Raw genomic sequence first — 55,969 nt, 5'->3', positions numbered from 1 at the left:
GGTGGCCGGCTGGAAGATAGGTGTGCGCGGACGCGTGCGCAACGCACGCCGGATCATGCGGATGCGCCTCACGGTCGCAGCACGGCCGCGTTGACGCCGAGCGGCGTTCGCCATATGTCAGCCTGACATATGGCAGGCTGCCACACCATCGCCGCCCGGCGGTGGCGGGCGGCGAAGCGGCGGCACGGCGATGAACACGCGCACCCTGTGCCTGGGCGTCCTCACCCTGGGCGACGCCACGGGCTACGACATCACCAAGCGCTTCGAGCGCAGCTTCAAGCACTTCATGGCGGTCAGCCAGGCGGCGATCTACCCGGCCCTGCGCGACCTCAACGCGGAGGGGCTCGTCACCTGCACGCGCGTCGAGCAGGAAGACCGCCCGGCGCGCAAGGTCTACAGCATCACGGACGCCGGGCGGCGGGCGCTGACGGACGCGCTGGTCGCCACGCCGCCGCGCCACGACGTGCGCTCCGACTTCATCGCGCTGGTCTTCTTCGGCCACCTCCTGCCCCAGGACAAGCTGGTGGCGACGCTGGACCAGCAGCTGGAGGACTTCGAAACCCGCATCGCCACCTGCCGGGCCTGGCTCGCCGACGGCCACGGCCACGACATGCCCGCGGGCATGCGCTTCGCCGCCGGCTTCGGCATCACCGTGCTCTCGGCCGCCTGCGCCTACATCCGCGAGAACCGTCACATGCTGGAACACCCGGCGGCCCCCCGGCCGGAGGACGCCGCGGAATGAAACGGCCGCTCGTCCTCGCCGCCCTGCTCACGCTCGCCCTCGCCGGCTGGATGGCGAGCGGGCTGCTGCGCGCCGACAAGACCGACGGCTCGGCGACCACCGCGCCGGCCGAGGACGCCGAAACCGACGCGACGCGCGTGCAGGTGCGGACGATGACCGCCGAGCCCGTCACCCGCCGCATCGTGATCGAGGGCGAGGCGGAGCCACACCGCACCGTGACCGTGCGCGCGGAAACCTCGGGCCGCGCGGTCGAGCTGCCCGTGGAAAAGGGCACGCGCGTCGCCGAGGGCGAGCTGCTGGCCCGGCTGGCCATGAAGGACCGCCGCGCCCGCCTGGAGGAGGCCAAAGCGCTGGTCGCCCAGCGCGAGAGCGAGTACCAGGCCGCCCAGCAACTCGAAGCGCGCGGCTTCCAGTCCAAGAACCGCCGCAAGGAGGCCGAAGCCGCGCTCGCCGCCGCGCGGGCGCGCCTCGCCGCGATCCGCGAGGAAATCGCCGACACCACGATCGAGGCGCCCTTCGGCGGCATGCTGGCCGAGCGCCCGGTGGAGATGGGCCAGCTCGTCAGCAGCGGCGGCGAGGTCGCCCGCATCATCGATTCCACCCCGCTTGAGGTGGTGATCCACGTCCCGCAGCAGAAAATCCGCAGCGTGGAGGTCGGCACGCCGGTGGAGGTCGCGTTCATCACCGGCGACAGCGCGCAGGGCGTGGTCAGCTTCGTCGCCGCCTCGGCCAACAGCCAGACGCGCACCTACCGCGTCGAGGTCCAGGTTCCCAACGACGACAACGCCTTCCGCGCCGGCATGAGCGCCGAGGTGCGCGTGCCCATCGGGACCGAGCGGGCGCACCGCATCTCCCCCGCCATCCTCAGCCTCAACACCGCCGGCGAACTGGGCGTGAAGACGGTCACCGGCGAGGACACCGTCGCCTTCAACCCCGTGGAGATCGTGCGCGCGGAAACCGACGGCGCCTGGGTCGTCGGCCTGCCCGAGGAAGCCCGCGTCATCACCGTCGGCCAGGGCTTCGTGCGCGACGGCGAGCGGGTCGAGGTCGTCCCCGCCGACAGCCCCGACGCCGTGCCCAGCGACGGCGCCGTGCCGGTTCCGCCGGCCGCGCGCGGCCTCGGCAGCGATCCGCAGGGCTGAGCCGGAGGCCGAGCCATGCGCGCGCTGATCGACGCCGCCTTCGCCCACACCCGAACCGTGCTGCTGGTGTTCGCCGCGCTGGTGGCCGCGGGCGCCTACGCCTACGTCAGCATTCCCAAGGAGGCGGAGCCGGACGTCACCATCCCGACGATCCACGTCTCCATCCTGCACGAGGGCATCTCGCCGGAGGACGCCGAGCGCCTGCTCATCCGCCCCATGGAGCAGGAGCTTCAAGGGATCGAGGGCCTCGACGAGCTGAGCGCGCAGGCGGCGCAGGGCTACGCCTCGCTGACGCTGGAGTTCGAGGCCAGCTTCGACAGCGATCAGGCGTTGCAGGACGTGCGCGAAAAGGTCGACATCGCCAAGGCAGAGCTGCCGCCCGATGCGGAAGAGCCCGTCATCCGCGAGGTTAACGTCGCGCTCTTCCCGGTGCTGACGGCGGTGCTCTCGGGGGGCGTGCCCGAACGCACGCTGCTGGAGCTGGCCCGCGACACCAAGGACCGCCTGGAAAGCCTGGAAGGCGTGCTGGAGGTGGAGATCGCGGGCGACCGCGAGGACGTGGCCGAGGTGATCGTGGACCCCACGGTCATGCAGACCTACGACCTCTCCTACGACGAAATCCTCCGGCGCGTGCAGAACAACAACCGGTTGGTCGCGGCCGGCGACATCGACACCGGCACGGGCCGCATGGTCATCAAGGTGCCGGGGCTGGTGGAGGACGTCAGCGACGTTCTCACCCTGCCGCTGACGGTGGACGGCGACCGCGTCGTCACCATCCGCGACATCGCCACCGTCCGGCGCACCTACAAGGACCCCACGGGCTTCGCCCGCGCCGACGGCCAGCCCGCCGTGGCGCTGGAGATCACCAAGCGCGTCGGCGCCAACATCATCGAAACCGTGGAAAACGCGCGCGCGGTGGTGGAGCGCAGCCAGGAGCGCTGGCCCGAGGGCGTGCGCGTTTCCTACACCCAGGACAAGTCCGAGCGCGTGCGCTCGATGCTCGGCGACCTGGAGAACAACGTCGTCACCGCCGTGGTGCTGGTGATGATCGTGGTCGTGGCGGCGCTGGGCCCGCGCTCCTCGCTGCTGGTGGGGCTGGCCATCCCCGGCGCCTTCCTCACCGGCATCCTGGCCATCGACATGATGGGCTTCACGCTGAACATCGTCGTCCTGTTCAGCCTCATCATGGTCGTCGGCATCCTCGTGGACGGCGCCATCGTCGTCGCCGAGCTGGCCGACCGGAACCGCGGCGAGGGCTATGGCCAGCGCGAGTCCTATTCGCGCGCGGCCAAGCGCATGTTCTGGCCCATCACCTCGGGCGTGGCGACGACGCTGGCGGTGTTCTTCCCGCTGCTGTGGTGGCCGGGCATCGTCGGCGAGTTCATGCAGTACCTGCCCATCAGCGTGATCCTGACGCTGACGGCCTCGCTGGCGATGGCACTGATCGTCGTGCCGGTGCTGGGCGGCGTGCTCGGCGGCCAGCGCGGCACGGCCACCGACGCCCAGGCGCTCGCCGCCGCCGAGGGCGGCAACCTCGCCGATCTGCGTGGCATGAGCGGGGTGTACGTGCGCCTGCTGCGCTGGTGTACACGCCACGCGCTCGTGACCCTTGTGGCCGTGCTGGCCGTGGTCATCGCCGCGTACGCGGCGTACGCCAAGCTGGGCCGCGGGATCGAGCTGTTCCCCGACGTCGAGCCCGAGTTCGCACAGATCCAGGTGCAGGCGCGCGGCAACCTGTCGATCCACGAACGCGACCGCCTAGTGCGCGCGGTCGAGCGCCACGTGCTCGACGAGCCGGCGATCGACATGGTGTACGCGCGCTCGATCGGGGAAACGCAGCGGCTGCAGAACCTGCCCCAGGACGCCGTCGGCTTCATCCAGCTGGAGTTCGCGGACTGGCAGCTGCGCCCGCCGGCCGACGCGGTCCTGGGCGACATCCGCGAGCAGATCGCCGGCATCCCCGGCATCAAGGTGCAGGTCCGCGAGGCCCAGCCCGGCCCGGGCCAGGGCAAGCCCATCCAGATGGAGGTAACGGCCGCCGAACGCGACGATCTCGCCCCCGCGACCGAGCGCATCCGCGCGATCATGCGCGATCTGGGCGGCTTCGTGGACGTCTCGGACTCGCGCTCGCCGCCCGGCGTGGAGTGGCGCCTGGCGCTGGATCGCGGGCAGGCCGCGCGCTTCGGCGCCGACGTGACACAGCTCGGCCAAGCCGTGCAGATGGTGACCAACGGCGTGCGCGTGGCCGAGTACCAGCCCGACGACACCGACGAGGAGGTCGACATCCGGGTGCGCTACCCCTTCGGCGAGCGCAGCCTGGACCAGCTCGACCAGCTCAAGGTGCCCACCGCGCTGGGCCAGATTCCCATCACCAACTTCATCGAGCTGCAACCCGCGCCCAAGACGGGCACGATCGAGCGCGTGGACGCCGAGCGCGTCATCGAGATCGGCACGGACGTCGCCCAAGGGCGGCTGGTGGACACCCAGGTCAAGCGCCTCCAGGCCGCGCTGGCCGACGCCGAGCTGCCGCCGGGCGTCGAGGTCGCCTTCAAGGGCGAGAACGAGGACATCCAGGAAACGATGAATTTCCTGGTGATGGCCTTCGCCGTCGCCGTCTTCCTGATGTTCATCCTGCTGGTGACGCAGTTCAACTCGATCTACCAGGCGCTGCTGGTGATGAGCGCCATCGTGCTGTCCACCGGCGGCGTGCTCATCGGGCTCTTGATCCGCGGCGAACCTTTCGGCGTCGTGATGGCCGGCATCGGGGTGATCGCGCTCGCGGGCATCGTGGTGAACAACAACATCGTGCTGATCGACACCTACAACGACCTGCGCCGCCGCGCCGGGCTCGACGCCGTGGAAGCCGCGCTGCGTACGGGTGCACAACGCCTTCGGCCCGTGCTGTTGACCACGGTGACCACCGTGCTCGGCCTGCTGCCCATGGTGCTGGCGCTCAACGTCGACCTGATCGGCCGCGAGCTGGCCTTCGGCGCGCCCTCGACGCAGTGGTGGACGCAGCTCGCCGCCGCCATCGCGGGCGGGCTGACCTTCGCCACGGTGCTGACGCTGGTGTTCACCCCCGCGCTGCTGGTGCTGGGCGAGCGCACGGCCGCCGCCCTGCGCGCGGGCGCGGCACGGCTGCGCGGGGCCCTGGGGGCGTAGGCCGGTGAACACGCCCACGCACCTGCTGGTCGGGCTGGCCGTGGCCGGGCGCGTGCGCGACGACGGACGGAACCTCGGGGCGCTGGCGGGGGCGTTCGCCCCAGACGCCGCGCTGTTCGTGTTGTTCGGCTGGGCGAAACTCGTCCAGGGCGTGCCCGACGGCGTCATCTTCGACGAGCTGTACTGGACGCCCGGCTGGCAGATCCCGCTGGCGGTGAGCAATTCGGTGGTGGTCTGGGGCGCGCTGGGCCTGCTCGCGCTGTGGCTGCGGCGCGGCTGGCTGATCGCGTTCGTGCTGGCGGGGCTGGTGCACCTGGGCTGCGACTTCGCCCTGCACCACGGCGACGCCTACCCGCACCTCTGGCCGCTGAGCGACTGGCGCTTCCAGAGCCCCGTGTCCTACTGGAACCCGGCGCATCACGGCGAGATCGTCCAGCCGCTGGAACTTGCGCTGGCGTTCGGCTTGGCCGTGTGGCTGGCCCGTCGCCATCAACAGCCCTGGCTGCGCACGGGATTGGCGATGGCTGTAGTCGCCTTCGGCGCGGGCTTGGGCTACTGGGCGTGGGTGTTCTGATCCCCGTTACCGGGCGCGAATGGCGGCGAAATCCCCGCCCTCGGGCACCGCGCCGTGCTTGATGGCGTGCTCGGCGATCTTGCGCATGGCCGTGGGCAGGCCCGCGTCGGCGAGGCGGTCGAGCGGCCACCACTGGCCGTCGCCGGGATCGGTGCCGGCCGGCACCGCGCCCGCCCAGACGGTGATCTCGAAGGCGAAGTGCGTGAAGCCGTGGCGCACGCGGCCGGGCAGCTCGCGCCACTGGGCATTCGCCGGCGCGTGGGGTCGCGCCGAGTCCGCGTCCCAGCCCGCCTCGGTCCAGTCGGTCGAGGGCACTTCCAGCATGCCCCCGAGCATGCCTTTCTGCGGCCGGCGGCGCAGAAGCACGCAGCCGTCGTCGCGCACCGTCCAGAAGGCGACGCAGCGCTTGGTTGGGCGCGGCTTCTTGGCCGCCTTCGCGGGCAGGCGTTCGGCCGTGCCGGCCGCGCGCGCGGCACAGTGCTCGGCCAGCGGGCACAGCATGCACTTGGGCGAGGCCGGCACGCAGATGGTCGCGCCCAGATCCATCATGCCCTGGGCGAAATCACCCGGCCGGTCCTCGGGCACCAGGAACCGCAGGTGCTCGCGCAGCGTCTCCTTGGCGCCGGGCAGCTCGGCGCGCACGTCGAACAGCCGCGCCACCACGCGCTCCAGGTTGCCGTCCAGCGGCGCGGCGGGTTGGTCGAAGGCGATGGCGGCGATGGCCGCGCCCGTGTAGGGGCCGATGCCCGGCAGCTTGCGCAGCTCCTTTTCCGTGCCGGGAAAGACGCCGCCGTATTGCTCGCTCACCACCCTGGCGCAGGCGTGCAGATTGCGGGCGCGCGCGTAGTAGCCCAGCCCCGCCCAGGCCGCGAGCACCGCGTCCTGCGGTGCGGCGGCGAGGTCGTGCACCGTGGGCCAGCGCACCAGGAAGTCGTGGAAGTAGGGCGCGGCGGCCTGCACGCTGGTCTGCTGGAGCATCACCTCCGACAGCCAGACGTGATACGGGTCGGGGCGCACGCCCGGCGGGGCGCGCCACGGCAGCCGCCGCCCCTGGCGGTCGTACCAGGCGAGGACGCGGTTCGCTGGTGTATCGGGCCGCGCGGGCGTGTCCGAATGCGGGCTTGCGCCGTCCGCCATGCGACGGGGTATCCTTTCAGCGATGTCCGATACCAAGTCGTCGAAGGATGGTGCCAACGCCCGCGGCGTCAACGATCGCCGCCGCGGGACGCTGCGCGCTCTGGCCCCGGAAGTGCAGCGCGTCGCCCGCAGCAAGCTGGGCAAGCACAGCCTCGCCGAGGCCAGCCTGCTGACGGAATGGCCCTCGGTCGTGGGCGCGGACATCGCGCGCATGGCCGTGCCGCGCGGCATCCGCTTTCCCAACCGCAACCAGCGCCGCGAGGGCACGCTGGAGCTGCGCGTCGCCGCCGCGCACGCCACGCGCCTGAAGCACCAGGAGCCGCTGGTGGTGGAGCGCGTGAACGCCTTCTTCGGTTACAAGGCGGTGGCTTCGCTGCGCCTGCTGCACGACGGCCGCCTGGACCGCAAGGCCGCCCAAGACCGCGCAACCGAGCAGGCCACCGAGCGGGATACGGCCGAGGCCGCCACATCCTCGCCCGAAACCGAGCGCAGGGTCACGCAGCAGGTCGAGCACGTCGCCGACCCGGAGCTGCGCGAAGCGCTCGCCCGCCTGGGACGGACGCTCGGTGGCGGCGATTGATCCCGGCCCCCGCTGCCCGCATCCTGCGCGCGACACGAACCTGGGGACATGCACGATGAAGCTTCGCACCGCGACGATCGCGAGCGTTCTCGCCCTCCTCGCCGCGCTGGCGCTGGCGCCCGGCCAGCCCGCCCGGGCGCAGAGCGCGCAGAACCACGCCGAGCACGGCCGCGTCATGGGCGATCCGGACGCGCCGATCACGATTGTCGAGTTCGCCTCGCTGACCTGCCCGCACTGCGCGCACTTCCACCGCGACACCCTGCCCAAGCTCAAGGAGAACTGGATCGAGCCGGGCAAGGCGAAGCTGATCTACCGGCACTATCCCCTCGACCGGCCGGCGCTGCGCGCGGCCATGGCCGCCAACTGCTTCGAGGGTGACCGCTTTTTCGCCGTGCTGGAGATGATGTTCGACAGCCAGGCCAAGTGGGCGCGCGCACAGGAGCCGACGAAGGCGCTCGGCCGCATCGCGGGCATGGCCGGGATGGACAAGGGCACCTTCGAGTCCTGCGTCAACGACGACGCCGAGGCCGAGTCCATCGTTCAGCAGCAGCTTCAGGCGCGGAAGGAAATCGGCATTCAGTCGACGCCCACCTTCCTGATCGACGGCGAAAAGCTGGCCGGCAACCAGCCCTACGACAAGTTCGTCGAGGCGCTGGAGGCGGCGCAGTAAACCCGCGAACGCTTCCACGGCAGGGATGAATCCGGCGTGCACTTCACGCGGCTGCGCCTCCGCGGCTTCAAGTCCTTCGTGGACCCCACCGAGGTGCCCATCGAGCCCGGCCTGACCGGGATCGTCGGGCCCAACGGCTGCGGCAAGTCCAACATCGTCGAGGCCTTGCGCTGGGTCATGGGCGAGACCTCCGCCAAGCGGGTGCGCGGCGGGGAGATGGACGACGTCATCTTCGCCGGATCGCGCGCGCGGCCGCAGCACACCTGGGCGGAAGTCGCCCTCACCCTGGACAACCGGGACGGCACCGCGCCCGCGCGCTTCAACGACGCGGGCGAGCTGGAGGTCACGCGCCGGATCGAGCGCGAGAAGGGCTCCACCTACCGCGTCAACGGCGCGGAAACGCGGGCGCGCGACGTCCAGCTGCTGTTCGCGGACCAGGCCACGGGTGCGGGCGCGACGGCGCTGGTGAGCCAGGGCCGCGTCACCCACGTCATCCACGCCAAGCCCAGCGAGCGCCGCCAGCTGCTGGAGGAAGCGGCCGGGATCACGGGGCTGCACACCCGCCGGCGCGAGGCCGAGCAGCGCCTGCGCACCGCCGAACAGAACCTGGAGCGCCTGGACGACCGCCTGGACACCCAGGAAGCCCAGCTCACGGGCCTGGAGCGCGAGGCCCGCCGTGCCCGGCGCTACCGCTGGCTGTCGCGGCTGGTGCGTCGGCACGAGGCCATCCTGCTCCACCTCGACGCCGTGGCCGCGCAGCGCGCCCTCGCCCAGGCCCGCCAGCAGCACGAAGACGCCGAGGAACGCGTCGCCGAGGCCGAGCGCCGCGCCGCCGCCGCCAGCACGGAGCAGGCGAACGCCCAGGCCGCCCTGCCGGAGCTGCGGCAGGCCGAACAGGACGCGGCCAGCGAGGTCTCGCGGCTGACGCGCGAGCGCGACGGCCTCGCCCACGAGGAAAAGCGCGTCGCCCAGGAGGCCCAGCGCGTGCGCGACCGCCTGGACCAGATCACCCGCGACCGCAAACACGCGCAGACGCGAGCCGACGACGCCCGCGCCGCCATGGAGCGCCTGGAAACCGAGGACGGCGACCTGGCCGCCGCCATGGAGGGCGAGCGGGACGCCCGCGCGAGCGCCCAGGAAGCGCGGGACGCCGCCCAGCGCGAGGTCGAGGACGCCGAACGCGCGGTCAACCAGCTCACCGAGCGCATCGCCGAGCAGACCGCCAAGGCCAAGAGCCTGGACGACCGCCTGGCCGAGGTGCGCAAGCGCCGGGACAAGCTCCAGCGCGACGCCGACACCGTCGCGCGCCAGGAGGCCGAGCTGGACGCGCCCGACGACGCCGCGGTCGCCCAAGCCGCCGAGCGCGTGACTGCCGGGGAACAGGCGCTGGAAGCGGCGCAGGCGGAGGCCGAGGCGGCGGAACGCGCGCTGGCCGAGACCCGCGAGGCCGACGAAGCGGCGCAGACCGCGCTGCGCGAGGCCGAATCGGCCCGCGACCGCCTGACGGCCGAGATCGACGCCCTGCGCCGCGTGGCCGAGCCCCAACAGGAGGCCGGCGGCGACCACCCGCCGGTGCTGGACTCCGTCGCGGCCGAGCCCGGCGCGGAAACAGCGCTCGCCGCCGCGCTGGGCGACGCGCTGCAAACGCCTGTGGCCGCGGACGCCCCCGTGCGCTGGACCGAGCTGCCGCCGCTGGACGCGCCGCCGCCGCTGCCGGCGGGAACGACCTGCCTCGCCGACCTCGTCACCGCGCCGCCGGCGCTGCACCGGCGGCTGGCATGCGCGGGCGTGGTGGCCGACCGCGAAACCGGCGCCGCTTTGCAAGCACGGCTCGCGCCCGGACAGGTGCTGGTCAGCCGCGACGGCGACTGCTGGCGCTGGGACGGCTACACCGCCGACGCCGCCGCCGAAGCCCCCGCCGCCGCCGAACGCCTGCGCCAGCGCAACCGGCTGGCCGAGCTGCGCGGGCAGCTTCCCGACGCGGAACACGCCGTGGAGCAGGCCCGCGCCCGGCGCCAGGAAGCCTCGGACGCCGCCAAGGCCGCCCGGGAACGCGATGCCGCGGCGCGCAAGGCGGTGCGCGACGCGGAGACGGAGCTGCGCGCCGCCCGCGACGACCACGCCAAGCGCGAAAAGGCCGCCGCCGACGCCCGCTCGCGCCTGGACGCCCTGCGCGAGCAGGCCGAGCGCCTCGCCACCGAGATCGCGGAGCAGGACCGCGCCATCGAAGAGGTCGAGGCCGAGCGCGCGAACCTGCCGGACCTCTCCGCCGAGCGCGACCGCCTGGACGAGCTGCGCCGGGACCTCGCCGGCAAGCGTGAAACCCTCACGGCCAGGCAGCGCGAGCTGGACGAGCACGACCGCGCGGCCCGCCAGCGCGCCGAGCGCCGCCGCCAGATCGCGGACGAGCTGGCCTCCTGGCGCCAGCGCGCGGAAAGCGCCAGCAGCCACCTGGGCGAGCTGGAAACCCGGCGCGAGGAAGCCGAGCGCGAGCTGGAAACCCTACAGGCGCGACCGGAAGAACTGCACCAGCGCCGCTCGGACCTGAGCGAGGCCATTCAGGCGGCCGAGCGCACGCGCAAAGAAGCCGCCGACGCGCTGGCGCGCGGCGAAAAACGCCAGGCCGAGGCCGACAAGGCGCTCAAGGCGGAACAGGACGCCCTCGCCAAGGTGCGCGAGGACCGCGTGCGCGCCGAGGACGGCGTGGACCGCGCCCGCGAGGGGCTGGAGGCCGTGCAGGCGCGCATCCGCGAGCGCCTCGGCTGCGAGCCCGACGGCGTGCTCCAGCAGGCGGGCGTCGACCCGCGCACGGAAACCCTGCCCGAGCGCGAGCGCGCCCGCGAGGTGATGGAGCGCCTGGGCCGGGCGCGCGACAACCTGGGCGCGGTCAACCTGCGCGCCGAGGCCGAAGCCGACGAGCTGCGCGCGCACGTGGAGACGATGCGCGCCGAGCGCGCCGACCTCACGGCGGCCATCGACCGCCTGCGCGAGGGCGTGGACGCCATCGAGCGCGAGGGCCGGCGGCGGCTGCAAAGCGCCTTCGACGACGTCAACGCGCGATTCGGCGAGCTGTTCGGCCGGCTGTTCGGCGGCGGCCGCGCCCACCTCGAACTGACCGAGGCGGAGGACCTGCTCACCGCCGGGGTGGAGGTCATGGCCTCGCCGCCCGGCAAGCGGCTGCAGACGATGTCGCTGCTCTCCGGCGGCGAGCAGACGCTGACCGCGCTGGCGCTCTTGTTCGCGGTTTTCCTGACCAATGCGGCGCCCGTGTGCGTGCTGGACGAGGTGGACGCGCCCCTGGACGACGCCAACGTCGACCGCTTCTGCACCCTCGTCACCGAGCTGGCGGAGCGCGGCGAGAGCCGCTTCCTCGTGGTCACGCACCACCGCATGACGATGAGCCGCATGGACCGGCTGGTGGGCGTCACGATGCCCGAGGACGGGGTTTCACGGGTCGTTGCCGTTGATCTGAACCAAGCCGAAGCCTACGCCCAGACCGGCTAAGGCCCCCGAAGTTTCGGGCAAGTCCCCGTTTTGTGGGGATTTTTGCGCCGCCGCGCGTGCTTGACACGCCAAAAGGCCGCCCGTATTTTCCGCCACGCCTTGCGCGGCCGGGGGGCGCGACGCGCCATGTCCCACAAACCGGACCGGGATAACGGAACCGACACGGGTCCGGTCCGCTCGCGGGATCTGGACAAGCGCATCGCCGCCGCGAAGGAACGGCAGCACGGGGGACCCCGAGGGAAGCGCGGCAATCTGGCCAGCAGCGGGATCGGCTTCGGCTTCCGTCTGGTGTCCGAGTTGGTCTCGGCGCTGGCGGTGGGCGTGGCCATCGGGCTCGGGCTCGACAAATGGCTCGGGACGATGCCGCTGTTCCTGATCGTCTTCTTCGTCCTCGGCGCCACGGCTGCCTTCATGAACGTCATCCGGCTGGCGAACGCCTACGACAAGGCGCGGCAGCAGGGCGACGCCGACCCAGAGGCGGACGGCGGCGCCCGCGCGGGCCGGTCGCCCGCCGGCCGGGCAACCGGCGACCCCCTGGCCGACGGCTCGCCCGCCGGCCAGGCGAGCGGCGACGACGAGGGATCATCCGAAGCTCCGGACACCCAGGGCGGGGGCTTCGATCACAGGCGCGACCAGGAGGGGTGACCGTGGCGGACGCGCATGCCGCGACCAACGGCGGAGCCGAGAGCGGGGGCGGCCTTTCGCTGCATCCGCTGAGCCAGTTCGAGCTCAAGACCTACGTCCCCATCCACATCGGCGACCTGAATCTCTCCTTCACCAACTCGTCGCTGTGGATGCTCATCGCCGTCGCGATCATCTTCGCGCTGATGGCCCTGCCGACGCGCGGGCGCGCTTACGTGCCCGGCCGCGTCCAGGCCGTCGCGGAGATGCTCTACGACGCGACCGCGAACATGCTCTACCAGGCCACCGGGCGCGACGGCCGGCCCTACTTTCCGCTGGTCTTCACGCTCTTCACCTTCCTGCTGGTCGGCAACCTGCAGGGCATGATTCCCGGGGCGTTCACCTTCACCAGTCACATCATCGTCACCTTCGGGCTGGCGATCGCGGTCTTCATCGGCACCACAGTCATCGGCTTCGCGCGCCACGGGGTGGGCTTCTTCAAGTTCTTCATGCCCGAAGGCGCGCCGGTCTGGACCGCGCCGCTGCTCGTGCTGATCGAGCTGATCTCCTACATCTCGCGGCCCATCAGCCTGTCGCTGCGTCTGTTCGCGAACATGCTGGTCGGCCACACGATGCTGAAGGTGCTCGGTGGCTTCGTCTTCGCGCTGGGCGTGGCCGGCGTGATTCCCCTGGCCGCGCAGGTCGCGGTCACCGCGCTGGAGTTCCTGATCGCCGTGTTGCAGGCGTATGTCTTCGCCATCCTGTCCTGCATCTACCTCGGCGACGCGCTGCACCTCCACTGATCGTCACCCGGAGCGAGCGGGATCGGCCCTGCGGCCCGGCCCCGCGCGGCTCCATCCGTCAAGCATGAGGAACAAACGCCATGGAGATTGAAGCTGCGAAACTCATCGGCGCCGGGCTCGCTGCGATCGGCGTTATCGGTGCCGGCATCGGTGTCGGCAATCTGTGGGCGAGCTACTACGACGCCCTGGCCCGCAACCCGCAGGCCAAGAACGACATCGGCGCGACCATCTGGATCGGCTTCGCCGTCACGGAAGCCATCGCGCTGTACGCCCTGATCGTCGCGCTCATCATCCTGTTCGCGTTCTAAGCAGCCACGCGAACACGAAACGTGCGCGAGACCGAGACCGCCGGGCCGGGTCCGGCCACCCCACGCGCCGCAGCCGGGACATCCTCTGCGGCGCGTGGCGCGTGTCAGCCCGGCTCGGGCGGTTTCCTTCCGATCCCAGCGGCCGGGCGAGCCGGCCTGGCAGGGTAGCGGGGAGTCACCATGCCCCAGTTCAACCCGGAATGGTTCGCGAGCCAGATCTTCTGGCTGGTGATCTCGTTCACGCTGCTGTACCTTCTGATGAGCCGCATCGCGCTGCCGCGCATGCAGGAGATCGTCGAGGGCCGCGAGCACAAGATCCAAGAGGATCTGAACAAGGCCGAGAGCCTTCGCGACGAGGCCCGCGAGATCAATCAGGCCTACGAGGAGCAGCTCCGGGAGGCCCGCGGGGAAGCGCAGAAGCTCCTGCGCGAGACCAGCGAGGCCATCAGCAAGGAACACGCCGAGCGCCACGCCGAGTTCGGCAAGGAGCTCGAGCAAAAGGTTCAGGAGGCCGAGGAGCGCATCGAGCGCGCCAAGGCCGAGGCCCTGGAGAACGTCGAGGATGTCGCGGCCGGGCTGGCGCAGGACGCCACCTCGCGGCTGATCGGCAGCAACGTGGGCGACGCCCACGCCAAGAAGGCGGTCCAGAGCTCTGTTGAGAGGGCGGGCTGATGCTGGCGAGCGCCGAATTCTGGGTTCTGATCTCGTTCCTCATCCTGCTCGCGATGGGCCTGTACTGGGGGCTGCGCCCGACCCTCGGCATGCTGGACAAGCGCGCCGAACGCGTGCGCCAGCAGATCCGCGAGGCCGAGGAGCTCCGCGAGGAAGCGCAGCGGGAACTGGCGGAGGCCAAGCGCACCCAGCGCGAGGCCAAGCGCGACGCGGAAGAGATCGTCGAGCACGCCCGCACCGAGGCGCAGCGCCTGCGGGAGCGCTCGGAAGCCGAGTTGAAGGAACAGCTCGCCCGCCGCGAGCGCCTGACGATGCAGCGCATCGAGCAGACCGAGCGCGAGGCCCTGGAAGAGGTTCGCGCCCGCATCGCCGAAGTCGCCGTGAACGCGACCGAGCGGCTGTGCCGCGACAACATGACGGACAAGCGCGGCAGCGAGCTGGTCGACGCCGCCATTCAGGACGTCGGCAAGCGGCTGCACAGCTAATCCGGCGCGGTCGGGCGCACACCTGCCCCCATCATCAAGGCCACCGGCCCCGTCCCCGTGGACGCGCGGCTGGTGGCCTTTTTCGTCCGGGGCCCGTTACACGCGACATCGCCATCACCCGACCACGGGTGAACGTGCCAAAGCGTCCGGCGGCGGTGTGACGTGGCTGCATGCCTGGATCGAAAAGCTTGCGATCCACAGGCCCGGCGGCCTGCCCCACATCTCGGGTTCCAAGCCCGCGATGGAGGAGACCGATGGCCGCCCGCATCAACGCTCGCACACAAACCGACGCCGCCGCCACCGCGCGGCCGATCGGCAGCATCGTCGACCAGATGAACACCGCCTTCGCCGGCCCCACGTGGACGCCGCGGAGCGAGGCGCGCCGGGACGGTGAGCCGCGCGAGCGCGTGATGTTCAACGGCCTGAGCAACACCCTGCGCGACCTGGGGTGGAGCGCCGGGGCCCTGGCCGGCCGCCTGCCCCAGGCCCGCCGCAAGCGCGGCTGACCGATTCGACTCGGCCTCCGTCAGCCGGATCAGTCGCTGGCCGGCTGGCGGATGGCCTCGAACTCGATGATCAGCTTCACGGCATCGCCCACCAGATCGTCCTCCACCGCATAGGTCATGCCGTGGTCGCTGCGGTGGAGCGTGCCGCGCGCCGAAATGCCGATGGCATAGTGGCCGTCGCCGAAGGGGTATTTGCGCCCGCCCTCGTAGGTCACGTCCAGCGTCAGCGGCTTGGTCGTGCCGAGCATCGTCAGCTCGCCGTGGAGCTTGCCTGTGTTGTCTCCGGTGGGCTCGGCCTCGTCCGCCGTGAAGGTCATCGTTGGGTATTCCTTCACGTTGAGGAAGTCCGGCCCGCGCAGGTGCTCGTCACGCGCCTCGTGGTTGGTGAAGACGCTGTCCGTCTGCACCACGATCTTCACGTCAGACAGCTCTTGGGTCTCGCGGTCGTAGGTGAACGACCCGCTCACCTCCCGGAACATGCCCAGCGTGTCCGCCAGCCCCAGGTGGTGGACCAGGAAGCCGACCGAGACGTGCTCGGGATCGATCTCGTACTCGCGCGGCTCGGCGCTCACTGGCGCGACAAACAGCGCCCCGACGACAACGGCCGCAAAAACGGCACAAATCCGGCGCATGGGTGACCCTCTTCAACGCGCTCGTGCTCGCGCGCCCCGCGACCGGGCGCGCTTTGCCAACCGGATGAGTGTACATCACCGCGCACGGCGTGAAACCGTCCACAAACGGTAGGGCCGCGATGCGGCCGGCCCTTTTCCGCGCCGCCCGTGGCCGTATCTTCCCGCGGGCCGAGATCGCCACAAGGAGTGCCTTGCCCATGCCCGACCGCGCCGCCGTCGACACCGGACGCCCCCAGACGCTACCGCGCGCCGTTTTCCTGCTGCTCGCCGGCGGCACGTGGCTGGGCGCGATGGCGACGATGGCGCACCTGCTCGGCGGCACCGGGATGGGCCTCCAGGGCGCGGCGATGCTGGCCTGCTTCGGCCTGGCGATCCCCATGGTCGTCACGGGCTTCTGGAACGCCGCCCTGGGCACGGCGATCCTGGCGGTGTGCCGCGACCCGCTGCGCACGGTCGCGCCCTTCGCATACGACCGCGGCGAAACCTGGGACGGGCGGCTCGCCATCGTCATGCCCGTGCGCAACGAGGCGGTCGAGCCGGCGGTGCGCACCTTGCGCGGCCTGCTGGACGGGCTGGACGCGCTCGGGCTGGGCGAGCACTGCGAGGTCTGGCTGCTCTCGGACAGCGACGACCCCGAGATCCTGGCCGCCGAGGAAGCCCAGGTGGCCGCGTGGCGGCGCGAGACGCCGGGGCCGGCGCGCATCCACTACCGCCACCGGCCCGAGCCCGAGGGCTTCAAGGCCGGCAACCTCTGGGACTTCGTCACCAACCACGGCGAGCGCTTCGCCTACATGCTGGTGCTGGACGCCGACAGCGCCATGACGCCGCGCGCCGTGGACCGGCTGATGCGCGTCATGGCCGCCCGGCCAAAGATCGGCATCCTGCAGCCGCTCGCCGTGGGCGCCCCGGCGGAGAGCGTCTTCGCCCGTTCGCTGCAGTTCGGCATGCGCCAGGGCATGTTCGTCCACAGTGTCGGCGCCGCGTGGTGGCAGGGCGACGCCGGGCCGTACTGGGGCCACAACGCCGTCATCCGCATGGCGCCCTTCCGCGAAGCCTGTGGGCTGCCGCGCCTGCGCGGGCGCTCGCCGCTGGCCGGGGCGATCCTCAGCCACGATCAGGTGGAAGCCGCACGCATGCGCGCCCACGGCCACGCCGTGCGCCTTCTGCCGATCGAGGACGGCAGCCTGGAAGCCATGCCGCCCACCCTCTTCGACTTCGTGAAGCGCGAGCTGCGCTGGGCGCTCGGGAACCTGCAATACCTCAAGCTGCTCGGCCGCCGCGGCTTCCGCGCCATGGGGCGGCTGCAGATGGCGATGGCCGTGATGATGTACACGGCCGCGCCCGCCTGGTTCGCCTTCATGGGCTTCGGGCTGGCGGCAGCTCTGGGCGCCGGCGACGGCTTCGCGCTGAGGGACGACACGGCGAAGGCCGTCGGCATCGGGCTGTTCGCCGGGATGCTCGGGATCACCTTCGCGCCCAAGGTCTTCGGCACGCTGCACACTCTGCTGAACGGCGAGCGGCGGCGCGGGCAGGGCGGCGTGCTGGCGGTGGTCGCGGGGGCGCTGAGCGAGCTGGCGCTCTCGGTCTTCCTGGCGCCCGTGGTGATGCTGTCCGTCACCATCTTCATCGCCGGGCTGCCGTTCGGGCGCAAGCTCACCTGGACGGCGCAGACGCGCGATGCGCAGCGCGTGCCGCTCGGCCGCGCCGTGCGGGGCTTGTGGCCGCAGGTCGCCATCGGCGGCGCGACGGCCTGGGCGCTCGCCGTTCACGCGCCCGCGGTGCTGCCGTGGGCCGCGCCCGTGCTGATCCCGCTGGTGGTGTCGCCGCTGTTCGCGTGGGCCACCGCGCACCCGGCGGCCGGCGCGCTGGTGCGGCGCCTGGGCCTGTGGGCGACGCCGGAGGAACGCGGCATGAAGCCCGTCGCGCCCGCCCCTGACCCGCGCCGGCGCACCCCCGGCGCATCGCCGGCCATTCCGGCGCCGGCCTCGCGGGCGGATTAGAGCAGATCGCCGTAAAGCTGAATCACGCGCGTGATTCAGCTTGCTCGTGCGTGAAGCTGCTCGCACAGGAAAAATACGAAGTTAACATAAGGTCGCCGGTGTGCTCGGCAAACACGATCTCACGCACGATGCTCTAACCCGCGCACAAAAAGGGGGCGCGACCGGCGGCCGCGCCCCGCGGAAGTCGGCACAGGAAGGAGGTCAGATCAGGCCGTTCTCTTTGAGGAACTGCTTGGCGACGTCCTCGATCGCCTTCTTTTCCACGTCCACCTGCTTGTTCAGGGCCTGCATGGTGTCGTCGTCGAGCTTGCTGGACAGCTCGTTCATCAGCTCGCGCAGCTCGGGGTTCTCCTTCAGCACGTCCTCGCGCACGACGGGCGTGATGGCGTAGTTGGGGAAGAAGCCCTTGTCGTCCTCCAGCACGCGGAAGTCGAACGCGGCGATGCGGCCGTCGGTGGCGAACACCATCGCGGAATCGACCTCGTCCTCGTCCAGCGCCTTGTAGACGAGGCCGGAGTTCATGCGCTTCACCTGCGCGCGCGGCCAGTCGAAGCCGTAGTGGTCCTGCAGACCCGGCAGGCCGTCGGGGCGCGCCGCGAACTCGGCGTTGGTGGCGAAGGAAAGCTCCTCGCCGCCCTTCAGCTTGTCCACGAGGTCGCTGATGGCGGTGATGCCGTGCTTTTCGGCCTCTTCTTCCTCCATCGCGATGGCGTAGGTGTTGTTGGCGCCGGAGGGCTGAAGCCAGACGAGGCCCTTCTTGGCGTCCAGCTCCTTCACCTTCTCGAAGGCCTCCTCGCGCGACATCTTCGCGCCGCCTTCGACCTTGTTGTAGGTGATCAGCGAGGTGCCAACGTACTCCCAGTACAGGTCGACCTGGCCGTTGAGCTGCGCGCGGCGCAGCACCGTGCTGCCCATGCCGTCGCGGACGTTGGCGTCGAAGCCGTGGGCGTTGAGATACTGCCCCGTCATCTCCGCCAGGATGAGCTGCTCGGTGAAGTCCTTGCCGCCGACGGTGACCGACGGCTTGGCCGCGGCCTGGCCCATGCCGACGGCCACGGCGAAGGCCGCCACGGCCGTCCAGAATCCGCGTTTGAACATCGCCTCGTCCTCCCTGTCTTTTTGAATTCACGGGCGGCCGCTCCACGCGGCGACGGTGGGGACCGGCCGGCCTGTTCGACCGCCGTGCCGGACAACGCGCCCGACCGGCGGCACATGCGATCGTTGCGGCAAGCCTAGCGCGCATGCGGCGATGAACGAAACGAATATGAAAAATCGCTTCCATGATCGACGGAAATCGGGTTGGTGCACGCATCCGCCGCGCGGTTGGTCCGCGTGTCCAGGGCGGCCCCCGGCGACCGCGCGGGACACACCGATATGGACCACGGCCCGGCGCAGCCATACAGTCCGCCGCGTTGCGCGCGTGGCGCGCGCGGTTTTACCGGTCGGCCTGGACTGCGGAGCGGCGGCGATGACGTGGATGCGGATGCTGTGCCTGGGCGTGGGCTTGAGCGAGGACGGCGTGACGGCCATGGGCCGGCGGCTGGACGGCGAAACGCTCGGCCCCTGGATGCGGCTGGTCAGCGACGTCGATCACGAGGCCGTCGCCCCGGCGGCCGCGGTGCTGGACAGCGGCGAGCGCATCCGCCCGCTGGACGTCGTGGACGTGCCGGTGGACGACACCGCGACGCTGATGCACCAGGCGGAAAACCACATCGTCGCCGAGGACACGCCCTGGCAGCTCGTGCGCCGCGTGGGCCGCAGCGACGTGCTGGACGCCCTGGATACGCGCCTGTGGCGGCGCGGGGAATCCTCCGGCGACGGGCAGCACGACCGCATGACCCACCTGCAGACCTTTTTCCTGGACGGCTCGCTGCGCTTCGTGCGGCCGGGCACCGTGGACCTGGAGATCCAGCCGCCGCGCGGCGGCGAAGAACCCGCCGTGCGCGCGATCTTCCGGCTGGACGGGCACCGCTACAACCTGGAGGTCATCGACGCGGTGACGCGCGAGCAGGCGCAGAGCTGTACGGTCGGCACGCACCGCCTGGACGACCCGCTGCTGTGCATCAGCCTGTCCAAGCTCTACGAATACAACGCCGAGGGCTACACCTACCGCCAGGTCACCGGCCTCATCCGCTGAGCGGCCTGGGGCGTCACTGGGCCGCCCCGCCCGACCGCGTGACCCCCACCAGCTCGCGAACGGCCGCCAGGACCCGGTCCACGTGGCCGTCCACCTTCACGCCGCGCCACGCCGTCTGGATGACGCCGTTCGCGTCCACGAGGAAGGTGGAGCGCTGCACGCTCGTCTTGGTCTGCCCGTTGCGCGTGGTTTCCTTGAGCACGCCGAAGCGCGCGCACAGGTCTTCGTTCTGGTCCGAGAGCAGCGGAAACGGCAGGTCGTACTTGTTGCGGAAGGTGTCGTGGCGCTTGGGCGAATCGCGCGAGACGCCCACGACCTGCGCGCCCAGCGCCTGCACGGCGTCCCAGGCGTCGCGGAAGCCGCAGGCTTCGCGCGTGCAGCCGGGGGTGTCGTCCTTGGGGTAGAAGTAGATCACCGCCGGCGCGCCCACCAGCTCGCGCAGGTTCATCTCCCCGCCGCCGTCGCGCGGCAGCGTGATGTCCGGGATCGGGTCGCCTTCCGCCAGACTCATTGCATCGCCTCCTCGTCCGCCGCCAACACCGAGGCGGCGGGCTCCTCCACCAGCTCATCGAAGATCGCGTGCACCCGCTCGGCCGTGTTCGCCAGCCGCGCCCGCAGCGCCTCGCTGTCGCCTTCGCCGCAGCTTTCCGCCAGCCGCGCCATGAGGCCGGCGGGGGCGTTCGCCTCGTCGAAGGCCGAGCCGGCCATCAGCCGCAGCATGCCCTGCACGTGGCGCATCAGCCGCGCCGCCTCGATCAGGGTTTCCGCGCGCTCGCGGCCGAGCACGCCCGCGTCCGCCATCGCGGCGAAGGCGCCCTGGGTCGACACCGCCAGCACGCCCGGATGGGCGTGCGCGTGCTGAAGCTGGAGCGCCTGGGCCAGGAATTCCAGGTCCACGAGCCCGCCGCGGCGGTACTTCACGTCCCAGTCGCTCTTCGCCGGGAACTCGCGTTCGATGCGCCGGCGCATCGTCACGACCTCGGCCATGAGCTTTGCCGGGTCGCGCGGCTGCGTGAGCACCTCGCGGATAGCCGCATCGAGGCGCGCGCACAGCTCGGCGTCGCCCAGGACCGCCCGCGCGCGGGTGAGCGCCATGTGCTCCCAGGTCCAGGCGTTCTCGTGCTGATAGCGCACGAAGCCGTCGAGGGAACTCACCAGCTCGCCGCTGTCGCCGTGCGGGCGCAGGCGCATGTCGACGTCGTACAGCCGCCCCTCGGCCGTGGGCGCGGTGACGGCGTTGATGACGCGCTGCGCGAGGCGCGCGAAGTAGCGCCCCGGCTCCAGCGGGCGCTTGCCGCCCTCGGAAACGTCGTCGCGCGCCGCCGTCGTCTCCGCCACGAAGACGAGGTCGAGGTCGCTGGCGACCGTCATCTCGCGCCCGCCGAGCTTGCCCATCGCCAGCAACGCCATGCCCGGGCCCGGTAAGGTCCCGTGCTGCTGTTCGAACTCGGCGTGCACCCACGGCCACAGCGCCGCCAGCGCGCTTTCCGCGATGGCTGTCAGCGCGCGCCCGCCGGTGTCCACGTCGACCAAGCCTTGCAGCAGGTGCACGCCCACCTGGAACTTGCGGTCGTTGGCCCAGCGGCGGACGATGTCGAGCGCGTCCTGAAAGTCGCGCGCGTCCGCGAGGCGCGTGCTCAGGTCCGCGTCCAGCTCCTCGCGGCCGGGCAGCTCGTCAAAGAAGCCGGGGGTGAGCACAGCCTCCAGCATGCCCGGGCGGTGGCTCAGGTGCTCGGCCAGGTTGGGCGCCGCGCCCATGATGCGCGCCAGCAGGTCGAGCAGCCTGGGGTTGGCGTAGAGCATGGAGAAGAGCTGCACGCCCGCCGGCAACCCGGAGAGGAACTCGTCGAACTTGGCCAGCGCACCGTCGGGGTTGGCCGTGCGCCCCAGCGCCTCCAGCAGCGTCGGCACCAGCTCCGTCAGGATTTCGCGCGCCCGCTGGCTGCGCGTGGCGCGGTAGCGCCCCCGGTGCCAGCCGCCGACGACGTTGAAGACGCGCTCGCCGTCGCGGAAGCCCAGGCGCGCCAGCGTCTCCAGCGTCTCCGGATCGGGCTCGCCGCCGGTGAAGACGAGCGTGCCCGGCCCCGCCAGCGGCGGCTCTTCCTCGAAGAGCGCGGCGTAGCGGTCTTCCACGGTGCGCAGGCAGGTCAGGAGCTCATCACGAAAAGGCTCCGCCCCGGCGTGGCCCATGAAGGCGGCGATTTCCGCGATGCCCTCCGGCGTCTCCGGCAGGCGCTGGGTCTGCTGGTCCTCCACCATCTGCAGCCGGTGTTCCAGCCGGCGCAGATAGCGATAGGCGCCGATCAGGGTGTCGGCGTCGTCGCGGCCGATCAGCCCGGCGCGGGCGAGCGCGTCCAGGGCGTCGACCGTGCGCGCCTGGCGCAGCGTGCGCTGGCGCCCGCCCCAGATGAGCTGCTGCGTCTGGGCGTAGAACTCGATCTCGCGGATGCCGCCGCGCCCGACCTTGATGTCGTGGCCCTCGACCGCGACCGTGCTGCCGCCGCGCTGTGCGGAGATCTGGCGCTTGATGGAGTGGACGTCGCGGATGGCCCAGAAGTCCAGGTGCGTGCGCCAGACGAAGGGCCGCAGCAGCTGCGACAGCTCGCGGCCCACGCGCGGGTCGCCGGCGCAGGGGCGCGCCTTGATCATCGCGGCGCGCTCCCAGTTCTGGCCCAGGCTCTCGTAGTAGGTCTCCGCGGTGCCGATGGGCACGGCCACCGGCATGGCCGAGGGGTCGGGGCGCAGGCGCAGGTCCGCGCGCGCGACGAAGCCCTCGGCCGTGCGCTCCTCCAACATGCGCACCAGCTCGCGCGTCAGCTTCACGGCGAACTGGTGGACGTCGCGCTTGCCGGTGTAGGGCACGCGCTCGGGGTCGTAGACGACGATGAGGTCGATGTCGGAGGAGTAGTTCAGCTCGCGCGCGCCCAGCTTGCCCATCGCCAGCACGGTGAAGCCGTTGTGGTCGGCACCGTCCGCGAGGTCGAGGTCGCCGCGCGCCCCATACTGCCGCACCAGATACCCGAGCGCCGCCTGCACGGCCGTGTCGGCGAAGGTGGACAGCGCCCCGGTGACGGCATCCAGGTCCCAAAGCCCCGCCATGTCCGCCAGCGCCACGCCCAGCGCGGTCAACCGCCGCTCGCGCCGCAGCACCCCCATGGCGGTGGCCTGGTCGGCGCTCTCGGCCGCTGCAGCCGCGCGCTCCAGCGAGTCCCGCAGCACGGGCTCCGGCCCGCGCGTGACCAGGGCGTGCAGGTCGTCCGGCCGGGTCAGGATGCATTGCGTGAGGAAGGGGCTGTTGCCGAAAATGGCGTCCAGCAGCGCGCGGCCCGCCGGATCGGCCTCCAGCTCCTGCGCGAAGCGGGCGGTTTCTGGATCGTCCGCCCGGGCCGCGTGCTCCCGCCAGTCGGCGCGCGCCGTTTCGGCGCGTTCCGGATTCCCCGGCCGTGGCAGGTGATCGGGTGCGGACAGAAGCGGATACGCGTGCGACATCGCTGACCTGCTTGCGCGCCGGGAACCTGGCCGTCGGCGGCGGAAGCGTGCGCGCGGCCCCCTGCCCGGTCAAGCGGGCGGCGGCGCCGTGATCCGGCGATCCTGCCGCATCTGCTTGGAGGTCGTGGCCGGCCTCGCGGCGCTGCTCGCCGTCGTCGCCGGGGTGGGCGTGTGGCGGCTCAGCCAGGGGCCGGTCAACCTGGACGGCCTCACCCCGCGCCTGGAGCACGCCCTCACGGCCGCGCGCCCCGACACGCGCGTCACCGTCGGCGGCACCGCCCTGGCCTGGCGCGGCTGGCCGGAAACCTTCGCCCTGCGCCTGCGCGAGGTGCGCGTCGCGCGCGAGGGCGAACCCCTGGCCCGCCTGCCCGAGCTGGACATGCAGCTCTCCATGTCGGCGCTGGCACGCGGCACGCTCGCCCCGACCAGCGTGACGGCGCGCGGGGCCACGCTGACCCTCGTGCGCGGGAAGGACGGCTTCCGGCTGGGCGGTGACGGGGGCGAGCGCGACGCCTCCGCCCTGCTGGCGCGGCTGCTCGACGACCTCATGGCCGCGCCGACCCCGGACAACCGCCTGTCCTATCTCAACGCGGTGACCATCGCCGACGCGGCCATGCACGTGCGCGACGAGCGGCTGGGCCTGGCCTGGCGGGCTCCCGAGGCGCGGCTGTCGCTGCGCCGCACCGCGAGCGGCCTGAGCGGCGACGCCGAAGTGACCGCGGCCGTCGGCGATGCGCGCGTGCGCCTGGACGGCGACCTCGCCTACACGGCCGGCGACGACGCGGTGGCGGTGCGGGTGGGCGCGACCGGCCTGCACCCCGACGCGCTGGTGAAAGCGATCCCGCAGCTCTCCCTGCCCGGCGAGCTCACGGTGCCGCTGGACGCCAGCGTGCGCACCCGCGTCGGCCTGGACGGCCACATCGGCGACCTTGCCGCCCGGCTGGACGGCGGGTCGGGCACGCTGCGCTGGCCCGGCCGCTACGACGAGCCGCTGCCCATCCGCGAGCTGACCCTCGCGGCCAACTACGACCGTGGTGGCGATCGGCTCACGGTGGACACCCTGGCGCTCACGCTCGGAACGGCGGACAGCCCCGGCCCGCGCATCGCCGGGGAAGCCACGGTGGCAAACGTGCTGTCGGGCGCGATCACGGTCGAAACCGCGGTCAAGGCGCGGAATGTGCGGATGGCGCGGCTGGGGCGCTACTGGCCCAAGGGCGCCAGCACCAACACCCGCCAGTGGATCACGGGAAACGTCCCGACGGGCCGCATCGATCGCGCGGAGATCACCACGACGCTGCGCTTCCCGGACCGCTTCGCCGGCGGACCGAAGGTCCGCGACATGGACGGGCGCCTGCGCTTCCGCGGCGCCGAGGTGCACTACATGCGCCCGCTGCCGCCGGTTACGGGGGTCAGCGGGCGGGCGACGCTGGACGAGACCAGCCTGAGCGTGTCGGCCACAGGCGGCGAGCTCGGCCCCATCCGCGTGCCGAACGGCGAGATCGCGATCACCGGGCTGGAGGGCACGGACCACCGCATTGCCATCGACCTGGATGTGAACGGGCCGCTGCGCCACGCGCTCACGGTGTTGAACCACCCGCGCCTGGGCCTGATCGACGAACTGGGCCTGCGCCCCGAGGCGGCGAGCGGCCGTGCGCGCGGGCAGGTGCACTTCGCCTTCCCGCTGCTGGACGACCTGCGCATGGAACAGCTTGAGGCCCGCGCCGAGGCGAAGCTCACGGATGTGGGCGTGCGCGATTTCCTGCTGGGCAAGAACGCCACCCGGGGCGATCTGGACCTGAAGGTGACGACCGAGCGCATGGAGCTTTCCGGGCCCATCGAGCTGGCGGACGTGCCGCTCACCTTCGCCTGGACGGAAACCTTCGCGGCCGACGACGGCGTCGTCAGCGAGATGCGGGCGCAGGTGCCCGAGGTGACGGCCGCGGCGCGGCGGCGCCTGGGGGTGGCCACCGCCCCCTACCTGACCGGCCCCGTGGGCGGCACCGTGGTTTCGCGCACCCATGCCGACGGCGCGCGCGTGCTCGACGCCGCCGTCACGCTCGACCGCGCCGAGTTGGCGCTGAAACCGCTGCACTGGCGCAAGCCCGCCGGAACACCCGGAAGCGCCGCCACCACGGTGCGCCTGCGCGAAGGCCATCCGCCGAGCGTGGAGGCGTTCTCCGTGTCGGCGGGTGGCGGCGAGGTGCCGCCGCTGAAGACGACGGGGTCGGCCGCCTTCGCGCCGGGTGGCGCCTTCGAGCGCGCCACGCTGGACCACCTCACGCTGGGCGAAACGGCGCTGGACGATATCGAGGTCCGTGACCACGGCGAGCGCTGGTCGGTGCGCGTGGGCGGCGGCACGCTGGACGCCCGGCCCTGGCTGGCCGACGCGGCCGGGGTTCCCGATGGGGCCGGCAGCGGCGCAGCCGACGGCGGCCCGCCCCTCACGGTCGCGGTGGCGCCGCTGGACCGGGTGATCGTCGGCGACGGGCGGCAGCTGACCGACGTGGCGGTGAACGCGCGCCGCGACGCGAGCGGCGCCTGGCGGGCGCTGCGGCTCAACGCCGGGGTGCCCGACCGCTTCGCCCGCGACGGCCGTGCCGCCGGCGGCATCGCCGGCCACTACCGCCCGGAGCCGGAGGGCCCGCAGACCGCGCGCCTGACGGTGGACAACCTTGGCGCCACGCTGCGGGCGCTCGACGTCGCGGACCGCCTGCGCGGCGGCAAGCTCACCTTCGACGGCCAGGGCCGTGCCGCCGATCCCGACAGCCCCGTCGACGGCGAGCTGATCGTCACCGACCTCGTGGTGAAGGAGGTCCCGGCGCTGGCCCGCCTGCTCACGCTCGCCTCGCTCACGGGGCTGGCGGACATGCTGGGCGGCAAGGGCGTAACCTTCCAGCGCGTTTCCGGCGACCTCACCTACGCCGACGGCACCCTGGCGACGCAGCTGGTGCACGCCTACGGCCCCTCGCTGGGCCTGACCACCAAGGGCAAGCTGCGCGTGGACGGCTGGAACGCCGACCTGGACGGCACGGTCGTGCCGGCCGCGCGGGTCAATCGCCTGCTCGGCAAGATCCCGCTGCTCGGCGACATCATCACCGGCGGCGAGGGCCAGGGGGTGATCGCCATGCGCTACACGCTGCGGGGGCCGCTGGCCGATCCCGAGATCCGCGTGAATCCGCTGTCGGCGCTGACGCCCGGCTTCCTGCGCGGGGTGTTCGGGCTGTTCGACCGCGACCCCGCCCCCGGCGACGACTGGCCCAAGGCCGTGCCCGAGCGCGAGCCCGAGGGCGGCCCGGCATCCAAGTGATCCCGCCGCGCGGCCCGCGTGTGGACAGCGCCGCGGGGCCGTGCGACCGTTCAACTCGCGGAGCGACACACGCGAAACGGAGGCGGTATGGCGACGACGCCCCTGCTCCTGGTCGGCGGCGGCAAGATGGGCGGCGCCCTGGTTTCGGGCTGGCTGAACCGCGGGATCGACCCCGGCGACATCACGGTCATCGACCCCGACCCGGCCACGCGCGCGGCCCACCAGCGCCGGGGGGTCAACGCCGTCGCCGGGATCGACGAGCTGCCGGCGGGGCTGTCGCCGGCCGTGATCCTGCTGGCCGTCAAGCCGCAGATCATGGACGAGGTGCTGCCGCCCTACGCGCAGTTCACGGGGCCCGACACCGTCTTCCTGTCCATCGCGGCGGGCCGCACCATCCCCTCGCTGACGCGTCATCTGGGCGAAAACGCGGCGGTGGTGCGCTCCATCCCCAACACCCCCGCCGCCGTGGGGCGCGGGGTGACGGTGCTGTGCGCCAACGACACCGTGGGCGAACCACAGCGCGCCGCCTGCGACGAGCTGATGCGCGGCGTGGGCGAGACCGGCTGGGTCGAGGACGAGGCGTTGATCGACGCCGTCACGGCCGTCGCCGGCAGCGGCCCCGCCTACGTCTTCCACATGATCGAGTGCCTCGCCGCCGCGGGGGTCGAGCAGGGGCTGCCGGACGAGCTGGCGCGGCGCATCGCGCGCGCGACCGTCGCCGGCGCCGGAGAGCTGGCACGCCAGAGTTCGGACTCGGCCGAGCAGTTGCGCGCCAACGTCACCAGCCCCGGCGGCACGACCGAGGCGGCGCTGAACGAGTTGATGGCGGCAGAAGGCCTGCGCCCGTTGATCGGGCGCACCGTGGCGGCGGCCGTGCGCCGCAGCCGCGAGCTGGCGGGATAGCGAGCCCCACTGGATCGCGTGGCGGCGCGCGCCATGTCATCGTGGGACGGGTCGGCCACCGCACGCACGGGACGGATCGGCAATGGCGACCACGAGCGAGGCCGCGGAGACCGGGAGCGCCGGCATGGATCATGAACGCGTGATCGAGGCGGCCATGCACCTCGCCGCGGTGCACGGCTGGGAACAGCTCGCCTTGCGCGACGTCGCCCGCGCCGCGGGCGCGAGCCTGGCCGAGCTGCATCGTGCTCACCCGTCCAAGCAGCACATCCTGCGCGCCTACACGCGCGGCCTGGATCAGGCGATTCTGGACGCGCAGGAGCCGGAAGATCTGGGCGAGCCCGCGCGCGACCGCATGTTCGAGGTGCTGATGCAGCGATTCGAGCGCATGCAGCCCAACCGCGAGGCCATCCGCGCCGTCCTGCACAGTTATCAGCGCGACCCACTGCTCGCCGTGGGCGGGCTGTGCCAGCTGCGGCGCTCCATGGCCACGATGCTGGAGGCGGCCGACCTCTCCAGCGCGGGAATGCGCGGGCGCATCCGGCGCGACGGCCTGTGCGGCCTCTACCTCGCCGTGCTGCGCACCTGGCTCAGCGACGACACCACCGACATGTCGCGCACGATGGCCACGCTCGACACCTACCTGCGCCGCGTCGAGCAGCCCGTCGCCGTGATGGAGGGCCTGCGCGCGCGCGGCGCCGAGCGCGAGCGGACGCTGTAAGCGCGCATCCGCATCCGGATCGTCCACGACCTCCACTGCGTCGCCGGGCGGCGGCGTGTCGCGCGCCCTCGGCTGCGTCCGCGGGAATTTCCGCACGATCCATAAGGCTACCCTTTTTGTGCGGTGCAACAAAAACCCCTTGACCTTTACGCTCTGAATCCGCATATCGGGGTCAGCGTTGTGCAGCGCACAAAAACACGCCGAGCGCGAACACGACGCGTTCACATGGATCGAGCCGAGGGAGAGACGACCATGGCACAGAAGACCGGCAACCCCTTCCTGGATCAGGATTTCACGCAGATGTTCGACCCGTCCAAGTTCGCCCAGGCCTTCCAGGTGCCGGGGCTGGACAGCAACAAGCTGATCGAGGCGCAGCGCAAGAACATCGAGGCTTTCACGCAGGCGCAGCGTACGGCGCTCGAGGGCGTGCAGGCCATCGTGCAGCGCCAGACCGAGTTCGCCCGCAAGATGATGGACGATCAGGTCAACGCGATGCAGCGCATCACCGGCGCCGGCACCGCCGAGGAGCGGGCGCAGAAGCAGGCCGAGGTCGCCAAGGAGGCGTACGAGAACGCCATCCAGGGCAGCCGTGAGTTGGCCGAGATGAGCGCCAAGTCGCAGCAGGAGGCCTTCGAGCTGCTGCACAAGCGCGTCGCCGACAGCTTCGACGAGGTGCGCGAGAGCATGCAGCCCACCGCCGCCGCCACCACCGGCAGCACGGGCGGCAGCAGCTCCGGCTCCTCCAGCAAGAGCAGCGGCCAGGGCGCCACGCAGAAGGCGTAACCACGCCCCTGCCCCGGCCATCCTGGGCCGACCACGGGCCGCCGGTTTTCGCCGGCGGCCCGTTGCATGTCCGCCCCCGGTTCGGCTGAATCGCGTGCGGTGACAGACCCGGGGGGATATCAGCCATGGCGGACGGTGCCGATCAGCCCGAGCCCAAGCCGCAGATCGATTTCAGCACCTTCCAGGAAGTCGACGTCCGCGTGGGCACCGTGACCGCGGTTGACGATTTTCCCGAGGCCCGCACGCCCGCCTACAAGCTGTGGATCGACTTCGGGCCGCAGGTGGGCCGGCGCCAGACCTCGGCGCAGCTGACGGCGCACTACACCAAGGCCGACCTGGAAGGCCGCCAGGTGGCGGCGCTGATCAACATCCCGCGCAAGCGCGTGGCCGGCTTCGCGTCCGAGTGCCTCGTGCTGGGCTTCGCCGATGCGGAGGGCGGCGTCGTGCTCATCGGTCCGGACCGGCCGGTGCCCGACGGCAACCCGCTGCACTGAGGCCGGGCCTCACCGCCCGCGCGCGGTCCCGGCTCGACCGGCCCCCTCGCGCTCGCCGAAGCGGGCGCGGTCGCCCTCGCTCATCAAGCCCAGCAGGACGCGGCGGAAGCCCTCCACCGCCTCGGCGCCCGCCTCGCGGTAGGCGCGCGCGATCAGGGCGCGCTGGCGTTCGCTCAGCTCGCGTTCCAGCGCCGCCCCGGCTTCCGTCAGCTTCAGGGTCCGTTGGCGCCGGTCGCGCAACCCGCGCCCCTGCTCAACGTAGCCGCCTTCCGACAACTCCGAGAGCACGCGCGAGAGGCTCTGCTTGGTCACCTTCAGGCGGTCGAGCAGCGCGGTGACCGTGATCCCCGGCTCGCGCGCGACGAAGGCCAGCACGCGGTGATGCGCGCGCCCGAGCCCGTGGCGGTCGAGCACGGGATCGGCCTGAGCGGCGACGTCCCGCTGGGCGACGAAGAGCATCTCCATCGCCTGGCGCAGCTCCTCCTCGCGCAGGAAGAGCGGGTTGGGACCGCTGGTGGTCGGCATGTTGCAGGCGTACCTCCGCTGTGCTACGAGCCGGGCCGCCTTTCACAGCCGGCGGCGGGTGGTGTATCGTCCGCCGGCGAAACGACGTGAGCGGTATCCCAGCCGGGTGGCGAGACAATGTCCACAGTGGCCTACGACGATCGCGACGGTTCCATCTGGTACAATGGGGCGCTGGTGCCGTGGCGCGACGCCAAGCTCCACGTGCTCACGCACGGCCTGCACTACGCAAGCTGCGTGTTCGAGGGTGAGCGCGTCTACCAGGGCGCCATCTTCAAGCGCGACGAGCACCACCAGCGGCTGCTGGACTCCGCGCGCCTGATGGGCTTCGAGGTGCCCTACAGCGTCGACGAGATCAATCGCGCGGCCGAGCAGGTGATCGAGGCCAACGGCATCACCGAGGGCTACGTCCGCCCCGTCGCCTGGCGCGGCAGCGAGCAGATGGGGGTGGCGGCCCAGCGCAACCGCATCCACCTCGCCATCGCCGCGTGGAAGTGGGACACCTACTTCACGCCGGAGGCGCGGCTGAAGGGCATCCAGATGCGTACCTCGCCTTGGTCCCGGCCCTCGCCGCAGACCGCGCCCGTGCATTCCAAGGCCTCGGGCCTCTACATGATCTGCACGCTGTCCAAGCACACGGCCGAGGCCGAGGGCTTCAACGACGCCCTGATGCTGGACTACCGCGGGCGCATCGCCGAGGCCACCGGCGCCAACATCTTCCTGGTCCAGAACGGCGAGCTGCACACGCCCGAGCCGGATTGCTTCCTGGACGGCATCACGCGGCGCACGGTCGTCCAGCTCGCGCGCGAGCGCGGCTACACCGTGCACGAGCGCGCCATCATGCCGGCGGAGCTGGACCGGACCGACGAGGTCTTCATCACCGGCACGGCCGTCGAGGTCACGCCCGTGAACCGCATCGACGACCGCCACTTCACCGTGGGGCCGGTGACGCGCGAGCTTGTCGACGCCTTCGACACCCTGGTGCAGAACCCGGGCACCTGGGACCAGCACGCGGCGAGCACGCCGCCGGCGGCCATGGCCCAAGCGCGCTGAACCGGCGGCACGCTGAACGGGTCACGTCGCGGCGAGTGAAACGCGCCCCGGGCCTGACGGTCCGGGGCGTTTTGGTGTGCCGTCAGAAACGCCGGCCGCGCAGCTGCTCCCGAATGGCGTGCAGCAGATCCAGGTTGGTGGCGAAGCCGAAAAGCATCGCGGCGGCGAACGCCACCACCACGGCCGCCGCGACGAAGACGATGCCCAGCGGCACGCCGGCCGCGCCCCACCCGACGCTGCCGCCGGTGAAGACCGCAACGGCCGCAACCAGCAGGATCGCCGCCGCCACCGCCGAGAGTGTGCCGGCAAGCCGCAAGAGCGGAATGCTGACGGGCCGCCTGCCCCACATCGTGGCCTCCCTGTGCCTGTCCGCACGCGTGAGCCTGCGCCATGCGCGCCCGGCGCGCAAACGGCCCGGCGCCGGCCGCGCCGTCGGACCGCCGACGGGTCCCCGGCAATACCGCATCGAAGCCGCCCAAATTCGGCGCGAATTAATTTAAATATTGAAAATCTGCTGGTGTGTTCATCCCAAGCTTGCTACATCTTTGGTATGAAACATTGGCCGCCCGGGTCGATCTGGACGCACGCGAGCCGTGCCGCCCGCAGCCGCCTCCTCGGTGGACTTGCGTTGGCCGTGGTCGTTTCAATCGTGACGATTGAAATTCTTCTGCTCGTGCCGTCCTATTACAACAACCGCGCCGAGCTGCTGGAGCAGGTGGAGACCGAGGGGCTGGCCTACATCCGGGCCGCCAAGCAGATCCCGCAGGACAGCCGCACCAGCTTCACCGACAAGCTCGAGCGCGCCACGGAGAACAGCCGCTGGATGGGAGCCGCCGTGCTGGCGCCGGACGGCCGGGTGCTGGCCCATCAGGGCGTGCCGCCGCGCCTCGCGCACCGCTGCCCGGAGATGGGCGCCGGCGGGGTGACGCGCGACGACATGCGGGTCTACGAGGTGTGCTGGCCCGCCGAGACGACGGGGCTGCCCTACGCCGTCGCGGCGCGCTTCGACAGCTCCGACGCCGCGGCCAAGCTGTCGGCCTACGTCCTGCGCGTGGGCGGCCTCGTGGCCGTGGTCACGCTGGGCACCACAGGGGTGCTGCTGTTCTTCGTGGGTCGCCGCGTGCTGCTGCCGGTGCTGCACCTGCGGCGCCGCCTCATGACGGTGGCCGAGCGCCCGGAGTCCGCCCCGCGCACACAGCTGCCGAGCGCCCCCGCGCGCGACGAGATCGCGGACCTTGTGGATGCCAGCGGGCGCATGCTGGACCATGTGGCGGACACCCTGGACGACCTGCACCGCCGCAACGCCGCGCTCCGCGACTCCGAAGCGCGCTTCCGCCAGATCTTCGAGCGCTCCTACGACGGCATTTTCCTGGTCGACGTGCCCGGCGACCGCATCGTCGACGCCAACCCCGCCGCCTGCGCCATGCTCGGCTACAGCGAGGACGAGATTACCACGGTGCGGCCGAGCGCCGTCCACCCCGACGAAATGGCGGCGCTGAGCGCCTTCTACCGGCAGGTGAGCACGCGCGGCTGGGCGCAGGCATCGGGCATGAGCTGCCTGCGCCCCGACGGCTCGAAGGTGCCCGTGGACATCGCCGGCGCGCAGATCGACTGGCAGGGCGAAACGCTCATGCTCGCGGTCGTCCATGACATGCGCGAGCACAAACGCCTGGAGCAAGCCCTGAACGCGGCCAAGGAGCGTGCCGAGCAGGCCGACCGCATGAAGAGCCAGTTCCTCGCCGCGATGAGCCATGAGCTGCGCACGCCGCTGAACGCCATCATCGGCTTCAGCGAGATCATGGCGAACGAATCGCTGGGCGAGCTGGGCAACGACCGCTACCGCGACTACGCCAACGACATCCTGGGCGCGGGCCGGCACCTGCACGACATCATCAACGACATCCTCGACATCTCGAAGATCGAGGCCGGCCAGATGCACGTGGAAGCGGACGCGCTGGACGTGCGCGACACCGTGCGCCGCACGCTGCGCCTGCTGGAGCGCCGCGCGCGCGCCGCCAACGTGTTCCTGGAGTCGGATGTCCCGGCGGATCTCCCGGCCATCCACGCGGACGAGCGGCACACGCGCCAGATCCTGACGAACCTGGTCAGCAACGCGGTGAAGTTCGCGCCGGCCGGGACGGTCGTCCGCGTCGCGGCGGAAACGCGCCCCGGGGACACCGTGCGCCTCTCAGTTTCCGACGGCGGGCCGGGCATGGACGCCGACGAGGTGGCGACCGCGCTGGAGCCCTTCCAGCAGGTGCGCAGCAACGCCCACCTCGCCGACCACGGCGGCACCGGCCTGGGGCTGCCACTGTCCAAGCGCCTCGCCGAACTCAACGGCGGAACGCTCACCGTGGACAGCACCGCCGGCGTGGGTACGACGGTGCACGTGGACCTGCCACCGGCCACCGCCGGGGCTGAAACGGCGGCGGGCTGATCCAGCCCACCGCCGCCCCACCGGCGTGGTTGGGCCGCCTCACGCGGCCGAGCTGATGAGATCATCGACCCCAACCCCCACTGTCATCTCCCCCTTGCGCGCCTGCGGCGCGCGAGGCAAGCAAAGCTCGCCTGTCCCCCTCCAGGGCAAGGGGGAGACGGGTTTAGGGCGACAGCCCGAAACCCAGAGAGGGATGGGGCGTTGCTCTCGCAGCCTACGACTTGATTGGCTCGCTGGTATCAGGCGGCCGCGCGCTGCGCCTTGCGCTGGCGAATGGCGGCCTGGGCCGCCGCCAGCCGGGCGATGGGCACGCGATAGGGCGAGCAGGAGACGTACTCCAGCTCCGTGCCCTGGCAGAAGCCTATGGAATCCGGGTCGCCGCCGTGCTCGCCGCAGATGCCCAGGCTGAGCGCCGGGTTGCTGCGCCGGCCCTCGCGGGCGCCCATCTCGACCAGCTTGCCGACCCCGTCCTGGTCCAGCGAGATGAAGGGGTCGGTCGAGAGGATGCCCTGGCTCTGATAGGTGGGCATGAAGCTCGCGGCGTCGTCGCGCGAGATGCCGAAGGCGGTCTGCGTCAGGTCGTTGGTGCCGAAGGAGAAGAAGTCGGCGTGCTTGGCGATGGCGTCCGCCAGCATGGCCGCCCGCGGCAGCTCGATCATCGTGCCCACCTTGTAGGCGATGCGCGTGCCCCGGTCCTTCATCACCTCGCTCGCCACGCGGTCGACCAGCCCGCGCAGGATCTCCAGCTCCTTCGCCACGGCCACGAGCGGGATCATGATCTCGGGCTCGACCGTTTCGCCGGTTTCCTCGGCGACATCGGCGGCGGCGTTGAAGATCGCCCGCACCTGCATCTCGTAGATCTCGGGATAGGTGATCCCGAGGCGGCAGCCGCGGTGCCCCAGCATGGGGTTGGCCTCGGTGAGCTTGAGCGCGCGGGCGCGCACCTGGTCCACCGTCATGCCGGCGGCCTGCGCCACCTCGTGCATGTCCGCGTCCTCGCGCGGCAGGAACTCGTGCAGCGGCGGGTCCAGCAGCCGGATGGTGACCGGGAAGCCGGCCATGATGCGGAAGAGGTCCACGAAGTCCTGGCGCTGCATGGGTTCGATGCGCGCCAGCGGACCGCGCCGGCCCTCTTCACTCTCCGCCAGGATCATCTCGCGCACGGCCGTGATCCGGTCGGATTCGAAGAACATGTGCTCGGTGCGGCACAGCCCGATGCCCTGGGCGCCGAACTCGACGGCCGTGCGCGCGTCCTGCGGCGTTTCCGCGTTGGTGCGCACGCCCAGCTCGCGCAGGCGGTCGGCCCAGCCCATGAAGGTGGCGAACTCGCCCGACAGCTCGGGCTTCACCGTGGGCACCTTGCCGCGGATGACCTCACCGGCGGCGCCGTCGATCGTGATCGTGTCGCCCTCCTTCACGGTCACGCCGTCCACGATCATCCGGCGCTGCTGCTCGTCGATGCGCAGCTGCCCGGCGCCCGCGACGCAGGGGCGGCCCATGCCACGCGCCACCACGGCGGCGTGGGAGGTCATGCCGCCGCGCGCGGTGACGATGCCCTTGGCGGCGTGCATGCCGTGGATGTCCTCGGGCGAGGTCTCGGTGCGGCACAGGATGACGTCCGTGCCGGCCTGCGACAGCTCCTCCGCGCGGTCGGCGGTGAAGACGGCCACGCCCGCCGCGGCGCCCGGCGAGGCCGGCAGTCCGCGCGCGATGACCTCGCGCTCGGCCTCGGGGTCCAGGGTCGGGTGCAGGAGCTGGTCCAGCGAGGCCGGGGAGACGCGCTCGACGGCCTCGGACTCGGTGATGATGCCGTCCTTCACCATGTCCACCGCGATCGTCAGCGCGGCGCGCGCCGTGCGCTTGCCGGTGCGCGTTTGCAGCATGTAGAGCGTGCCGCGCTGGACGGTGAACTCGATGTCCTGCATGTCGCGGTAGTGGCTTTCCAGCTTCTGGCGCACGTCGTGAAGCTGGCGGTAGACGCTGGGCATCGTCTCTTCGAGCGCCGGCAGATCGCTGTCGTTCTTCTGCTTGGCGTGCGTGGTCAGCGGCTGCGGCGTGCGGATGCCGGCGACGACGTCCTCGCCCTGCGCGTTGGGCAGGAACTCGCCGTAGAACTCATTGTCACCCGTCGAGGGGTCGCGCGTGAAGGCGACGCCCGTGGCGCAGTCGTCGCCCATGTTGCCGAACACCATGGCCTGCACGTTCACGGCCGTGCCCCAATTCTGGGGGATGTTGTGCAGGCGGCGGTAGGTGACGGCGCGCTGGTTCATCCACGAGCCGAAGACGGCGTTGATCGCCTTCCAGAGCTGCTGCTCGGGGTCCTGCGGGAAGGGCTCGCCCGTCTCGTCCTCGACGATCTGCTTGAACTGCTCGATCAGCGCCTTCCAGTCGTCGGCCGTCAACTCGGTGTCCAGGTTGTAGCCGTGCTCTTCCTTGTAGAGCTCCAGCGCCTCCTCGAAGCGGCTGTGGTCGATGCCGAGCACGACGTCGCCGAACATCTGGATGAAGCGGCGGTAGCTGTCGTAGGCGAAGCGCTCGTCCTGCGCCTTGTCCGCCAGCCCGCGCACCGTCTCGTCGTTGAGGCCCAGGTTGAGGACGGTGTCCATCATGCCGGGCATCGAGGCCGGCGCGCCCGAACGCACGGAAACCAGCAGCGGGTTTTTCGGGTCGCCGAAGCGGGCGCCCACGCGGGACTCCACCTTGGCCAGGGCCTCGCGGACCTCGTCCGTCAGCCCCTCCGGGTAGCCGCCCGTCTCGGTGTGGTGCGCGCACACCGCGGTGGAAATCGTAAAGCCCGGCGGCACCGGCAGGCCGAGCGAGGCCATTTCGGCCAGGTTCGCGCCCTTGCCACCCAACAGCTCGCGCATGTCGGAGCGGCCTTCCGTCCCGTCGGGCCCGAAGCTGTACACCTGTTTGGTGCTCATGGCGGCAGCTTACCCCTCGATGTTCGAGAAATCGGCGACCCGCGCCAGGGTGGCGCCGATCTGCTTCAACAAGCGCAGACGGTTCGCCCGCAGCGCCGGATCGTCCGCGTTGACCGTGACGCCGTCGAAGAAGGCGTCCACGGGCCGGCGCAGGGCCGCCAGCGCGCGCATGGCGGCCGTGAAGTCCTCGCGCGCCAGCGCCGCGTGGGCCTCGCCCGCGGCCGCCGTCAGCGCCTCGTGCAGGGCGTGCTCGGCCTCGGCCGTCAGGCGGTCGCGGTCCACCGGCGCGTCGAAGCGCGCCTTGTCCTTCTTCTCTTCCTTTTCGACGATGCGCGCCGCGCGGCGGTAGGCCGTGAGCAGGTTGGCGCCGTCGTCGCTCTTCAGGAAGCGCTCCAGCGCGTCCACGCGGGCCAGCAGGCGCACCAGATCGTCCTCGGCGCCGCCGTCGGGCTTCTCCACGGCGAAGCACGCGGCGATGAGGTCGTGGCGCACGCCCTTGCCGCGCAGCACCACCTTGAGGCGGTCGGTGAGGAAGCTCAGCAGCTCGCCGACGAGCTGCGTCTCGCCCGCCGCCGTCTCGCCCGCGGCGTGCGGCGCGCGCTCGGCGAGGGCCTGCCGCGCCTCAGCGTTTTGGAGCCGCAGCGCCTCGCGGATGGGCGCGGCCAGCGGCAGGCGCAGCTCGTTCTCCACGATCAGGCGGATGACGCCCAGCGCGGCGCGGCGCAGCGCGAAGGGGTCCTTGGAGCCCGTGGGCTTCTCGTCGATGGCGAAGAAGCCGGCGAGCGTGTCCAGCTTGTCCGCCAGCGCGACCGCGACGGCCTCGGGCGCCGAGGGGCACGCCTCGCCCGGCCCCTGCGGGGCGTAGTGGTCGGCGACGGCGCGCACGACCTCCGCGTGCTCGTTGTCGGCCTCGGCGTAGTAGCTGCCCATCAGGCCCTGGAGTTCGGGGAACTCGTCCACCATCGCGGTGGTCAGGTCGGCCTTGGCGAGACGCGCGCCGGAGCTGGCCTTGTCGCGGTCGGCGCCGACGGTTTCCGCCAGGTGCACGGCAAGCGCGTCCATGCGCCCGACCTTGTCGTAGAGCGTGCCCAGGCGCGCGTGGAAGACCACCCCGGCCAGATCGCCCACGCGGTCGCGCAGCGGGGTCTTGCGGTCCTGGTCCCAGAAGAAAGCGGCGTCCGCGAGGCGCGCGCGCAGCACGCGCTCGTTCCCGGCGACCACGGCCGCGCCGTCGTCGGCCGTCTCGATGTTGGCGACGACGAGGAAGCGGTTCGCCAGCTGGCCGTCCGGATGCTCGACGGCGAAGTACTTCTGGTGCGTGCGCATGGAGACCGTGAGCACTTCCGGCGGCAGCGTCATGAACTGCTCGTCGATCGTGCCCATGTGGACCACCGGCCATTCCGTCAGCCCGGCGTTCTCGGCGAGCAGCCCCTCGTCCGCCTTGGGCGTCAACCCCTCGCGCCCGGCCGCCTCGGCGGCCTGGCGGCGGATGCTCTCGCGGCGCTCGTCCGGGTCCACCATGACGCTAGCGGCGTGAAGCTGCGCCCGGTAGTCGGCCGCGGACTCCACGGTGAAGGCGTCGGGCGCCAGGAAGGGGTGGCCGCGCGTCACCCGCCCGAAGGCGAGCGTGTCACCGTCCAGGTCCAGCTCGCCCGGCACGGGACGGCCGTCGAAGAGCGCCAGGATGCTGTGCAGCGGCCGCACGTAGCGCAGCCCGTGGGTGCCCCAGCGCATCGACTTGGGCCAGGGCAGCTCGCGCACCAGCTCGGGGACGATCTCCGCCAGCACCTCGGGCGTGGCGCGCCCCGGAATGTGGCGCACGGCGTAGTAGAAGCGCCCTTTCTCGGTCTCGCGGACCTCGGCTTCCTCGATCGAGGTCAGCCCGGCCCCGCGCAGGAAGCCCTGCACCGCCTTCTCGGGCGCGCCAACCTTGGGTCCGCGCTTCTCTTCGCTCGTGTCCGGCTGGCTGTGCGGCAGCCCCTCCACCACGAGCGCGAGGCGGCGCGGCGTCACGTAGGTGGCGATCTCGGCGTGGGCGAGCCCGGCCTTGTCCAGATGGGCGGCGGCGCGGCGGCGCAGCTCCTCGGCCGCGCGGGCCTGCATGCGCGCCGGGATCTCCTCGGAAGCGAGTTCGAGCAGGAATTCAGCCACGGGCCCGCTCCTTCGCGCCGGTCTGGGTGGCCAGCCAAGCTTCGCAGCAGCCCTTGGCGAGATCGCGGACGCGGCCGATGTAGGCCTGCCGCTCGGTTACTGAGATCACCCCGCGAGCATCTAACAGATTGAAGAGGTGGCTGGCCTTCATGCACTGGTCGTAGGCCGGCAAGGGCAGCGGCTCGTCCAGATTGAGCAGCTGGTGGCAGGCGTCCTCGGCGTCGCGGAAGTGGCGGAACACCGCCTCGGTGTCGGCGTGCTCGAAGTTGTAGGCGGAGAACTCGCGCTCGTTCTGCCAGAAGACGTCGCGGTAGGTCTTGCCGCCCTTGTCCTTGGGCACGCCATCCCAGTCCAGGTCGAAGACGTTTTCCACGCCCTGGACGTACATCGCCAGCCGCTCGATGCCGTAGGTCAACTCGACGGAGACGGGATCGCAGTCGATGCCGCCGACCTGCTGGAAGTAGGTGAACTGCGTCACCTCCATGCCGTCGCACCAGACCTCCCAGCCGAGGCCCCAGGCACCCAGGGTCGGGCTTTCCCAGTCGTCCTCGACGAAGCGGATGTCGTGGCGCAGCGGGTCGATCCCGATGGCCTTCAGCGAGCCCAGGTACAGCTCCTGGCTGTCCGCCGGCGAGGGCTTCATCAGCACCTGGAACTGATAGTAGTGCTGCAGCCGGTTGGGGTTCTCGCCGTAGCGCCCGTCGGTGGGCCGGCGCGAGGGCTGCACATAGGCGCAGTTCCAGGTTTCCGGGCCGAGCGCGCGCAGTGTCGTCGCCGGATGGAAGGTCCCCGCCCCGACTTCCATGTCGTAGGGCTGGAGGAGCACGCAGCCCTGTCGGGCCCAGTAGTCCTGGAGCGTCAGCACCAGACGCTGGAAACACGTGCTCGGATCGTGGTGGCCGAGGCCGCCCGTCGTGGCCATGAAATGCTACCCGGGTATGCCGTGCGCAAGCGGGCGTGGAACCTATCGGCGTGACGCGGGGGAATCAACGGCCCCCGGCGCGGATGCGTCCGCACGGATTAGTGCGGGCAGTCCGGCCGCCCGCAGTTGGGTGGGTTCTTGCTGGGAACGTAGGCGCTGCAAACGCTGCACTGGACGAGGTCCTGCGCGCGCGGCGCGCGTTCGGCGTTCTCGCGCGCCCGCGCCTTGGGGTCGCCGGCCAGCCGCGCCTTCTCTTCGCGGCGCAGTTGCAGGCGCTGGGCGTACTTGAACGCCTGCCACACGCCCACGACCACCGCGACCAGCACCAAGAGCTTGAGAAACATGCCGGGTATATGACGGCGCGCGGTGGCAAGCGTCAAGCCGTACACGCCCGGCCGCGCGCCCCCGAAAGGACGCAGCCCACGCCAGGACGGCCCTGCCGGTCAGACCCGGGCGTGCTGGCCTTCACCGCGCCCCGCCCGCGCCGGCAGGCCGCGTTCCGCCAGCAGCACGACCGCCCCGGCGGCCAGCCCCCAGACCGCGTTCGCCACGAGCACCAACACGGGCGTCAGCCCGCCCAGGCCGAGCCCCAGGAAACCGGCGTCCGTCTTCACCGGGAAGACGATCACGAGCTGGACCAAGCTGGGCAGCAGCGAGATGACCAGCCCCTGCACCAGCCGCCAGCGCTGCAGGAAGGGGGCCAGGAAGAAGAAGCCGAACACCCCGCCCCAGGTGATCTTGCTGTAGATCATCCCCGAGGCCAGGGGCGGCGCCACGTCGATCCCCAGCGCCGCCGTGATGCCGAGCAGGCCCACGATCCAGACGAAGAGCGCGTTCACCAGCCCGCCCAGCGCCCCGCCGGCAAATCCGATGGCCGCGTCGCGAAGCATGCCGGTGCCCCCTTGCGCCGCACTGCGTGAATTTCAGCGTGCCACACAACCGCCGCGGCGCGACACCTCGCAGGGCGGCGTACCTCACAAGCCGTAGCGGCCCCACAGCGCGCGCTCTTCCAAGCCCGCCAGCACGTCGCCGGTCCAGGTGCCGCCGCCCGTGTCCGCGGCCGGTGTCGAACGGCCGCCGATCGGGATTCGGCCGAAGAGCTTGCGCTGGATCGGCACCTCGCGCAGGCGCACGCGCGGGCCGTAGATGCCGCGCAGCGTGCTCCGCATCTCCCCCAGGCCGTCCACGAGCCCGAGCTCGAAGGCGCGCTGCCCCGTCCAGAAGGCGCCGGAGAAGATGTCGGCTTCGTCCGCGTGCAGCTTGCCGCCGCGGCGTTCGCGCACCATGGCCTTGAACTGTTCGTGGATGTCGGCCTGGATGCCCTTCAAGCGCGCGACGTCGTCGGGGTCCTCCTCCTCGAAGGGGTCGAGGATGACCTTCTTCTCGCCGCTCGTGTAGACGCGGCGCTCGACGCCGTGGCGGCGTAGCAGCTCGGGAAAACCGAAGCCCGCGCTGACCACGCCGATGGAGCCGACGATGGAACTGGGGTGCGCGTGGATCTGATCGGCCGCGCACGCCAGCCAGTAGCCGCCCGAGGCCGCCGCGTCCTCGCAAAAGGCGTAGACGGGCACGTCGTGCTCGCGCGCCAGGTCGCGGATGCGCTGGGCCAGCAGCGCCGACTGCACGGGCGAGCCGCCGGGCGAGTTGATCGCCAGCGCCACCGCCTTCACGCGCGGCGTCTTGAAGGCGCGGTACAGCGGCCCCGCCAAACCGGCGAGCGTCATGCCGCCGCGCAGCGTGCCCGCCGCGCCGATGGCCCCCTGCAGCCGCACCACCGAGACGACCGGCGGCAAGCGGCGGATCAGGGGCCAAGTCTCCACGTTCGGCCGATTCACCATGTATCCGGGGATGCCCGATGCAGCCCGCCGTGCCAAGCTCAAACAGACAACGCCTCACCGCCGCGCAGCACCGCCTCGGCGGCCGGGGTGTAGCGGCCGTCGGCCGCGTGCAGGACGAGGCCGGCCGTCAGGCTCGCCGGGGTGCGCACGCCGCGCCGGGCGCGCACGATGACGCGCTTGGCCGCCGTGCCGGGGCCGGGCCACAGCGGGATCACCGTCACCTCGCCCAGCGAGGCCGGGAGGCCGCGCATCACCTCGTCCAGGCGGTCGGCGCGGTGGACGACGCTGACGCTGCCGCGCGGGCGCACCAGCGCCGCCATCGCCGCCAGCCAGTCGGGGAGCTTGGCCACGCCCTCGACGTTGGCGACCGCATCGGCGGGCGCGCGGCCGTGGCCGGCGCGCTGGTACGGCGGGTTGGCCATGACGTGGTCGAAGGCGCCCGCGCGGAAGGGCGGCCGGCCCACGTCGCCCACCGCGATCCCCAGCGCGTCCGCGCGGCCGTTGAGCGCCGCGTTCTCGCGCGCCAGCGCCGCCAGCTCGGCCTGGATCTCCAGCCCCGCCGCCCACGCGCCCGGCATGCGCGCCAGCAGGCACAAGGCCGCCGGGCCGACGCCGCAGCCAAGGTCGAGCACGCGCTCCCCCGCCCGCGCCGGCACCGCAGCGGCCAGCAGCACGGGATCGACGGCGGCGCGATACCCTGCGGCCGGTTGGCGCAGGCGCACCCGCCCGTCCAGCAATGCGTCTTCCCGGACGTCCGCGCTCATGGGGTGGAGCTGCTGATCTCGCCCGCGTCCTGAAGGGTGCGCAGCGCCCGCGCGTGGTCGTCGGCGTGCACGCACAGCCGCCGCTGAATGGCGGAGATGGAGCCCTCCAGCACCGAGGCGTGGGTGTCCAGCACGACCGCTTCGATCCCCGCGTCGGAGAGCAGCGCCTGCAGCCAGGACAGCCAGACCACGTCGTTGGTGCGCACCAGTTCGCGCATGCCGAGCCCTTTCCGGCGCCGCGGGCGGGGCACTTGACCCGGGCGCGCCCCCGCCTATTGTCCCCGCCGCACAAAGGCGTTTGGCCTGCGGCCCAGATGTGCTACCGGCTGTGATACAGTCGCGGCGCGGCAGCGGCAATGTCCCCTGCGCGGGCCGGCCCGGGCCACGAACGCGATCGGGGCACGGCGTGCCCGACCACGAACCGGAGCGGGGCGCAGCCCCCGGCCACCCACCAGCGACGGACGCGCACTTGGCGGCCAGCGCACCAGCGACCGGAACCGTGACGGGCGAAACCGGCCTGACCCCGCTGCACCGGCTGATGGCGGACGACCTGGAGCAGGTCAACGCCACGATCGTTCAGCGGATGCAGTCGGACGTGCCGCTGATTCCGCAGCTCGCGGGGCACATCGTGGCAGCCGGCGGCAAGCGCCTGCGCCCCCTGCTCACGCTCGCCACCGCGCGCATGTGCGGCCACACGGGCTCGCGCCACATCGGCCTCGCGGCGAGCGTCGAGTTCATCCACACCGCCACGCTGCTGCACGACGACGTCGTCGACGAAAGCCAGCTCCGCCGCGGGCTGGACACGGCGAACTCCCTGTGGGGCAACCAGGCAAGCGTGCTGGTGGGCGACTTCCTCTTCTCGCGCGCCTTCCAGCTCATGGTGGCCGACGGCTCGCTGGACGTGCTGCGCATCCTCTCCGACGCCTCGGCCGTGATCGCCGAGGGCGAGGTCAACCAGCTCCTCACCGCCAACGACACCGAGACGGACGAGGGCGATTACCTCGACGTCATCACCGCCAAGACGGCCGCGCTCTTCGCCGCCGCCGCGCGCGTGGGCGCGGTGGTCGCCGAGCGCCCGCGGGCCGAGGAAAAGGCGCTGGAGCGCTTCGGGCGCGGGCTCGGCATTGCCTTCCAATTGGTCGACGACGTGCTCGACTACTCCGCCGAGGCGGAAAAACTGGGCAAGCGCGTGGGCGACGACTTCCGCGAGGGCAAGATCACCCTGCCCGTCGTGCACGCCTTCGCGCGCGGCGACGAGCGGGAGCGTGCCTTCTGGCGCCGCTGCCTGGAGGAGCTGGACCAGCGCGAGGGCGATATGGCCCACGCCATGGAGCTGCTGCACCGCCACGGCGCGCTGGACGCCGGCATCGCCCGGGCGGAGAGCTACGCCCGCGACGCGCGCGAGGCCATTTCCGGCTTCGCCGACGGCCCCATCAAGGACGCCCTGCTGGAAGCCCTGCGCTTTTCCACCGCCCGGGCGTACTGAAGCCGGCGAGGCGACGCGTTAGCCGGCGCCGTTTTCCCCGTACACGACGATGCGGTCGCGGCCGGCTTCCTTGGCCTGATACAGGGCCAGGTCGGCCTCCTTCATCAGGGCCTCCGGGTCCGGCATGCCGTCGGTGGCCTCGCTGACGCCCATGCTGACCGTGATGCCGACGGCCATGCCGTTGTGCTCGGCCGGGTGTTCGTGGATGTGCTGGCGCAGGCGTTCGGCGGCGGCGCGCGCGCCGGCGATGTCGGTCTCCGGCAGGAAGAGCGCGAACTCCTCCCCGCCGAAGCGGCCGGCCACGTCGCTGGCGCGGATGCTGTCGCGGATGCACACGGCGAGGTGGCGCAGCACGGCGTCGCCGGTGTCGTGGCCCTGGTGGTCGTTGATCGTCTTGAAGTGGTCGATGTCCAGCAGGATTACCGCCAAATGCCCGCCGTGGCGCTCGCGGTGCTTGAAGGCGGCGTGCAGCTCGGTTTCGAACTGGCCGCGGTTGTACAGCCACGTCAGCCGGTCGCGCGCGCTCAGCTCCTCCAGGTCCTGCTTCGTGCGCTGCAGGCGCTCCTGGTAGATGCTGGCGTCCGTCATGTCGAAGATGGTGATGCAGACGTAGGCCGGCTCGCCGCTGTCGTCCGGAATGGGGAAGAAGGTGCAGTCCTGGCGCATCGCGTCCACGCCGCCCGTGATGGGGCGGTTGTGCGGGAATTCGAAAAGATAGGGCCGGTGTTCCCAGGACGAGAAGGCCTGGTGGTTGAGCAGGAAGACGCTGCGCAGCTTTTGCTTGAGCCAGCGCTGCGGCAGCTCCGGGAACGCCTCGAAGATGTTCCGGCCCACCACCGCGTCGGCGCCGTGGCCGCTGTGCGCCGCCATGAAGCGGTTCCACGACACAATCTCGAAGTCGCGGTTCACGACCACGATGCCGACGTTGATGTTGTCGACCAGCGCGGCGAAGTCGGGGCCGGGTTCGGAGGTCTGCGTCATTTACAAGTCTTCAAGCAGCCGGTCCAGCGCCTGGCGGATCACGGCGATGGAGTCTTCGGCCAGCAGCACGAGGACGTGGCAGACGAAGTTGCGCGATTCCAGCGTGAAGGTCACCTCCACCAGCAGCGCCGTCGTCCACTCCAGATCACCTGGGTCGAGCACACGGTCCATGGGCGTGTTCTTGGCGAACACCGACGGCGGCGTGTAGCTGAACTGGGTGTCCAGCTGTTCGCCCAGCCCGCTGAGGATCGCGCCCACGAGGATGTTGGAGGTCTCGATGAGGATTTCGTCCTCGGGCGGCTGATCCGCGTCGTCGGCGTCGAGGCCCAGGAGATCGGCGACGTTGTGGCCGCCGCCCGGCGCGAAGAGCGTCAGCGCCTCCCCGCGCAGGCCGTGGAAGAAGGCCTGGCGCACGGCCGTCACCGTGCCGGGGAGATGCGCGGTTTCCTGCACGGCCTCGGCGGCGTTGGCGGCGTCCACCACCTGCACGCGCGGCACCGCCAGGGTGACGAAGGTGTCCAGCAAGGTGGACAGCGAGCGTGCCGCCCGGCCCATGGCGACGTTCGTCACCTCCTGGAGGGCGTCCGCCTGATCTTCCGAGAGCGGCTCGACCATCAGCGGAACCCGTGCTCTGCCAGCGCGGCCTGGAGCTTCTCCGCGTCCACCGGCTTTTCGACGAAGGTGAGCGCCCCCAGCCCCTTGGCGCGCTCGATGGCGCGGGGCTGCACGTCCGCGGAGACCACGAAGGTGGGGCAGACGATGCCTTCGTCGCCCATCATCTGCAGCACGTCGAAGCCCGTGTAGTCCGGCATCGTGAGGTCGAGGAAGAGCAGGTCCGCGCCCTGGCGCACAGCCGCCAGGGTTTCCTCCCCGTTCTTCGCCTGACGCACCTCGGCGTCCCAGTCCGCCGGCAGCGCGCGCATCACCTGCTTGCGGCCGAGCGTGGAGTCGTCGGCGACGATGACGGACAGCGTCATGGCTCCTCCCCATCCGGCACGCGACAGCGGCGCGCCCCCCATTCCCGGACCCTCGGCCCGGCAGCTTTCCATCGCTTACATGCTACCGCCACGGCGGGGCAAGCACCCCAACCTTGCATGCGCGGGCTTAATATCCGGTATTCCGGTTCACGATCGGCGCCGGGGGTTCGCCGCGCGCCAGGCGGCGAACGTTTCCCGCGATCTCGGGCACCGCGGACTCAGGCTTCGTGGGGGCAGCGACGTGGGGCGTGACGAGCACGCGCGGATGCGCCCAAAGGGGGTCGGCGGCCGGCAGCGGCTCGGGGTCGGTCACGTCCAGCGTCGCCCCGGCCAGGTGGCCGCTGTCGAGCAGCGCCAGCAGGTCCGGCTGCACGAGGTGCTGGCCGCGCGCCACGTTCACCACGCACGCGCCCGGCGGCAGCTTTTCCAGGGTCGTGCGGTTGAGGATGCCGCGCGTGGCGTCGGTCAGCGGCAGCAGGCAGACTAGGATGTCCGAGCGCGCCAGCAGCGTTTCCAGCCCGTCCGTGCCGGCGTGGGTCGTCACACCCGGCACCTGCTTGGGGGTGCGCGCCCAGCCCGCGACGTCGAAGCCGAGCCCGGCCAGCGCCGTGGCGCACGCCTGCCCCAGCTCGCCCAGGCCGAGGATGCCCACGCGGCGCCCGCCCGCCAGCGGCACCGGGATCTCCGCCCAGCGGCGCTGGGCCTGCTGCTCGATGTAGCCGCGCAGCGCGCGGTGGTGGCGCAGCACCGCCAGGGTCACGTATTCCACCATGCCCTGGCGCAGCCCGGCGTCGGCGAGGCGCACGATGGGCACGTCCGCCGGCAGCTCGGGATCGCGCAGGATGTGGTCCACGCCCGCGCCCATGGAGAAGATGGCCTCCAGGTTGGGCAGCGACGCGAGCAGCCCGGCCGGCGGTTGCCACACCAGCGCGTGGCGCACGCTCGCCGGATCGTCGAGGTCGTCGGGATAAACGCGGATGGTGTGGTCCGGCAGCGCGGCGTGCAGCAGCGACCGCCACTGCTCGGCATCCCCATCGATGGATTGGACAAGGAAGCTCATTGGGGTGGTTCCGTTCGATCGAGGGCGTGCTCGGGCCGTGGCCGTTGCCGCCGTCCGCGCCCCGCACGCGGCCTGACCGGCCGGGTGGGCGCGTGATACGCTCGGCCTGCCGTCACACGACCCGCGAGGTTCGCCGGGATGATCGACTGGGACAAGCGCATGCGCCAGCTCGGCCGCCTGACCCGCAAGGCCTCCGAGAAGGCCAAGGAGAAGGCCGAGGAGCTGGAGCAGGTCGCCAACGAGGGCGAGGACGCGGAGAGCGCCGAGGACACCGCGCGCCGCCGCCGCGAGGATACGGACCGGGACGCGGACGATCCCGAGCGCAAGGCGTGAGCGCGCGCGCCCATCAGAAGAAGCGTTCCTTCAGCCGCGCGATGTGGCTTGGTCCGACCTCGCAGCAGCCGCCGACGATGCGCGCGCCCGCATCCAGCCAGCCGCCGGCGAAATCCGCATAGGCGTCGGGGCCGAGGTCCGCGCGCGCGTCCGGCAGCTCGCGGCCGTCGTTGACGCCCGTGCCCGGCGCGATGGGCTGGAAGGCGTTGGCGTAGGCGCCGAAGGGGCGCCCGGCGGCGGCGCGTGCGAGCTCCGGCAGCGCGGCGTCCACGCTTTCCGGGATGGCGCAGTTTACCAGCACGGCACGCACGTCGAGGCCGTCGAGCGCCTCGACCGCTTGGGTGACGGTCTCACCGCTGCGCAGCTTGCCCGTGCCGTCGTCCGCCAGTGTCCACGACACCCACACCGGCAGGCCCGTCGCCGCCGCGGCCCGCGCCGCCGCCAGGGCCTCGCCGCTGGTGGACATCGTCTCGCACAGGAAGAGGTCGACGTACTCGGCCAGGATGTCCGCCTGCGCGCGGTAGAGCGGCTCCAGCTCCGCCATGGGGCGCACGAGCTCCGGCCGGTAGCTGCCGAAGATGGGCGGCAGCGAGCCCGCGATGGCGACGTCGCGTTCGGCCTCCGCCCGGGCGCGTTGCGCCAACGCCCCGGCGCTGCGGTTCATGCGCTGGAAGTCGCCGTCGTCGGGAAAGCGCCGGCGCGTGGTGCTGTAGCTGTTCGTGGTCAGCACGTCCGCGCCGGCGTCGATGAAGTCGCGGTGGGCGGCGACCACCTTGTCGGGCTCGGACAGCAGCGCCTGCGCCGACCACAGCCCGGTCGAGGTGTCGATCCCGCGGTTCACCAGTTCCTCGCCCAGGCCGCCGTCGAGCAGCAGCCGCCCGCCGTCGGTCAGCCGTTTCAGCTTCGCGTTCACGCTCACCTCCCTGCGGTTGGCGCGGACAGCTTCGACCCACGTCGGGTCCGATGCAAGCCGGGCCGTTTTGCGGTGCATCGACTCACACACCGTCGCGGCGATATCCTGCCAACCAGCCGAGCAGCCGAAGAGGTGGCATCGTGGCCGACGGGTTTCCCAAGCGCACCCGCGACGACTGGGCCGACAAGGCGCGGCGCGAGCTGAAGGGCGACGATCCCGAGGGGCTGGCGCGCGACACCCCCGAGGGCATCCGCATCGACCCGCTCTACACCGAGGACGCGCTGGCGGGCCTGGACCACCTGGGCTCGATGCCCGGTTTCCCGCCCTACACGCGCGGCCCGCGGGCGACGATGTACACCAACCGCGCCTGGACGATCCGGCAGTACGCCGGCTTCTCCACGGCGGAGGAAACCAACCGCTTCTACCACGACGCGCTGAAGGCCGGGCAGACGGGCCTTTCCGTCGCCTTCGACCTGCCCACGCACCGCGGCTACGACAGCGACCACCCGCGCGTCTCCGGCGACGTGGGCAAGGCGGGCGTCGCCATCGATACCGTCGAGGACATGAAGATCCTCTTCGACGGCGTGCCGCTGGATCAGATGACGGTGTCGATGACGATGAACGGCGCGGTGCTGCCCGTGCTGGCGTCCTTCATCGTGGCGGCGGAGGAACAGGGCGTTTCCCAGGACAAGCTCGCGGGCACGATCCAGAACGACATCCTCAAGGAGTTCCTGGTCCGCAACACCTACATCTACCCGCCCCAGCCCTCGATGCGCATCGTGGCCGACATCATGGCCCACTGCGCCCACCACATGCCCAGGTTCAACGCCATCTCCGTCTCCGGCTATCACATGCACGAGGCCGGGGCGACGGCGGACCAGGAGCTGGCCTACACCCTGGCGGACGGGCTGGAGTACGTGCGCACCGCCCGCGCCCGCGGGCTCGACGTGGACCAGTTCGCCCCGCGCGTCTCCTTCTTCTTCGCGATCGGCACCAACCTCTTCATGGAGGTCGCCAAGCTGCGCGCCGCGCGCACGCTGTGGGCCAGGCTGATGCAGCAGTTCGAGCCGCAGGACCCGCGCTCGCTGGCGCTGCGCACGCACTGCCAGACCTCCGGCGTCTCGCTGCAGGAGCAGGACCCCTACACCAACGTCGTGCGCACCACCGTGGAGGCGCTGGCCGCCGTGCTGGGCGGCACGCAGTCGCTGCACACCAACGCGCTCGACGAGGCCGTGGCGCTGCCGAGCGACTTCTCCGCGCGGCTGGCGCGCAACACCCAGCTGGTCCTGCGCGACGAAACGGGCGTCGGCGACACCGTCGATCCGCTGGGCGGCAGCTACTACGTGGAAAAGCTCACCAGCGACCTCATGGAGCGCGCCCAGGCCCTCATCGACGAGATCGAGGAACAGGGCGGCATGACGCGCGCCGTGGAGGCGGGCACCGCCAAGCGCCGCATCGAGGAGGCCGCCGCGCGCCGCCAGGCCCGCGTCGACCGGGGCGAGGACATCCTCGTCGGCGTCAACGCCTACCGGCCGCCCGAGCGCGACGAGGTCGAGGTGCGCGCCATCGACAACCGCAAGGTGCTGGCCGACCAATCCAAAAAGCTGGAGCGCGTGCGCGCCGAGCGCGACCCGGACACCGTAAACCGGGCGCTCCAGGCGCTGGAGGACGGCGCGCGCGACGGCGAGTCCAACCTGCTGGCGCTGACGATCGAGGCCATGCGCGCCCGCGCCACGGTGGGCGAGGCCTCGGACGCCCTGGAGCGCGTCTTCGGCCGGCACAAGGCGGCGACGAGCACGATCTCCGGCGTCTACGGCGCCGCCTACGAAGGCGACGAGACCTTCGAGAAGGTGCGCGCCGACGTGCGCGCTTTCGCCGAGCAGGCCGGGCGCCGGCCGCGCATGCTGGTGGTGAAGATGGGCCAGGACGGCCACGACCGCGGCGCCAAGGTGATCGCCAGCGCCTTCGCCGACATCGGCTTCGACGTGGACGTGGGCCCGCTCTTCCAGACGCCCGCCGAGGCCGTGCAACAGGCCATCGAGAACGACGTCCACGTCATCGGCGTCTCCACCCAGGCGGGCGCGCACGGCACGCTCGTGCCCGACCTGCTGGACGAGCTGCGCCAGCAGGACGCCGCCGATATCCGCGTCGTCTGCGGCGGCGTCATCCCGCACCAGGAGCACGAGCGCCTCTTGAACGAGGGCGTCGCCGCGATCTTCGGGCCGGGCACGCCCATCCCCCGCGCCGCCCGCGACATCCTGGAACTGATCACGCCCGCCCGCGCGGCGTAAGCGGGGCCGGAGACGACAACGCCCCGCCGGTCCGGCCGGCGGGGCGCTTGCACGTCAAGGCGGTGCGGGCCGGCGCTCACTCCTGCACGAGCGGTAGGCCCTTCTTCTTCCACTCCGCCATGCCGAGGGCGTAGTAGTAGACGTTCTCGTAGCCCGCGTTCACGGCCGTTTTCACGGCATCTGCGGCACGCCCGCACTTGACGCCGTTGCAGTAGAAGAGAACGGGTGTGCTCTTGGACGCCAGATGCTCGCTCAGCGTCTCGGCGTTGGTCTCGGTGTTGGGCAGGTTGGTCGCCGTTTCGATGTGACCGGCCTTGTAGTCGCCGGGCTTGCGGGAATCGATGATCTTCAGTTTGTCTTTGTTTTTATAAAGTTGGATCACCTTGTCGGCGTCGACGGTCGTGGCGCCGTCGATCTGCATGGGCGCCTTCTCGTCGTCCGCGGCCTGCGCCGCGCCGCCGAGCACGGCGACGGCGGCCAGCGCCGCCAGCGTGGCCTTGATCGTGTTCAGCATGGTCGTTCCCCCTTCGATGTGGCGTGAAGCCTGCGGCGCTCAGGCCGCGTCCCCTTGCCCGGCCCCGTTCTCGGCGCGCGTGCGCGCCAGCTTGTCCGTGAGTTCGTCGAGCGCCCGGTCGAGGCGCTGCGACACCTCGACGGCGGAGTCGTTGACCTGATCGCTCATCTGCGTGGTTGTACGCGTTTCCTCGGCCGTCTCCGCGACCTTGGCGGCCACGTCCTGGATGCCGTCGGAGGCGCTCTGGATGTGGCCCGCGATGTCCTGGGTGGCCTGGTCCTGCTGTGTCACGGAGTCCGCGATGGTGCCGGCGGTTTCCTCGACCTTGGCGATGGTTTCGGAAACCGTGCGGATGGCCGAAACGGACTCCTGCGTCGCGCTCTGAATGCCGGTGACCTGCTCCGAGATCTCGTCCGTGGCCTTGGCGACCTGATTGGCGAGCTGCTTGATCTCGTTCGCCACGACGGCGAAGCCCTTGCCCGCCTCCCCGGCGCGCGCCGCCTCGATCGTGGCGTTGAGCGCAAGCAGGTTGGTCTGCTCGGCGATCTCGCGGATGAGCTTCACCGCGCCGCCGATCTTTTCCGCGTAGGTTTCGAGCTGCTGGGTCTGGCTGTCGCAGCGCCGCGCCAGATCCGCCGCTTCCGAGATGTGGCGCGTGGCTTCCGTGGTGCGCCCGCGGATGTCCTGGCTGGACTGCGTCAGCTCCTCGGTCGCGGAGGCGACGGCCTGCACGTTGTCGGCGGCGGCGGTGGCGGTGTCGCGCATCGCCTGGGCGCGGTCCTCGATCGAGCGCATGCCGCCGGTCATGCTCGTGGCCAGCTCGCGCATCGAGCCGGCCTTGTTCTGGATCTCGCCGAACAGGGCATTGGTGTCCTGCTCGATGTCGTCGCACAGCGAGACCAGGGCCTGGCGCAGCTCGCGCGCCTTGTCGTTCTCCACCCGCTGGCGCTCCGAGCGCTCCTGGTCCAGCCGCGCGCGCTCGGCATCCGCGCGCATAGCCTCCTCGCGCTCGCGCATCGCCGCCTCGCGCCGGCGCATGCGGGCGAAGACCACGGCGATCAGGCCCACCGCGGCAAGGCCGGTGGTGCCGCAGACGATCAGGAAGGTGATGAAGGACGTTCGCCGCGCGTCCGCCAGCCGGGTCATCAGGCTGGAGACGTCCTGGCGGATGCGCGCGGTCATCAGCGGCGCGCCGCCGGGCGTGGCGATGGGCACCTCGACCACGCGGGTCTGCGCGCTGTCGGGCAGGTCGATGTGCGACAGCCGCGTGAGCACCTCGCCGCCGCCGGCGGTGAGGAAGGTCACCTCGCGGTCGAGGTTGCTGTCCAGGTTGCGCAGGGCGTGCAGCACGTCGAAGTGCATCACCAGATAGCCGTGGAGCTGCAGCCCGCCCAGCGGCACCGCGACCGACAGCAGGGGCCGCCCCTGGTGCGTCCAGGCGTGCTCCACGGCCTCCAGCCGGCTCGCGCCCTCGCGCCCATAGATCTTGTCCATCAGGGCGTCCGGCAGCGGCGCCGGGCCGACGTCCTGCCAGGTGCGCGCGACGCGGTTGCCGTCGGTGTCGTAGGCGCCGACGCCGTGGAGCACGACTTGGCCGGTCGAGATCGCCTCCTGGTTGAACTCCTCGCCCAGCAGATCGGTGAGCTTGTCCGTCTCACGCTCGCGCAGCGCGCTCACCAACGCGTCGTTGGACGCCGACCGCACCGCCACCTGGGTCACGGTGCCGGCGTAGCGCTGCCAGGCCATCTCGGCGACCTGCACCTGCACCATCTGCTTGGTTTGCTTGTGCTGGAAGTCACCGACGATGGTCTCGTAGCGCGCCGTCATGTCGCGCCCGACGAAGGCCGCGCTGGTCAACACGGCCAGGAACGCCAGCGCCACCGCGATCGTTACGCCGTGCCCGCGCACGAAGCCCGGCGCCCGGTTGTCCGCCGCACGCTCGCTCATTGTTTCCCGCCGGTCAAAAGCGTCCGCACCATCGCCCCCTCGCCGGACTGAACCCGGGACTTTCGCGCCTTGTATTTTGCCTCAAATTATTTCACGAACATGCAAAACGACCGTTCCAAATGCTGCGGACAAGATATCCAAAATTTTGAGCAATAGTAAGAAACCGCGCGACGCCTGTAAAGCGTGCGCCTCACTCGCGCCTCACGAGGGCGTGAGCCCGATGCCGCGCCGGTGCGTGCGGCGCCCCTCTGCGGCGGCGTTGCCGTCTGCTACAGGTTGTCCGAAGAACCGCGACCAGAGGAGGCAAGGATGCGGCTGGAAAACCAGGTCGCCGTCATCACCGGCGCGGCCCAGGGCATCGGCCAGGCCGTCGCCGAGCGCTTCGCCCGTGAAGGCGCGAAGGTGGTGCTCGCGGACGTGGACGACGCCGGCGGCGAGGCCGCCGCAAAGGGCATCCGCGACGCCGGCGGGGAGGCCGTCTATCAGCCCTGCGACGTCGGGGACCGGTCGCAGGTGGACGCGCTGATCCAGCGTGCGGTGGACACCTACGGGCGGCTGGATTGCGCCGTCGCCAACGCCGCTTTGGTGGCCAAGGCGGATTTCCTTGAGCTTGACGAGACGGATTTCGACCGCGTCATCCGCACCAACCTGAAAGGCGCCTTCCTCACCGGCCAGGCCGCCGCGCGCCAGATGGTCGCCCAGGGCGGCGGCGGCACGATCGTCAACATGTCCTCGATCAACGCCGTCGTGGCGATCCCGGAGATCGCGCCCTACGTCGCCAGCAAGGGCGGCATCAACCAGCTGACCAAAGTGGAGGCGCTGGGCCTTGCCAAGCACGGCATCCGCGCCAACGCCATCGGACCGGGCTCGATCGGCACGGAGATGGTCAAGCAGGTCGCCAGCGATCCGGAGAAGTGGCGCGCGGTGATGAGCCGCACGCCCATGGGCCGCCTGGGTGAGCCGGACGAGATCGCCCAGATCGCGGCCTTCCTGGCCTCCCCCGAGTCCAGCTACATCACGGGCGAGTGCATCTACGCCGACGGCGGGCGCCTGGCGCTCAACTACACCGTTCCGGTGGAAGACTGAGGGAGGCCGCCGAAGCCGCGGGGCCGAGCGGCCCCGCGCGCGGCGGCGCTTCGGGCGTTTACCCCTCTTCGGCCTGGGAGCGCTGCCGGCCCTCGCGCTGGGCCTGCTGCTCGGCCACCTCGATGACGTGGTTCAGCTCCGACTGCGTGCACAGCCCCAGCAACACGGGATCGCGCGGGCGCATGTTGGCGTAGTTGCGGTGCGTGCGCTCGCGCACCTGGTTGATGGTGTTCTTGGTCGTGCCGAGCAGGCGGCAGATCTGGGTGTCCTTCACCGCCGGATGGTAGCGCAGCAGGTAGAGGATGCCGTCGGGCTTGTCCTGGCGCTTGGCAATGGGGGTGTACTTGGGCCCCTTCGTGCGCTCGGACGGGCGCGGCAGGTCCGCCTCGCGGGATTGCAGGCGGGCCGCCGGGTCCTGCTGGCAGCGCTCGATCTCGGCCTGGGTCAGTTCCCCGTTCTCCACGGGGTTCATGCCCTGCATCCCGCCGGCGACCTCGCCGTCGGCGATGCCCTGCACCTCCAGCGGATGCAGGCCGCAGAACGCGGCGATCTGGTCGAACGTCAGCGAGGTGTTCTCCACCAGCCACACGGCCGTGGCCTTGGGCATCAGCGGTCTTGTCATGGTTGCTCCCTCGCCTGGCTGCGGCCCCCGCGGAAAAGGCCGTCCGGGCCGGCTGCTTGCTGCGCCCGGGCGCGGCGCCCGGACATGGTATTGATGTGGGTGACGCGCGTTCCCGCGGCCGCCCTCGCCGGTGCGGAGCCGGAACCTCTGGAACCTGGGGGAACCGGTGCGGACCCGGAAAGCGGCCGGATCGGCGGGCGGCCATGCCGGCTGCGGACATGCCGGCGCCGCCCGCGCCTCACCCCCAATATAGGGCGCGCGCGCCGGCAGCGAAACCCGCCGGCGGTGGCCATCCCGGCGAACGACCGGGACGGCGTTTACCGCAGCGGCCGGATCAGGCGTCGGGCACGAGCACGATCTTGCCGATGTGCTGCGAGGACTCCATCAGGCGATGCGCGTCCGCCGCCTCGCTGAGCCTGTAGGTGCAGTGGACGCGCGTGCGGATGGCCTTCCGCTCCAGCAGCGGCCAGACGTAGGCCCTGAGCTTCGCCGCCAGCGTCGCCTTGAAGCTCAGCTCGCGCGCCCGCAGCGTCGAGCCCGTCAGCGACAGGCGTTTCAGCATGACCGGCGTGAAGTCCACCTCCGCGGTCGCGCCCTTGAGGAAGGCGATGAAGATCAGCCGCCCCTCGGGCGCCAGCGCCTTCATGTTGCGCTGGATGTAGTCGCCGCCGACCATGTCCAGCACGACGTTCACGCCGCCACCCGTGGCGCTTTTGACCACCTCGACGAAGTCTTCCTCGCGGTAGTTGACGGCCCGCTCGGCGCCGGCCTGCTCGCACGCGCGGCACTTCTCCGCCGAACCCGCGGTGGCGAAGACGCGCGCGCCGAACGCCTTGGCCATCTGGATCGCCATCTGCCCGATGCCGCTGCTGCCGCCGTGGACCAGCAGGGTTTCGCCGGGGCGCAGCCGCCCGCGCTCGAAGAGGTTGCCGTAGACGGTGAACGCCGCCTCCGGCAGCGCCGCCGCGTGGACGGCGTCGTAGCCCTCGGGGATGGGCAGGCACACCGCCGCCGGGGCGACACAGTAGCTCGCGTACCCGCCGCCGGGGACCAGCGCCACGACCGTGTCGCCTTCGTTCAAACCGGAGACATTAGGCCCCAGTTTGCGAATCGTCCCGGCGACCTCCAGCCCCGGAATGTCGGACGCGCCTTCCGGCGGCGGGTAGCGCCCCTCGCGCTGGAAGACGTCGGGCCGGTTCACCCCCGCGGCGCCGACGGCGATCAGCACCTCGCCCGTGTCCGGCTCGGGCATGGGGCGCGGTACCAGCCGCAGCACCTCCGGCCCGCCCGGTTCACTGATCTCGACCGCGTGGGTGTGGTCGGGCAGAACATCCGCCATGGCTTCGGCCTCCTCCTCATCCCGCGCCGCGCGTATGGCGGCGGCCGATCTTGTCGCATAAACTGTAGCGCCTCTCGTACCGTCGGCGCAGCTGCGCAAGCAACCCGCCTCGGTGCAGCCGCGCAAACACCCCGCCCCGGCGCGGCCGCGCAAACACCCCGGAGGAGCGCGCCATGGAGGACGATCCGCTCGATCCCCGCCAGCGCCTGACCGAGACCAAGCCGCTGGACACCTTCTCCATCGAAGAGCTGCAGGCCTATCAGCGGGCCCTCGCCGAAGAGCAGGAGCGCGTGAAGGCCATGCTGGACACCAAGCAGGCCGAGATCGAGGGCGCGCACAAGCTCTTCAACCTTTAGCCAATACAAGCGTATTGGATGCGCCTGTCAGGCCAACGGACGCCTTCCAAACGCGATGGTTGAGTCCGTCACGGGGACCCGGGG

51 protein-coding genes are annotated in these 55,969 nt (G+C 71.4%); 27 read left to right on the top strand and 24 right to left on the bottom strand.

Going from position 1 to position 55,969, the window contains the following annotated elements:
- Positions 1 to 190 precede the first annotated feature (190 nt).
- From BLQ43_RS00255 to BLQ43_RS00240, 4 genes are read left to right on the top strand one after another with little or no spacing between them, the layout of a single operon-like run.
- Complete coding sequence (locus tag BLQ43_RS00255; RefSeq protein WP_090018121.1) at positions 191 to 742, top strand: PadR family transcriptional regulator; 552 nt, start codon at positions 191 to 193, stop codon at positions 740 to 742.
- Positions 739 to 1,884: an efflux RND transporter periplasmic adaptor subunit gene (locus BLQ43_RS00250; protein WP_090018120.1), complete on the top strand. Its 1,146-nt coding sequence runs from the start codon at positions 739 to 741 to the stop codon at positions 1,882 to 1,884. Before BLQ43_RS00255 ends, BLQ43_RS00250 begins: the two co-directional genes overlap by 4 nt.
- Before the next feature lie 15 nt (positions 1,885 to 1,899).
- Positions 1,900 to 5,046 (top strand): efflux RND transporter permease subunit, encoded by a 3,147-nt coding sequence (locus tag BLQ43_RS00245; protein WP_090018119.1) that lies wholly within the window; start codon positions 1,900 to 1,902, stop codon positions 5,044 to 5,046.
- 4 nt (positions 5,047 to 5,050) lie between these two features.
- Complete coding sequence (locus BLQ43_RS00240) at positions 5,051 to 5,620, top strand: hypothetical protein (RefSeq protein ID WP_090018118.1); 570 nt, start codon at positions 5,051 to 5,053, stop codon at positions 5,618 to 5,620.
- 6 nt (positions 5,621 to 5,626) lie between these two features.
- Here BLQ43_RS00240 and mutY read toward each other — a convergent pair whose 3' ends face one another.
- Complete coding sequence (gene mutY, locus BLQ43_RS00235; protein WP_090018117.1) at positions 5,627 to 6,757, bottom strand: A/G-specific adenine glycosylase; 1,131 nt, start codon at positions 6,755 to 6,757, stop codon at positions 5,627 to 5,629.
- 22 nt (positions 6,758 to 6,779) lie between these two features.
- On the opposite strand from mutY, the gene BLQ43_RS00230 reads away from it, so the two are divergent.
- From BLQ43_RS00230 to BLQ43_RS00190, 9 genes are all read left to right on the top strand, one after another.
- Positions 6,780 to 7,337 (top strand): DUF721 domain-containing protein, encoded by a 558-nt coding sequence (locus BLQ43_RS00230; protein WP_176758441.1) that lies wholly within the window; start codon positions 6,780 to 6,782, stop codon positions 7,335 to 7,337.
- A 55-nt stretch (positions 7,338 to 7,392) separates the two neighbouring features.
- Positions 7,393 to 8,007, top strand: a complete 615-nt coding sequence (locus tag BLQ43_RS00225; RefSeq protein ID WP_090018115.1) for a DsbA family protein — start codon at positions 7,393 to 7,395, stop codon at positions 8,005 to 8,007.
- Positions 8,008 to 8,043: 36 nt separating this feature from the next.
- Positions 8,044 to 11,511 carry a chromosome segregation protein SMC gene (gene smc / locus BLQ43_RS00220; protein ID WP_090018114.1) on the top strand — a complete coding sequence of 1,156 codons (3,468 nt, stop codon included), beginning with the start codon at positions 8,044 to 8,046 and terminating at the stop codon, positions 11,509 to 11,511.
- A gap of 126 nt (positions 11,512 to 11,637) precedes the next feature.
- The gene (locus BLQ43_RS14775) at positions 11,638 to 12,156 is read left to right on the top strand and encodes an AtpZ/AtpI family protein (protein WP_090018618.1); all 519 of its coding nucleotides are present in this window, start codon (positions 11,638 to 11,640) and stop codon (positions 12,154 to 12,156) included.
- A 59-nt stretch (positions 12,157 to 12,215) separates the two neighbouring features.
- Entirely contained in the window at positions 12,216 to 12,935 is a 720-nt protein-coding gene (locus BLQ43_RS00210) for a F0F1 ATP synthase subunit A (protein WP_437123464.1), read from the top strand.
- Positions 12,936 to 13,015: 80 nt separating this feature from the next.
- Positions 13,016 to 13,243, top strand: coding sequence for an ATP synthase F0 subunit C (gene atpE / locus BLQ43_RS00205; protein WP_090018112.1), 228 nt, complete (start codon positions 13,016 to 13,018; stop codon positions 13,241 to 13,243).
- 180 nt (positions 13,244 to 13,423) lie between these two features.
- The gene (locus BLQ43_RS00200; protein WP_090018111.1) at positions 13,424 to 13,915 is read left to right on the top strand and encodes a F0F1 ATP synthase subunit B family protein; all 492 of its coding nucleotides are present in this window, start codon (positions 13,424 to 13,426) and stop codon (positions 13,913 to 13,915) included.
- Positions 13,915 to 14,400, top strand: coding sequence for a F0F1 ATP synthase subunit B family protein (locus BLQ43_RS00195; protein WP_090018110.1), 486 nt, complete (start codon positions 13,915 to 13,917; stop codon positions 14,398 to 14,400). Before BLQ43_RS00200 ends, BLQ43_RS00195 begins: the two co-directional genes overlap by 1 nt.
- Before the next feature lie 254 nt (positions 14,401 to 14,654).
- Positions 14,655 to 14,906, top strand: coding sequence for a hypothetical protein (locus BLQ43_RS00190; protein ID WP_090018109.1), 252 nt, complete (start codon positions 14,655 to 14,657; stop codon positions 14,904 to 14,906).
- 29 nt (positions 14,907 to 14,935) lie between these two features.
- Here the strand turns inward: BLQ43_RS00190 and BLQ43_RS00185 are convergent, their stop codons facing one another.
- A complete protein-coding gene (locus BLQ43_RS00185; protein ID WP_218119065.1) occupies positions 14,936 to 15,478 on the bottom strand; it encodes a YceI family protein in 543 nt (180 codons plus the stop codon).
- A gap of 257 nt (positions 15,479 to 15,735) precedes the next feature.
- Here BLQ43_RS00185 and mdoH point away from each other — a divergent pair, with 257 nt between their 5' ends.
- Entirely contained in the window at positions 15,736 to 17,538 is a 1,803-nt protein-coding gene (gene mdoH, locus BLQ43_RS00180; RefSeq protein ID WP_176758440.1) for a glucans biosynthesis glucosyltransferase MdoH, read from the top strand.
- 201 nt (positions 17,539 to 17,739) lie between these two features.
- Here the strand turns inward: mdoH and BLQ43_RS00175 are convergent, their stop codons facing one another.
- Complete coding sequence (locus BLQ43_RS00175) at positions 17,740 to 18,636, bottom strand: glycine betaine ABC transporter substrate-binding protein (protein ID WP_090018106.1); 897 nt, start codon at positions 18,634 to 18,636, stop codon at positions 17,740 to 17,742.
- A gap of 370 nt (positions 18,637 to 19,006) precedes the next feature.
- Between BLQ43_RS00175 and BLQ43_RS00170 the strand changes: the two genes are divergently transcribed.
- On the top strand, positions 19,007 to 19,675 hold the full coding sequence (locus BLQ43_RS00170) for a dual OB domain-containing protein (protein ID WP_090018105.1): 669 nt from the start codon (positions 19,007 to 19,009) through the stop codon (positions 19,673 to 19,675).
- A 13-nt stretch (positions 19,676 to 19,688) separates the two neighbouring features.
- On the opposite strand, the gene BLQ43_RS00165 is transcribed toward BLQ43_RS00170, so the two are convergent.
- Both BLQ43_RS00165 and BLQ43_RS00160 read right to left on the bottom strand, forming a co-directional pair.
- Entirely contained in the window at positions 19,689 to 20,186 is a 498-nt protein-coding gene (locus BLQ43_RS00165) for a peroxiredoxin (protein ID WP_090018104.1), read from the bottom strand.
- The gene (locus BLQ43_RS00160; protein WP_090018103.1) at positions 20,183 to 23,164 is read right to left on the bottom strand and encodes a bifunctional [glutamine synthetase] adenylyltransferase/[glutamine synthetase]-adenylyl-L-tyrosine phosphorylase; all 2,982 of its coding nucleotides are present in this window, start codon (positions 23,162 to 23,164) and stop codon (positions 20,183 to 20,185) included. The genes BLQ43_RS00165 and BLQ43_RS00160 overlap by 4 nt, the downstream gene beginning before the upstream one ends.
- A gap of 88 nt (positions 23,165 to 23,252) precedes the next feature.
- On the opposite strand from BLQ43_RS00160, the gene BLQ43_RS00155 reads away from it, so the two are divergent.
- The 5 genes from BLQ43_RS00155 (at position 23,253) to BLQ43_RS00135 (ending at position 29,369) form a co-directional block, all read left to right on the top strand.
- Positions 23,253 to 26,471 carry a YhdP family protein gene (locus tag BLQ43_RS00155; protein ID WP_143006092.1) on the top strand — a complete coding sequence of 1,073 codons (3,219 nt, stop codon included), beginning with the start codon at positions 23,253 to 23,255 and terminating at the stop codon, positions 26,469 to 26,471.
- A gap of 87 nt (positions 26,472 to 26,558) precedes the next feature.
- On the top strand, positions 26,559 to 27,374 hold the full coding sequence (gene proC / locus BLQ43_RS00150; protein WP_090018101.1) for a pyrroline-5-carboxylate reductase: 816 nt from the start codon (positions 26,559 to 26,561) through the stop codon (positions 27,372 to 27,374).
- An 82-nt stretch (positions 27,375 to 27,456) separates the two neighbouring features.
- Positions 27,457 to 28,092 (top strand): helix-turn-helix domain-containing protein, encoded by a 636-nt coding sequence (locus tag BLQ43_RS00145; protein ID WP_090018100.1) that lies wholly within the window; start codon positions 27,457 to 27,459, stop codon positions 28,090 to 28,092.
- A 252-nt stretch (positions 28,093 to 28,344) separates the two neighbouring features.
- Positions 28,345 to 28,875, top strand: a complete 531-nt coding sequence (locus BLQ43_RS00140) for a phasin family protein (protein WP_090018099.1) — start codon at positions 28,345 to 28,347, stop codon at positions 28,873 to 28,875.
- Between the two features lie 125 nt (positions 28,876 to 29,000).
- On the top strand, positions 29,001 to 29,369 hold the full coding sequence (locus BLQ43_RS00135; RefSeq protein ID WP_090018098.1) for a tRNA-binding protein: 369 nt from the start codon (positions 29,001 to 29,003) through the stop codon (positions 29,367 to 29,369).
- Positions 29,370 to 29,378: 9 nt separating this feature from the next.
- Here the strand turns inward: BLQ43_RS00135 and BLQ43_RS00130 are convergent, their stop codons facing one another.
- Positions 29,379 to 29,894 (bottom strand): MarR family winged helix-turn-helix transcriptional regulator, encoded by a 516-nt coding sequence (locus tag BLQ43_RS00130; RefSeq protein WP_090018097.1) that lies wholly within the window; start codon positions 29,892 to 29,894, stop codon positions 29,379 to 29,381.
- Between the two features lie 117 nt (positions 29,895 to 30,011).
- Between BLQ43_RS00130 and BLQ43_RS00125 the strand changes: the two genes are divergently transcribed.
- The gene (locus BLQ43_RS00125) at positions 30,012 to 30,944 is read left to right on the top strand and encodes a branched-chain amino acid aminotransferase (RefSeq protein ID WP_090018096.1); all 933 of its coding nucleotides are present in this window, start codon (positions 30,012 to 30,014) and stop codon (positions 30,942 to 30,944) included.
- Positions 30,945 to 31,026: 82 nt separating this feature from the next.
- Here BLQ43_RS00125 and BLQ43_RS00120 read toward each other — a convergent pair whose 3' ends face one another.
- Positions 31,027 to 31,293 carry a hypothetical protein gene (locus BLQ43_RS00120; protein WP_143006091.1) on the bottom strand — a complete coding sequence of 89 codons (267 nt, stop codon included), beginning with the start codon at positions 31,291 to 31,293 and terminating at the stop codon, positions 31,027 to 31,029.
- 300 nt (positions 31,294 to 31,593) lie between these two features.
- On the opposite strand from BLQ43_RS00120, the gene BLQ43_RS00115 reads away from it, so the two are divergent.
- Positions 31,594 to 33,381, top strand: a complete 1,788-nt coding sequence (locus BLQ43_RS00115) for a sensor histidine kinase (RefSeq protein ID WP_176758439.1) — start codon at positions 31,594 to 31,596, stop codon at positions 33,379 to 33,381.
- A gap of 239 nt (positions 33,382 to 33,620) precedes the next feature.
- Here BLQ43_RS00115 and ppdK read toward each other — a convergent pair whose 3' ends face one another.
- The 8 genes from ppdK to BLQ43_RS00075 all read right to left on the bottom strand — a co-directional run bounded on the left by ppdK (position 33,621) and on the right by BLQ43_RS00075 (position 42,198).
- Positions 33,621 to 36,305: a pyruvate, phosphate dikinase gene (ppdK, locus tag BLQ43_RS00110; RefSeq protein ID WP_090018093.1), complete on the bottom strand. Its 2,685-nt coding sequence runs from the start codon at positions 36,303 to 36,305 to the stop codon at positions 33,621 to 33,623.
- A gap of 9 nt (positions 36,306 to 36,314) precedes the next feature.
- Positions 36,315 to 38,456, bottom strand: a complete 2,142-nt coding sequence (glyS, locus tag BLQ43_RS00105; protein WP_090018092.1) for a glycine--tRNA ligase subunit beta — start codon at positions 38,454 to 38,456, stop codon at positions 36,315 to 36,317.
- Positions 38,449 to 39,378 (bottom strand): glycine--tRNA ligase subunit alpha, encoded by a 930-nt coding sequence (locus BLQ43_RS00100; RefSeq protein ID WP_090018091.1) that lies wholly within the window; start codon positions 39,376 to 39,378, stop codon positions 38,449 to 38,451. Before BLQ43_RS00100 ends, glyS begins: the two co-directional genes overlap by 8 nt.
- Positions 39,379 to 39,476: 98 nt before the next feature.
- Positions 39,477 to 39,722, bottom strand: a complete 246-nt coding sequence (locus tag BLQ43_RS00095; RefSeq protein WP_090018090.1) for a hypothetical protein — start codon at positions 39,720 to 39,722, stop codon at positions 39,477 to 39,479.
- A gap of 99 nt (positions 39,723 to 39,821) precedes the next feature.
- Positions 39,822 to 40,268 carry a hypothetical protein gene (locus BLQ43_RS00090; protein WP_090018089.1) on the bottom strand — a complete coding sequence of 149 codons (447 nt, stop codon included), beginning with the start codon at positions 40,266 to 40,268 and terminating at the stop codon, positions 39,822 to 39,824.
- Positions 40,269 to 40,352: 84 nt separating this feature from the next.
- Positions 40,353 to 41,213: a S49 family peptidase gene (locus BLQ43_RS00085; protein WP_437123461.1), complete on the bottom strand. Its 861-nt coding sequence runs from the start codon at positions 41,211 to 41,213 to the stop codon at positions 40,353 to 40,355.
- Positions 41,214 to 41,254: 41 nt separating this feature from the next.
- A complete protein-coding gene (locus BLQ43_RS00080; RefSeq protein WP_090018087.1) occupies positions 41,255 to 41,980 on the bottom strand; it encodes a tRNA1(Val) (adenine(37)-N6)-methyltransferase in 726 nt (241 codons plus the stop codon).
- On the bottom strand, positions 41,977 to 42,198 hold the full coding sequence (locus BLQ43_RS00075) for a putative signal transducing protein (RefSeq protein ID WP_090018086.1): 222 nt from the start codon (positions 42,196 to 42,198) through the stop codon (positions 41,977 to 41,979). Before BLQ43_RS00075 ends, BLQ43_RS00080 begins: the two co-directional genes overlap by 4 nt.
- A gap of 320 nt (positions 42,199 to 42,518) precedes the next feature.
- Between BLQ43_RS00075 and BLQ43_RS00070 the strand changes: the two genes are divergently transcribed.
- Positions 42,519 to 43,466, top strand: a complete 948-nt coding sequence (locus BLQ43_RS00070) for a polyprenyl synthetase family protein (RefSeq protein WP_090018617.1) — start codon at positions 42,519 to 42,521, stop codon at positions 43,464 to 43,466.
- An 18-nt stretch (positions 43,467 to 43,484) separates the two neighbouring features.
- Here BLQ43_RS00070 and BLQ43_RS00065 read toward each other — a convergent pair whose 3' ends face one another.
- From BLQ43_RS00065 to BLQ43_RS00050, 4 genes are all read right to left on the bottom strand, one after another.
- Positions 43,485 to 44,447, bottom strand: coding sequence for a sensor domain-containing diguanylate cyclase (locus tag BLQ43_RS00065; RefSeq protein ID WP_090018085.1), 963 nt, complete (start codon positions 44,445 to 44,447; stop codon positions 43,485 to 43,487).
- Complete coding sequence (locus tag BLQ43_RS00060; protein ID WP_090018084.1) at positions 44,448 to 45,062, bottom strand: chemotaxis protein CheC; 615 nt, start codon at positions 45,060 to 45,062, stop codon at positions 44,448 to 44,450. It abuts the gene before it with no gap.
- The gene (locus BLQ43_RS00055) at positions 45,062 to 45,424 is read right to left on the bottom strand and encodes a response regulator (protein ID WP_090018083.1); all 363 of its coding nucleotides are present in this window, start codon (positions 45,422 to 45,424) and stop codon (positions 45,062 to 45,064) included. Before BLQ43_RS00055 ends, BLQ43_RS00060 begins: the two co-directional genes overlap by 1 nt.
- A gap of 127 nt (positions 45,425 to 45,551) precedes the next feature.
- Complete coding sequence (locus tag BLQ43_RS00050) at positions 45,552 to 46,484, bottom strand: 2-hydroxyacid dehydrogenase (RefSeq protein ID WP_090018082.1); 933 nt, start codon at positions 46,482 to 46,484, stop codon at positions 45,552 to 45,554.
- A 138-nt stretch (positions 46,485 to 46,622) separates the two neighbouring features.
- On the opposite strand from BLQ43_RS00050, the gene BLQ43_RS00045 reads away from it, so the two are divergent.
- The gene (locus BLQ43_RS00045) at positions 46,623 to 46,817 is read left to right on the top strand and encodes a hypothetical protein (protein WP_090018081.1); all 195 of its coding nucleotides are present in this window, start codon (positions 46,623 to 46,625) and stop codon (positions 46,815 to 46,817) included.
- Positions 46,818 to 46,830: 13 nt separating this feature from the next.
- Here BLQ43_RS00045 and BLQ43_RS00040 read toward each other — a convergent pair whose 3' ends face one another.
- On the bottom strand, positions 46,831 to 47,730 hold the full coding sequence (locus BLQ43_RS00040; RefSeq protein WP_245659387.1) for a homocysteine S-methyltransferase family protein: 900 nt from the start codon (positions 47,728 to 47,730) through the stop codon (positions 46,831 to 46,833).
- 140 nt (positions 47,731 to 47,870) lie between these two features.
- Between BLQ43_RS00040 and scpA the strand changes: the two genes are divergently transcribed.
- Entirely contained in the window at positions 47,871 to 50,021 is a 2,151-nt protein-coding gene (gene scpA / locus BLQ43_RS00035) for a methylmalonyl-CoA mutase (protein WP_245659385.1), read from the top strand.
- Between the two features lie 76 nt (positions 50,022 to 50,097).
- On the opposite strand, the gene BLQ43_RS00030 is transcribed toward scpA, so the two are convergent.
- Positions 50,098 to 50,535 carry a rhodanese-like domain-containing protein gene (locus tag BLQ43_RS00030; protein ID WP_090018079.1) on the bottom strand — a complete coding sequence of 146 codons (438 nt, stop codon included), beginning with the start codon at positions 50,533 to 50,535 and terminating at the stop codon, positions 50,098 to 50,100.
- A gap of 39 nt (positions 50,536 to 50,574) precedes the next feature.
- On the bottom strand, positions 50,575 to 52,482 hold the full coding sequence (locus BLQ43_RS00025) for a methyl-accepting chemotaxis protein (protein WP_090018078.1): 1,908 nt from the start codon (positions 52,480 to 52,482) through the stop codon (positions 50,575 to 50,577).
- 309 nt (positions 52,483 to 52,791) lie between these two features.
- Between BLQ43_RS00025 and BLQ43_RS00020 the strand changes: the two genes are divergently transcribed.
- Positions 52,792 to 53,568 carry an SDR family NAD(P)-dependent oxidoreductase gene (locus BLQ43_RS00020; protein ID WP_090018077.1) on the top strand — a complete coding sequence of 259 codons (777 nt, stop codon included), beginning with the start codon at positions 52,792 to 52,794 and terminating at the stop codon, positions 53,566 to 53,568.
- Between the two features lie 58 nt (positions 53,569 to 53,626).
- On the opposite strand, the gene BLQ43_RS00015 is transcribed toward BLQ43_RS00020, so the two are convergent.
- Together BLQ43_RS00015 and BLQ43_RS00010 are read right to left on the bottom strand one after the other, a co-directional pair.
- Positions 53,627 to 54,190: a DUF1013 domain-containing protein gene (locus tag BLQ43_RS00015; protein ID WP_090018076.1), complete on the bottom strand. Its 564-nt coding sequence runs from the start codon at positions 54,188 to 54,190 to the stop codon at positions 53,627 to 53,629.
- Positions 54,191 to 54,524: 334 nt separating this feature from the next.
- Positions 54,525 to 55,529 carry an NAD(P)H-quinone oxidoreductase gene (locus tag BLQ43_RS00010; RefSeq protein WP_090018075.1) on the bottom strand — a complete coding sequence of 335 codons (1,005 nt, stop codon included), beginning with the start codon at positions 55,527 to 55,529 and terminating at the stop codon, positions 54,525 to 54,527.
- A 173-nt stretch (positions 55,530 to 55,702) separates the two neighbouring features.
- Here BLQ43_RS00010 and BLQ43_RS00005 point away from each other — a divergent pair, with 173 nt between their 5' ends.
- Positions 55,703 to 55,885: a DUF1192 family protein gene (locus BLQ43_RS00005; protein WP_090018074.1), complete on the top strand. Its 183-nt coding sequence runs from the start codon at positions 55,703 to 55,705 to the stop codon at positions 55,883 to 55,885.
- The last annotated feature ends 84 nt before the right edge of the window (positions 55,886 to 55,969 follow it).

Source organism: Limimonas halophila (assembly GCF_900100655.1).
Taxonomy (GTDB): Bacteria; Pseudomonadota; Alphaproteobacteria; order Kiloniellales; family Rhodovibrionaceae; genus Limimonas; species Limimonas halophila.
This window is presented reverse-complemented; position numbering and strand designations above follow the sequence as displayed.

Coding starts and splice junctions, on each gene's coding strand:
- BLQ43_RS00050 (WP_090018082.1), bottom strand. CDS start 46,484: ATGAGCTTCCTTGTCCAATCCATCGATGGGGATGCCGAGCAGTGGCGG.
- BLQ43_RS00045 (WP_090018081.1), top strand. CDS start 46,623: ATGATCGACTGGGACAAGCGCATGCGCCAGCTCGGCCGCCTGACCCGC.
- BLQ43_RS00055 (WP_090018083.1), bottom strand. CDS start 45,424: ATGACGCTGTCCGTCATCGTCGCCGACGACTCCACGCTCGGCCGCAAG.
- BLQ43_RS00230 (WP_176758441.1), top strand. CDS start 6,780: ATGTCCGATACCAAGTCGTCGAAGGATGGTGCCAACGCCCGCGGCGTC.
- BLQ43_RS00020 (WP_090018077.1), top strand. CDS start 52,792: ATGCGGCTGGAAAACCAGGTCGCCGTCATCACCGGCGCGGCCCAGGGC.
- BLQ43_RS00090 (WP_090018089.1), bottom strand. CDS start 40,268: ATGCTTCGCGACGCGGCCATCGGATTTGCCGGCGGGGCGCTGGGCGGG.
- BLQ43_RS00100 (WP_090018091.1), bottom strand. CDS start 39,378: ATGGCCACGACGGGCGGCCTCGGCCACCACGATCCGAGCACGTGTTTC.
- BLQ43_RS00250 (WP_090018120.1), top strand. CDS start 739: ATGAAACGGCCGCTCGTCCTCGCCGCCCTGCTCACGCTCGCCCTCGCC.
- BLQ43_RS00030 (WP_090018079.1), bottom strand. CDS start 50,535: ATGCTGAACACGATCAAGGCCACGCTGGCGGCGCTGGCCGCCGTCGCC.
- BLQ43_RS00245 (WP_090018119.1), top strand. CDS start 1,900: ATGCGCGCGCTGATCGACGCCGCCTTCGCCCACACCCGAACCGTGCTG.
- BLQ43_RS00130 (WP_090018097.1), bottom strand. CDS start 29,894: ATGCCGACCACCAGCGGTCCCAACCCGCTCTTCCTGCGCGAGGAGGAG.
- BLQ43_RS00145 (WP_090018100.1), top strand. CDS start 27,457: ATGGCGACCACGAGCGAGGCCGCGGAGACCGGGAGCGCCGGCATGGAT.
- BLQ43_RS00005 (WP_090018074.1), top strand. CDS start 55,703: ATGGAGGACGATCCGCTCGATCCCCGCCAGCGCCTGACCGAGACCAAG.
- BLQ43_RS00010 (WP_090018075.1), bottom strand. CDS start 55,529: ATGGCGGATGTTCTGCCCGACCACACCCACGCGGTCGAGATCAGTGAA.
- BLQ43_RS00070 (WP_090018617.1), top strand. CDS start 42,519: ATGGCGGACGACCTGGAGCAGGTCAACGCCACGATCGTTCAGCGGATG.
- BLQ43_RS00015 (WP_090018076.1), bottom strand. CDS start 54,190: ATGACAAGACCGCTGATGCCCAAGGCCACGGCCGTGTGGCTGGTGGAG.
- BLQ43_RS00165 (WP_090018104.1), bottom strand. CDS start 20,186: ATGAGTCTGGCGGAAGGCGACCCGATCCCGGACATCACGCTGCCGCGC.
- BLQ43_RS00140 (WP_090018099.1), top strand. CDS start 28,345: ATGGCACAGAAGACCGGCAACCCCTTCCTGGATCAGGATTTCACGCAG.
- BLQ43_RS00120 (WP_143006091.1), bottom strand. CDS start 31,293: ATGTGGGGCAGGCGGCCCGTCAGCATTCCGCTCTTGCGGCTTGCCGGC.
- proC (WP_090018101.1), top strand. CDS start 26,559: ATGGCGACGACGCCCCTGCTCCTGGTCGGCGGCGGCAAGATGGGCGGC.
- BLQ43_RS00080 (WP_090018087.1), bottom strand. CDS start 41,980: ATGAGCGCGGACGTCCGGGAAGACGCATTGCTGGACGGGCGGGTGCGC.
- BLQ43_RS00075 (WP_090018086.1), bottom strand. CDS start 42,198: ATGCGCGAACTGGTGCGCACCAACGACGTGGTCTGGCTGTCCTGGCTG.
- BLQ43_RS00135 (WP_090018098.1), top strand. CDS start 29,001: ATGGCGGACGGTGCCGATCAGCCCGAGCCCAAGCCGCAGATCGATTTC.
- BLQ43_RS00125 (WP_090018096.1), top strand. CDS start 30,012: ATGTCCACAGTGGCCTACGACGATCGCGACGGTTCCATCTGGTACAAT.
- atpE (WP_090018112.1), top strand. CDS start 13,016: ATGGAGATTGAAGCTGCGAAACTCATCGGCGCCGGGCTCGCTGCGATC.
- ppdK (WP_090018093.1), bottom strand. CDS start 36,305: ATGAGCACCAAACAGGTGTACAGCTTCGGGCCCGACGGGACGGAAGGC.
- BLQ43_RS00225 (WP_090018115.1), top strand. CDS start 7,393: ATGAAGCTTCGCACCGCGACGATCGCGAGCGTTCTCGCCCTCCTCGCC.
- BLQ43_RS00095 (WP_090018090.1), bottom strand. CDS start 39,722: ATGTTTCTCAAGCTCTTGGTGCTGGTCGCGGTGGTCGTGGGCGTGTGG.
- mutY (WP_090018117.1), bottom strand. CDS start 6,757: ATGGCGGACGGCGCAAGCCCGCATTCGGACACGCCCGCGCGGCCCGAT.
- BLQ43_RS00025 (WP_090018078.1), bottom strand. CDS start 52,482: ATGAGCGAGCGTGCGGCGGACAACCGGGCGCCGGGCTTCGTGCGCGGG.
- BLQ43_RS00175 (WP_090018106.1), bottom strand. CDS start 18,636: ATGTTCAAACGCGGATTCTGGACGGCCGTGGCGGCCTTCGCCGTGGCC.
- BLQ43_RS00170 (WP_090018105.1), top strand. CDS start 19,007: ATGACGTGGATGCGGATGCTGTGCCTGGGCGTGGGCTTGAGCGAGGAC.
- mdoH (WP_176758440.1), top strand. CDS start 15,736: ATGCCCGACCGCGCCGCCGTCGACACCGGACGCCCCCAGACGCTACCG.
- BLQ43_RS00195 (WP_090018110.1), top strand. CDS start 13,915: ATGCTGGCGAGCGCCGAATTCTGGGTTCTGATCTCGTTCCTCATCCTG.
- BLQ43_RS00060 (WP_090018084.1), bottom strand. CDS start 45,062: ATGGTCGAGCCGCTCTCGGAAGATCAGGCGGACGCCCTCCAGGAGGTG.
- BLQ43_RS00255 (WP_090018121.1), top strand. CDS start 191: ATGAACACGCGCACCCTGTGCCTGGGCGTCCTCACCCTGGGCGACGCC.
- BLQ43_RS00190 (WP_090018109.1), top strand. CDS start 14,655: ATGGCCGCCCGCATCAACGCTCGCACACAAACCGACGCCGCCGCCACC.
- BLQ43_RS14775 (WP_090018618.1), top strand. CDS start 11,638: ATGTCCCACAAACCGGACCGGGATAACGGAACCGACACGGGTCCGGTC.
- BLQ43_RS00160 (WP_090018103.1), bottom strand. CDS start 23,164: ATGTCGCACGCGTATCCGCTTCTGTCCGCACCCGATCACCTGCCACGG.
- BLQ43_RS00200 (WP_090018111.1), top strand. CDS start 13,424: ATGCCCCAGTTCAACCCGGAATGGTTCGCGAGCCAGATCTTCTGGCTG.
- BLQ43_RS00065 (WP_090018085.1), bottom strand. CDS start 44,447: ATGACGCAGACCTCCGAACCCGGCCCCGACTTCGCCGCGCTGGTCGAC.